The sequence below is a fragment of the Geomesophilobacter sediminis genome, from assembly GCF_016458275.1.
In the GTDB taxonomy this organism is placed as follows: domain Bacteria; phylum Desulfobacterota; class Desulfuromonadia; order Geobacterales; family Geobacteraceae; genus Geomesophilobacter; species Geomesophilobacter sediminis.
Map to the genome: position 1 here is coordinate 1 of NZ_JAEMHM010000031.1, position 41,557 is coordinate 41,557.

At 62.8% G+C, this 41,557-nt stretch carries 33 protein-coding genes; 20 read left to right on the forward strand and 13 right to left on the reverse strand.

The window, feature by feature from the left end:
* Positions 1–277 precede the first annotated feature (277 nt).
* From JFN93_RS24320 to hisG, 3 genes are all read left to right on the forward strand, one after another.
* Positions 278–685 carry a hemerythrin domain-containing protein gene (locus tag JFN93_RS24320; RefSeq protein ID WP_199386986.1) on the forward strand — a complete coding sequence of 136 codons (408 nt, stop codon included), beginning with the start codon at positions 278–280 and terminating at the stop codon, positions 683–685.
* A 518-nt stretch (positions 686–1,203) separates the two neighbouring features.
* The gene (gene hisI, locus JFN93_RS24325; RefSeq protein WP_199386987.1) at positions 1,204–1,581 is read left to right on the forward strand and encodes a phosphoribosyl-AMP cyclohydrolase; all 378 of its coding nucleotides are present in this window, start codon (positions 1,204–1,206) and stop codon (positions 1,579–1,581) included.
* A gap of 46 nt (positions 1,582–1,627) precedes the next feature.
* Complete coding sequence (hisG, locus tag JFN93_RS24330) at positions 1,628–2,503, forward strand: ATP phosphoribosyltransferase (RefSeq protein ID WP_199386988.1); 876 nt, start codon at positions 1,628–1,630, stop codon at positions 2,501–2,503.
* Between the two features lie 203 nt (positions 2,504–2,706).
* Here hisG and JFN93_RS24335 read toward each other — a convergent pair whose 3' ends face one another.
* From JFN93_RS24335 to JFN93_RS24365, 7 genes are all read right to left on the reverse strand, one after another.
* Entirely contained in the window at positions 2,707–3,180 is a 474-nt protein-coding gene (locus tag JFN93_RS24335; RefSeq protein ID WP_199386989.1) for a HyaD/HybD family hydrogenase maturation endopeptidase, read from the reverse strand.
* A 1-nt stretch (position 3,181) separates the two neighbouring features.
* Complete coding sequence (cybH, locus tag JFN93_RS24340; protein WP_199386990.1) at positions 3,182–3,838, reverse strand: Ni/Fe-hydrogenase, b-type cytochrome subunit; 657 nt, start codon at positions 3,836–3,838, stop codon at positions 3,182–3,184.
* A gap of 9 nt (positions 3,839–3,847) precedes the next feature.
* Positions 3,848–5,551: a nickel-dependent hydrogenase large subunit gene (locus tag JFN93_RS24345; RefSeq protein WP_199386991.1), complete on the reverse strand. Its 1,704-nt coding sequence runs from the start codon at positions 5,549–5,551 to the stop codon at positions 3,848–3,850.
* On the reverse strand, positions 5,552–6,673 hold the full coding sequence (locus JFN93_RS24350) for a hydrogenase small subunit (RefSeq protein WP_199386992.1): 1,122 nt from the start codon (positions 6,671–6,673) through the stop codon (positions 5,552–5,554).
* Between the two features lie 208 nt (positions 6,674–6,881).
* A complete protein-coding gene (locus JFN93_RS24355; protein ID WP_199386993.1) occupies positions 6,882–7,079 on the reverse strand; it encodes a hypothetical protein in 198 nt (65 codons plus the stop codon).
* Positions 7,080–7,179: 100 nt separating this feature from the next.
* Positions 7,180–8,769 carry a phosphoenolpyruvate carboxykinase (ATP) gene (gene pckA / locus JFN93_RS24360; protein WP_199386994.1) on the reverse strand — a complete coding sequence of 530 codons (1,590 nt, stop codon included), beginning with the start codon at positions 8,767–8,769 and terminating at the stop codon, positions 7,180–7,182.
* A 352-nt stretch (positions 8,770–9,121) separates the two neighbouring features.
* Entirely contained in the window at positions 9,122–10,984 is a 1,863-nt protein-coding gene (locus JFN93_RS24365; protein ID WP_268898859.1) for a phosphoenolpyruvate carboxykinase (GTP), read from the reverse strand.
* Positions 10,985–11,322: 338 nt separating this feature from the next.
* Here JFN93_RS24365 and rd point away from each other — a divergent pair, with 338 nt between their 5' ends.
* Complete coding sequence (gene rd / locus JFN93_RS24370) at positions 11,323–11,481, forward strand: rubredoxin (protein WP_199386995.1); 159 nt, start codon at positions 11,323–11,325, stop codon at positions 11,479–11,481.
* 43 nt (positions 11,482–11,524) lie between these two features.
* On the opposite strand, the gene JFN93_RS24375 is transcribed toward rd, so the two are convergent.
* From JFN93_RS24375 to JFN93_RS24395, 5 genes are all read right to left on the reverse strand, one after another.
* Positions 11,525–12,595, reverse strand: coding sequence for a pyridoxal-phosphate-dependent aminotransferase family protein (locus tag JFN93_RS24375; RefSeq protein ID WP_199386996.1), 1,071 nt, complete (start codon positions 12,593–12,595; stop codon positions 11,525–11,527).
* A gap of 382 nt (positions 12,596–12,977) precedes the next feature.
* Entirely contained in the window at positions 12,978–14,891 is a 1,914-nt protein-coding gene (locus JFN93_RS24380; protein WP_199386997.1) for a DUF2339 domain-containing protein, read from the reverse strand.
* A 169-nt stretch (positions 14,892–15,060) separates the two neighbouring features.
* Complete coding sequence (gene nrfD / locus JFN93_RS24385; protein WP_199386998.1) at positions 15,061–16,308, reverse strand: NrfD/PsrC family molybdoenzyme membrane anchor subunit; 1,248 nt, start codon at positions 16,306–16,308, stop codon at positions 15,061–15,063.
* Positions 16,309–16,310: 2 nt separating this feature from the next.
* Complete coding sequence (locus tag JFN93_RS24390) at positions 16,311–17,096, reverse strand: 4Fe-4S dicluster domain-containing protein (RefSeq protein WP_199386999.1); 786 nt, start codon at positions 17,094–17,096, stop codon at positions 16,311–16,313.
* A complete protein-coding gene (locus JFN93_RS24395; protein WP_199387000.1) occupies positions 17,071–17,565 on the reverse strand; it encodes a cytochrome c3 family protein in 495 nt (164 codons plus the stop codon). The genes JFN93_RS24390 and JFN93_RS24395 overlap by 26 nt, the downstream gene beginning before the upstream one ends.
* 244 nt (positions 17,566–17,809) lie before the next feature.
* Between JFN93_RS24395 and JFN93_RS24400 the strand changes: the two genes are divergently transcribed.
* From JFN93_RS24400 to rtcA, 14 genes are all read left to right on the forward strand, one after another.
* A complete protein-coding gene (locus tag JFN93_RS24400; protein ID WP_199387001.1) occupies positions 17,810–19,339 on the forward strand; it encodes a cytochrome c3 family protein in 1,530 nt (509 codons plus the stop codon).
* A 402-nt stretch (positions 19,340–19,741) separates the two neighbouring features.
* Positions 19,742–20,239 (forward strand): chemotaxis protein CheW, encoded by a 498-nt coding sequence (locus JFN93_RS24405; protein WP_199387002.1) that lies wholly within the window; start codon positions 19,742–19,744, stop codon positions 20,237–20,239.
* A 145-nt stretch (positions 20,240–20,384) separates the two neighbouring features.
* Positions 20,385–21,062, forward strand: a complete 678-nt coding sequence (locus JFN93_RS24410) for a PTS sugar transporter subunit IIA (protein WP_199387003.1) — start codon at positions 20,385–20,387, stop codon at positions 21,060–21,062.
* A 2-nt stretch (positions 21,063–21,064) separates the two neighbouring features.
* The gene (locus JFN93_RS24415; RefSeq protein WP_199387004.1) at positions 21,065–23,068 is read left to right on the forward strand and encodes a proton-conducting transporter transmembrane domain-containing protein; all 2,004 of its coding nucleotides are present in this window, start codon (positions 21,065–21,067) and stop codon (positions 23,066–23,068) included.
* 390 nt (positions 23,069–23,458) lie between these two features.
* A complete protein-coding gene (locus JFN93_RS24420) occupies positions 23,459–24,013 on the forward strand; it encodes a beta-class carbonic anhydrase (protein ID WP_199387005.1) in 555 nt (184 codons plus the stop codon).
* A gap of 225 nt (positions 24,014–24,238) precedes the next feature.
* Entirely contained in the window at positions 24,239–26,065 is a 1,827-nt protein-coding gene (locus tag JFN93_RS24425; RefSeq protein ID WP_236021950.1) for a proton-conducting transporter transmembrane domain-containing protein, read from the forward strand.
* A 9-nt stretch (positions 26,066–26,074) separates the two neighbouring features.
* Positions 26,075–26,983: a respiratory chain complex I subunit 1 family protein gene (locus JFN93_RS24430; protein WP_199387007.1), complete on the forward strand. Its 909-nt coding sequence runs from the start codon at positions 26,075–26,077 to the stop codon at positions 26,981–26,983.
* 4 nt (positions 26,984–26,987) lie between these two features.
* Positions 26,988–27,629: a hydrogenase gene (locus tag JFN93_RS24435; protein WP_199387008.1), complete on the forward strand. Its 642-nt coding sequence runs from the start codon at positions 26,988–26,990 to the stop codon at positions 27,627–27,629.
* A 3-nt stretch (positions 27,630–27,632) separates the two neighbouring features.
* Entirely contained in the window at positions 27,633–29,066 is a 1,434-nt protein-coding gene (locus JFN93_RS24440; RefSeq protein ID WP_199387009.1) for a proton-conducting transporter transmembrane domain-containing protein, read from the forward strand.
* The gene (locus JFN93_RS24445) at positions 29,063–30,574 is read left to right on the forward strand and encodes a hydrogenase large subunit (protein WP_199387010.1); all 1,512 of its coding nucleotides are present in this window, start codon (positions 29,063–29,065) and stop codon (positions 30,572–30,574) included. The genes JFN93_RS24440 and JFN93_RS24445 overlap by 4 nt, the downstream gene beginning before the upstream one ends.
* A gap of 62 nt (positions 30,575–30,636) precedes the next feature.
* Positions 30,637–31,395, forward strand: a complete 759-nt coding sequence (gene nuoB / locus JFN93_RS24450; protein WP_199387011.1) for an NADH-quinone oxidoreductase subunit NuoB — start codon at positions 30,637–30,639, stop codon at positions 31,393–31,395.
* Between the two features lie 376 nt (positions 31,396–31,771).
* Complete coding sequence (locus tag JFN93_RS24455) at positions 31,772–32,944, forward strand: 6-phosphofructokinase (RefSeq protein ID WP_199387012.1); 1,173 nt, start codon at positions 31,772–31,774, stop codon at positions 32,942–32,944.
* A 49-nt stretch (positions 32,945–32,993) separates the two neighbouring features.
* Positions 32,994–34,628, forward strand: a complete 1,635-nt coding sequence (locus JFN93_RS24460; protein ID WP_199387013.1) for a putative bifunctional diguanylate cyclase/phosphodiesterase — start codon at positions 32,994–32,996, stop codon at positions 34,626–34,628.
* A gap of 206 nt (positions 34,629–34,834) precedes the next feature.
* Entirely contained in the window at positions 34,835–35,875 is a 1,041-nt protein-coding gene (rtcA, locus tag JFN93_RS24465) for an RNA 3'-terminal phosphate cyclase (protein ID WP_199387014.1), read from the forward strand.
* Positions 35,876–36,065: 190 nt separating this feature from the next.
* On the opposite strand, the gene JFN93_RS24470 is transcribed toward rtcA, so the two are convergent.
* Entirely contained in the window at positions 36,066–38,249 is a 2,184-nt protein-coding gene (locus JFN93_RS24470) for a methyl-accepting chemotaxis protein (protein WP_199387015.1), read from the reverse strand.
* A 382-nt stretch (positions 38,250–38,631) separates the two neighbouring features.
* Here JFN93_RS24470 and JFN93_RS24475 point away from each other — a divergent pair, with 382 nt between their 5' ends.
* Both JFN93_RS24475 and JFN93_RS24480 read left to right on the forward strand, forming a co-directional pair.
* Positions 38,632–40,179 (forward strand): cytochrome B6, encoded by a 1,548-nt coding sequence (locus JFN93_RS24475; protein WP_199387016.1) that lies wholly within the window; start codon positions 38,632–38,634, stop codon positions 40,177–40,179.
* 352 nt (positions 40,180–40,531) lie between these two features.
* Entirely contained in the window at positions 40,532–41,245 is a 714-nt protein-coding gene (locus tag JFN93_RS24480) for a cytidylate kinase-like family protein (protein ID WP_199387017.1), read from the forward strand.
* The last annotated feature ends 312 nt before the right edge of the window (positions 41,246–41,557 follow it).

Below are 41,557 nucleotides of genomic sequence, written 5' to 3' on the forward strand. Positions count from 1 at the left end.
CAGGGCCGATGGTACTGCATGGGTAACTGTGTGGGAGAGTAGGTCGCCGCAGGGAATTTATTTGAAAGGCCCACCTGACATATGCGTCGGGTGGGCCTTTTGCTTTTGGGGCCGCGACGCATCACTTGCCAGCCTCGCCGATATCCTCGTTACTGATGTTTCCCGCCTTTTTGCCTAGCATTTCTCTGCGCTTTTTTGACCTGCATCAAAATCGGCCAGACCATCTTCCTCTATCTTGGTTGGACCGTAACTGATTACCGAGAGAGAGGGATATGTCATGGCTGGTTTGATTGAAGAATTAAAACAGGAGCACGCGTTTATCACTTCTTTGCTGGATCGGGCGCGCGATTCCAGTATCTCCAGTGCGGAAGCCCACCGCCTCCTCATGTCGGCACAAGATGCATTGCTCGCCCACCTGAAGAAGGAAGACCTTCAACTGTACCCGGTGCTTAAAAAGGCCGCCCTGGAAAATCATGCCATCAAGGGGACCGTCGACTTCTACATGCAAGACATGGAGGAGATCAGCAACGACGCAGCCAGTTTCTTTGAGACCTACTCACGCGACGACTCGCCCATTGACATTGAATTCGCCCGGGCCTTCGGGAAACTCTTTGCAACCTTCGTCAGAAGAATTCGCAGTGAAGAGATGACGCTATACAAAATCTACGAGAAGTTGAATCCCTGACCGGGATAGTAGCAAGGGAGCGCCAGTGTCGGAACAGAAGAAAACCAGACCTCGATAACCTCAAGACCGGAGACTTTATTTAAGAGCAGGGCAAGGACCTGTTCACCGTTCGGCTGCGGGTGGCGGAGGGATGACTTGATGCGGCGCGGATAAAGCATATCGCCGACGGTGCCTTGAAATACGGCATACCTAGCATCCACCTTGTACCTGGTCGATGAACGCAGAAAAGCGGCGCCATGCGTAGATGGCGCCGCTTTTCGTTTCCACGCAGGACAGGGTGGTGAGGCCGTTTACGGATGACCCAACGGTCCGATGTCAGTGGCGAGTGGGCCGGGCATGTGCCGAGTTCCTCCGCGCATAGAAGAACCAGGTCGCTGCGATGCCGGTGGCAGAGAAGGCAGCAGGTGCGCCCGGCGAAGATTGGATTGGGAGCTGGTTTATCTGTTGACACCCGGGGGACGCTCGGTGTAAGAAAGTGGGGATTTTCATAAATACCTGTTGGAAAAGGACTCCAAGGCATGATCAAGATCGATTTCGAGAAGATGGGTGGATTAATTCCGGCGGTCATCCAGGACTACGAGAACGGCGAAGTGCTGATGGTCGCGTTCATGGACCAGAAGACGCTGGACCTGACCCTCCGGGACGGGAAGACCTGGTTCTTCAGCCGCACCCGCAACAAGTACTGGATGAAAGGTGAGGAGTCCGGGAATACCCAGGACGTCGTCGAGGTTCTTACCGACTGCGATGCGGACACCGTCGTCATCAAGGTCAAGCAGAACGGTCCCGCTGCCTGCCATACCGGCAACCGCAGCTGCTTCTATGTGAAGTGGGAAGACGGCCAGTGGGTCGAACATTCCAACCCGCTCTTCGATCCCAATGAGGTCTACAAGAAGTAAGGGGTGGGTGGTTTCATTGCTAATTTCTTTTTGAGGGGACTATTCAATGGAGAATCTTCTGAAATTGGGCATTCCGAAAGGGAGCCTTGAGGGCGCGACGGTCGACCTGTTCAAGAAGGCCGGCTGGCAGATCAACATTTCCTCCCGCAGCTATTTCCCCACCATCGACGACGATGAGATCAAATGCTCTTTGATGCGTCCGCAGGAGATGGCCAAATACGTCGAGCGCGGCACCGTCGACGTCGGCATCGCCGGCCGCGACTGGGTCCGGGAAAACGACTCCGACGTCTTCGAGCTGTGCGAGATGGTGTACTCGAAGGTTTCCCGCCGCCCGGCGCGCTGGGTCCTGGTGGTGAACAAGGATTCCAAGGTACAAAAGCCGGAAGACCTGGCCGGAGCCACCATTTCCACCGAGCTGGTCGGCTTCACCAAGCGCTACTTTGCCGAGCGCAACATCCCGGTTAACGTGGAATTCTCCTGGGGGGCCACCGAGGCCAAGGTGGTCGAGGGACTGTGCGACGCCATCGTCGAGGTGACCGAAACCGGGTCCACCATCAAGGCCAACGGGCTGCGCATCGTCTGCGAGCTGATGGAGTCGGTTCCGGTCATGGTCGTCAACAAACAGGCTTGGCAGGACCCGTTCAAGAAGGCGAAGATCGAGCAGATCGCGACCCTGCTTCAGTCGGCACTGCGGGCCGAAGGGATGGTCGGGCTCAAAATGAACGCACCCGGTGACAAGGTCAAGGCGATTACCGAGATCCTCCCGAGCCTCAACCTACCGACGGTTTCCAACCTCTACAACTCGGATTGGGTTTCCATCGAGAGCATCCTGCACGAGAAAGAGGTGCGCCAGATCGTGCCGGAGCTGCTCAAGCACGGCGCGCAGGGGATCGTGGAGTATTCGCTGAATAAGATTATCTAGGTGATAGAGGGCAAACCCCATCCTCACCCTGGCCGTCGCAATCCGTGCTCTCGCACGCGACCCTTGAAGGGGAGGGGACGCAGGGGGTGAAGTCTCCCTTACCTGAGGGGGGATCAAAGGTCTGAGGGGTAATCCGCACAAAAAAAGAAGGCCCGGCAGTTTTGCCGGGCCTTTTGCATTGCATGGTCGCAACATCCGGGGGATCAGTGCAGCGCTGCTACCCCCCAGCCCTCAAGTTCCTGCAGCACCTGATTCGCCAAGGGCTCGACCTGGGCCGCGACGGCCGGGGTCAGCTCCATCGACATCTCGATCGACTCCGGCTGCACTCCCAGAAGCACCATTTCCTCAGGCGCCTCCCCCACCAACGACGCTACGGTCAACAAGTCCTTCAGCCCCATCTGGTGCGGCGAGACCTTGGTTTCCAGGGCCAGGGGGATTTCCTCGCCGTAGAGGCGCACCAGGGTTCCCGGCGCCGCACCGGTTTCCACCGCATCCACCACCAACAGCTTTTCCGCGGCCCCGATCTGGGGGAGCAGGTCGAGCCCCAGCGTGCCGCCGTCCAGAAGGGTTACCTCATCCGGAAACCGGCAGGTCTGCTGCAGATGCTGCACCACCCGCACCCCGACCCCGTCGTCGCTCATCACCAGGTTTCCGATCCCCAATACCAGTATTTTCACACTAGTCCTTCTTGTGCACCGGTTTGTAACCGCCGAAGATGCTCGACATCACCCCGCCGCGCTCCTTGATGTCCATCAGCCAGGCACTGTACACGTGGTGGATGGCGAAGGCAATGAGGAACCACATGATCAGGTGGTGGGTCATCCGCACTCCCTGGTTGGTGAAGATGTGCAGCACCGGCCCGAAGATGTGGTGCAAAAAGCCGTGCGGCGCATGTTCGCTGTAAAGGGCGAAGCCGGTGATGATCATGACGATGTAGAGCAGAAAGACCACCGAGTAGGCGAGCCCCGCCAGCGCGTTGTGACCGATGGTATAGGGCGCCCGCTTGCTGACGAAGGTGTAGTAGTTGAAGACGTTGTACATGTCCTGGCGCCCCTTCTTGTTGCGCCAAGGAAAGAACTCGCGCCAGGAGGCCTGTTCGTTGCCGACGAAGGACCAGTAGATCCGGCTGACCACGCTGACGGCAAAGGCATACCCGGCGACGAAGTGGGTGAAGCGGACCCATCCCATGGTGAACTCGTCGGTAACGAGCGCGACGCTCTTCGGCGCACCGATGAAAAGGCCGGTCAGCGACAGGGTGACGATGGAAAGGGCGATCACCCAGTGGGTCACCCGTACCGGGACCTCCCAGATGTACTTTTCGTAGAGATCGGCCATGGCCTCCTCCTAGCGTACGTTGATCTTCACCATCTCGTTGCCGGTCGCATCCATGACATGGACCGCGCAGGCGAGACAGGGATCGAAGGAGTGAATGGTCCTCAGGATTTCCAATGGTTTGTTGGGGTCGGCGAGCGGGGTCCCCACCAGCGCCGCCTCGTACGGCCCCCGAAGTCCCTTCGCGTCGCGCGGCGACGCGTTCCAGGTGGAGGGGACCACCGCCTGGTAGTTCAGGATCTTGCCGTTTTCGATCTTGATCCAGTGGCCGAGCGCACCGCGGGGCGCCTCGTGCCAGCCGTACCCCTTGGCGTACTGCGGCCAGCTCGCCGGGTCCCATTTGGCGCCGTTGTGCACCTTGGTGTCACCCTTGCCGATGTTGTCGATGAGCTGGTCGAGCCACTTGGGCGTCTGCTGCGCGATGAGCAGGCAATCGATGCCGCGCGCCGCGGTCCGCCCCAGGGTGGAGAAGAGGACCTCGGGGCCGACGTTGAGCTGCTTGAGCACGCCGTTCACCGCGCCCTGCACCTCCTTGTGCCCCGAGGCATAGGCGACCAGGAGCCTCGCCAGGGGACCGACCTCCATCGGCTGGTCCAGGTAGCGCGGCGCCTTGACCCAGGAGTACTGGCGGTCGACGTTGAGGTTCTTGTAGGGGGGCGTGGGGCCGGTGTAGAGCTTCTGGGATTCCCCCTCCCAGGGATGAAGTCCCTTGCCGGTGGCCGGCTTGGAGTACTGGTACCAGGAGTGGTCCACGTACTCGGTGACCTTGTCCTGTTCGACCGGCATCACCTTGGTCAGGTCCTTGTTGACGATCACCCCGGCCGGGAACCACGGCTTGCCGCTCACCGGGTCCGGGAACTCGCCGTAGGACAGGTAGTTGCCGACCCCGCCGCCGATCCCGCCCCATTCCTTGTAGAAGGAGGCGACCGCGATCAGGTCCGGGATGTAGACCTTCTCCACGAAGACCTGCGCCTTGGCGAGGAGCTGCTTGATCTGCGCGAGCTTGTCCGCGTTGAGCGCGTTTTGGGAGTCCAAGTCGATCGGGATCGCCATCCCCCCCACCAGGAAGGTCTGCGGGTGCGGGTTCTTGCTCCCCAGGATCGCGTGGACCTTGATGACGTCCTTTTGCCACTCCAGGGCCTCCAGGTAGTGGGCGGTCGCCATCAGGTTCGCCTCGGGAGGAAGCTTGTAGGCCGGGTGCCCCCAGTAGGCGTTGGCGAAGGGGCCGAGCCTCCCTTTCGCGACGAAGGCCTTGAGCTTGTCCTGCACCCCCTTGAAATAGGTGGGGGAGTTGAGCGGCCAGTCCGAGATCGAGGCCGCGAGCGCCGCGGTCTTGGTGGGGTCGGCCTTGAGGGCCGAGGTGATGTCGACCCAGTCCAGGGCGTGCAGGTGGTAGAAGTGGATGACGTGGTCCTGGACGTTTTGGATCCCCATGATGATGTTGCGGATCAGCTGGGCGTTGGGGGGGACCTTGATGTCGAGTGCGTTCTCCACGCAGCGGATCGAGGCGATGGAATGGACGGTGGTGCAGACGCCGCAGAAGCGCTGGGTGAAGTACCAGGCGTCGCGCGGGTCGCGCCCCTTGAGGATGGTCTCGATGCCGCGGAACATGGTGGAGCTGCTCCAGGCGTCGGAGACCCGGCCTCCGTTCACCTCCGCCTCGATGCGGAGGTGTCCTTCGATTCGGGTGATGGGGTCAACTACGATCCTCGTCATCTATTTCTCCTCCTTCGACGTGTCGGCGTCACTCTTGCCGCGGAAGGCGCTCACCACGCCGTGGACGGCGAAGGCCGCGGCGGTGCCGGCTGCGACCCCGATGCCGATCGAGTCGGCGGTGTGCTCGATGCCGAAGCCCGGGACGTTCGGGAGTCTCTGGTACAAGGGGGTCATGGTGTCCCAGAAGCCGGGCTGCGAGCAGCCGGCGCAGCCGTGGCCGGCGGCCACCGGCCAGGAGGTCTTCTGGTTGAAGCGCTGGGTCGGGCAGTTGTGGAAGGTCTCCGGCCCCTTGCACCCCATCTTGTAGAGGCAGTAGCCGACCTTGTGACCGTCGTCCCCCCAGCGTTCCACGTACTGGCCGGCGTCGAAGTGCGGGCGCCGTTCGCAGTTGTCGTGGATCCGTTTGCCGTAGGCGAAAAGGGGTCGCCCCTGGTCGTCGGTGGCGGGGAGCTTGCCGAAGGTGAGGAAATAGACCACGGCGGCGGTGAGGTTGTCGGCGTTCAAGGGGCAGCCGGGGAGGTTCAGCACGGTGGCCCCGGGGACCGCCTCGCGAACCCCGACCGCTCCGGTAGGGTTGGGCGATGCGGCGGGAAGCCCGCCGAAGCTCGCGCAGGTGCCGACGGCGATGGTGGCGAGCGCGTTGCCGCAGACCTCGCGCGCGGTATCGACCGCGGTGCGCCCGGCGACGCAGCAGTAGATGCCGTCGTCTTTGAGGGGGATCGATCCCTCGACCACGGCGAGGTACTTCCCTTTCTGTTCCTTGACCACCTTGGCGAGCGCCTCCTCCGCCTGGAAGCCGGCCGCAGCCATCACCGTCTCATGGTAGTCGACCGAGAGGATGTCCAGGATCAGCTCGGCCACGGTCGGGTGTTCGGCACGCAACAGCGCCTCGGTGTCGGCCGCGCAGTCCTGGTACTCGAGCCAGACCAGGGTCGGGCGCTTGACCTCGTCGAGCGCCTGGGCGATCTTCGGGGCGAAGGTGACCGGCAGCGCCAGCGCCGCCGACATCGTGGTGCAGAACTTGAGGAAGTCGCGGCGCGAAACGCCTCTCTCCTCGAGAAGACGCGAAAGGCTCGGCCCCTCCTCGTCACATCCCCCCAACTCCTTGCGCAGTTTACCCATCGAAAGAACCTCCCTGCAGTGGAAAGATCGCCCTCCTGCTCCATGGGGCCGGGGGCGGAGCATGTGGAACTAATTAATTTGAATAACCGCGTTTTACTACTTATGTGCGCGTTGTCAAGGAAATCTTTCGTAAGGTGCAAAAAAAGGAGGGGCTCCCGCTTTGGGTCCCCTCCTTCGGTAACGATAAAAGGTGAAACGTTGTTTGTAGTTACTTCGTTTCGACGATTTCGCAGTCGTCTTCCGGCCAGCTGTCCAAGCTGCCGTCCGTCAGCTCCACCTGCACGGTGTCCCCCTCGATGGTGCAGCCGAAACTCAGGCCGACTTCGCCTGTCTGGCGGTTGCGGACCTGGAGCCTTTCGTCCCTGCGCTCCGTTCTGTCGCAGATTTCTGAGTGGACTGGTTTCATGGCGTCCCTCCTGAGTAACCTGAGTATGCGAACTTAATCTGTTAAACCCATTTGTTATCCTAATGATACCAACCACACCGCCATTGTGCAACAGGGCGTGCTAGAGGACCGTGGCGACCTCCGGGGTCACGTTCGCCTTGAACTGCTCGAAGTTCTTGCGGAACATCTCGACCAGCCGCTGCGCCGCGGCATCGTAGGCGCTCTTGTCGGCCCAGGCGTTTCTCGGGCTGAGGACTTCCTGGGGGACCCCCGGGCAGGCCATCGGGATGTTGAGCCCGAACACCGGGTCGGTCTGGTACTCGGCGGCGGCGAGCGTGCCGTCGAGCGCCGCGTTGACCAGGGCCCGGCTGTAGCCGATCTTCATCCGGCTCCCCACGCCGGGGCCGCCGCCGCTCCAGCCGGTGTTGACCAGCCAGCAGTGGACCTGGTGCTTGGAGATCTTCTCGCCCAAAAGCTGCGCGTAGACCGAGGGGCGCAGCGCCATGAAGGGGGCCCCGAAGCAGGTGGAAAAGGTCGCCTGCGGCTCGGTGACCCCCGCCTCGGTCCCGGCCACCTTGGCGGTATAGCCGGAGAGGAAGTGGTACATCGCCTGGTCCGGGGTGAGCTTTGCGATCGGCGGCAGCACGCCGAAGGCGTCGCAGGTAAGCATGATCACGTGGTTCGGGTGGCTGCCGAGCCCTTCCCGGATGATGTTCGGGATGTGGGTGAGCGGATAGGAGGCCCGGGTGTTCTCGGTGAAGGAGGCGTCGTCAAGGTCGATCCGGCGCGAGATGGTGTCGATGGCGACGTTTTCCAGGATGGTCCCGAACTTGCGGGTGCACTCGTAGATCTCCGGCTCGGACTCCCTGGAGAGGTTGATTACCTTGGCGTAGCACCCCCCCTCGAAGTTAAACACCCCCCGGTCGTCCCAGCCGTGCTCGTCGTCCCCGATGAGCCTGCGGTTCGGTGCGGCGGAAAGGGTCGTCTTGCCGGTGCCGGAAAGGCCGAAGAATACGGCGACCTCGCCGCTTTCCGAGGCGTTGGCCGAGCAGTGCATCGACATCACCTTCTTTTGCGGCAGCAGATAGTTGAGCACGGTGAAGATGGACTTCTTGATCTCGCCGGCGTAGCTCGTGCCGCCGATGATCACCATCTTGCGGGCGAAGTTTAAGATGATGAAGGCCTCGGAGTTGGTGCCGTCGCTCTTCGGGATGGCGTGAAAGCTCGGCAGGTCGATGACGGTGAACTCAGGCTGGTGCGTCTCCAGCTCCTCCGGAGTGGCCCGGACGAACATGTTGCGGGCGAACAGGGAGTGCCAGGCCCGCTCGGTGATGACCCGGACCTGGAGCCGGTGTTCCGGGCTTGCCCCCGCGTAGCAGTCCTGGACGAAGAGGTCGCGCCCCTGCATGTAGTGGGTCATCCGGTCGTAGAGGGCGTCGAATTTTTCCGGAGAAAAGGCGCGGTTCACCTTGCCCCAGTTCACCCAGTCCCGGCTGCTCGGCTCGTCCACGATGAACTTTTCGTTGGCGGCGCGGCCGGTGTAGTGGCCGGTCTTCACGGTGAGTGCCCCCAGGTGGGAGATCAGCCCCTCGCCGCGCCGGACTACCTGCTCGTACAGCACGGCAGTGGGCGGGGTCCAGTAGATCAGGTTTGCGTTGTGGATGCCGTGCCCCTCTAATCCGGTACCCCTGGTAATCTCATTGAGTTTCACTGGTGCTCCTCCTCATAAGAAATGAATGCAACAAGACTTAAACAGATACCAGATCGTGGGAGGTTGGCAACGGCAAAAGAACGGAACTTAGGGGCTAGGTGCGCGGGGACGCTCTCTATTAGTAAGTGCACCGGTGCTTACCCTGTGGGAGCGCCTTTCCAGGCGCGAACCACCGCATCCGTTGTCCCGGCTCCGGCGGATCGCGCCTGGAATGGCGCTTCCACATAAAAAGGTGCCTCCCGTCCGTCAGAGGGAGGAACGGGGACCTTGAGGAGCAATTGCCAAAAAAAAGGCCCCGGTGCGGTCACCGGGGCCCCAGCGGGCGCGAAGCCCGTCATCGAATGATCAGAAATTAGTCGTTGTAGCCGTCTTCATCCGGGGTCGGGATGTGCTGCTCCCAGTGCTCCGGAGAACGCCACAGGCCGGAGAGGATCAGCTCGCGGATGTGGAGGAACTCCTTGGGCAGACGGTCGAAGAGCTTAACGAAAAGTTCCTCGTGGGAGATGATCTCCTCTTTCCAGACATCGCGGTCGATGGACATCATGTCGGAGAACTTCTCGCGGCTCATGTCCAGACCGGTCCAGTCGATGTCCTCGTAGCGCGGCATCCAGCCCAGCGGGCTCTCGGTGGCGCAGGCCCGGCCGTGGACGCGCTCGACGATCCACTTCAGCACGCGCATGTTTTCGCCGAAACCCGGCCAGATGAACTTCCCGTTGGCGTCTTTGCGGAACCAGTTGACGCTGAAGATGCGCGGGGGGTTCGGGTTGGAACGGCCGACCTGGAGCCAGTGCGCGAAGTAGTCCGCCATGTGGTAGCCGGTGAACGGGAGCATCGCGAACGGGTCGCGGCGGACGTTGCCGATCGCGCCGACCGCAGCCGCGGTGGTCTCCGAGCCCATGGTTGCGGCGAGGTAGACGCCGTAGCTCCAGTTGAAGGACTGGTAGATCAGCGGGACGACGTTGGAGCGGCGGCCGCCGAAGATGAACGCCTCCATCGGCACCCCTTTCGGGTCTTCCCAGGCCGGGTCGATGCAGGGAACCTGGCTGGCCGGCGCGGTGAAGCGGGAGTTGGGGTGCGCGGCGACGCGGCCGCAGTCCGGGGTCCAGGCGTTACCCTGCCAGTCGGTGAGCTGTGCCGGCGGGGTGTCGGTCATCCCTTCCCACCAGACGTCGCCGTCCGGGGTGAGCGCCACGTTGGTGAAGATGGTGTTCTTGGCGCAGGAGGCCATGGCGTTCGGGTTGGACTTGGCGGAGGTGCCGGGGGCGACGCCGAAGAGACCGTTTTCCGGGTTGATCGCGTAGTATTTGCCGTCTGCGTTGGGCTTGATCCAGGCGATGTCGTCGCCGATGGTGGTAACCTTCCACCCCTTCTCGCGGAAGGCCGGCGGCGGCACGATCATGGCGAAGTTGGTCTTGCCGCAGGCGCTCGGGAAGGCGGCGCCGACGTAGGTCTTTTCACCTTCCGGGGACTCGACGCCGAGGATCAGCATGTGCTCGGCCAGCCACCCCTCGTCGTTGGCGATCTTGGAGGCGATGCGCAGCGCGAGGCACTTCTTGCCCAAAAGGGCGTTCCCGCCGTAGCCGGAGCCGTAGGACCAGATGGAGCGCTCCTCGGGGAAGTGGACGATGTACTTCTCCTTGTTGCACGGCCAGGCCACGTCCTTCTGACCCGGGGCGAGCGGTGCGCCGACCGAGTGGAGGCAGGGGACGAACTCGCCGTTTTCGCCGAGGATGTCGACGACGGCCTTGCCCATGCGGGTCATGATCTTCATGTTTACGGCAACGTAAGCGGAGTCGGAAATCTCGACGCCGATCTTGGCGATGTCGGAGCCCAAGGGGCCCATGCTGAAGGGAATGACGTACATGGTGCGCCCCTTCATGGAACCCTTGAAGAGGCCGGTCAGCGTTTTCTTCATTTCTTTCGGCGGTACCCAGTTGTTGGTGGGGCCCGCATCGTGCTTGGAGATGCTGCAGATGAAGGTGCGGTCCTCGACGCGCGCGACGTCGCCGGGGTCGGACCAGGCGAGGTAGCTGTTGGGACGCTTTTCGGGGTTCAGTTTACGGAAGGTGCCGGACTGGACCAGCTGATTGCAGAGGCGGTCATATTCCTCTTGGGATCCGTCGCACCAGTACACGTTGTCGGGCTCGCACAGCTGGGTTACTTCTTCGACCCATTTCAGGAGCTGCTTGTTTTTCACCTCATAACTCATCTTCATTCCCTCCTTGTGTAGTAACCATTATTAAATGAATCAGGGTCCCGGGAACTCCCGGAAAAGCCCTATGGTTTCTCGAACAATCGATGCTGCAGGGTTCCCGGCTCCCGGTTTTGGGAAGACCGGGTATAGAGACGGCCGTGACAAATTAATTAAAATGTGAAGCAGTTAATGTTTGGCAAAATAGCACGATCATGCGGTAATGCCAAGGGGTAAATCGCCGGGGCCCCAAATTGACACCCCGGCAAGCTGTGGTAGACTCTCGCCCGCTTCCCCGCCGCTCGGGGCGGCCATTCGGATATGGCGGCATTGCCGGCATCAGCACTTACAGGAGGGCGTCCATGGAACCTTACATCTGCACCGTCTGCCAGTACGTTTACGATCCCCAGGTCGGCGATCCCGACAACGGGATTCCCCCCGGCACGCCGTTCGCCGATCTCCCCGACGACTGGGTCTGTCCGGTCTGCGGCGCCGGCAAGGAAGTCTTCGAGCCGGAATGAGCCCCACAGCTAAAAAGGGGGGGATTGCTCCCCCCCTTGCAGCCTACTGCTGCTTGAGTACCGTCTCGATTGCCCCGGTGATTTCCTTCACGTCCTCCAGAGTCATATCCCCCATGTGTGCCACGCGGAATGTTTTCCCCTTGAGTTTGCCGTATCCGTCATCGAAGGCGTAGCCCTTCTCTCCCAGCGCTTTTTTCAATTGGGCCAGGTCCACCCCGGCGTCGTTGGTGGCGCAGGTGAGGGTGACCGAGCGGTACCCTTCCGCCGGGAAGAGGCCGAAGCCGCGTTCGGTGGCCCAGGCGCGCACGAACTGCGCCATTTCCTGGTGCCGCCGCCACCGGTTTTCCAGCCCTTCGGTGAACATCCGGTCCAGCTGCAGATCCATCGCGTAAATGAGCGAGATGCAGGGGGTGGAGGGGGTATTGTCCTTTTCGTCCGCCGCGGCGAACTCCAAAAAGTCGAAGTAGTAGCCGCGCCCCGGAACGCCCTTGGCGCGCTCCAGCGCTTTGGGGGTCGCGGTGAAGACCGCGAGGCCCGGGGGGAGGGCGAACGCCTTCTGGACGCCGAAGACGCAGCAGTCGATGCCGAGCTCGCCGACCGGAATGTTAAGTGCGCTCATCGAGGAGACCGTGTCGATGATGGAGACGACGTCCGGGTATTTCTTCAGGACCTGCGCGATCTCGGGCAGAGGCGACATCACCCCCGTCGAGGTCTCGTTGTGGATCAGCGTGATGGCGTCGTACTTGCCGGTGGCCAGGGTGGCGTCGACCAGCTCCGGGGTGATCGCCTCGCCCCAGGGGACCTTGATGGCGTCCGCTTCCTTGCCGCAGCTCACCGTGACGTTGTGCCACTTGTCGGAGAACGCGCCGTTGCAGAAGTTGGCGCAGCGCTTGGCGACCAGGTTTCGCACCGCGCCCTCCATGGCGCCGAACGCGCTGGAGGTGGAGAGGAAAACGCGGTCCTGGGTGGCCAGGAGCTGTTTCAGCTTATCGGTGACCCCTTTGTGGAGTTTGGCGTATTCCGGCATGCGATGGCCGATCATGGGGGTCCCCATCGCCTTGAGGATCTCCGGGGCGACCTCGACCGGGCCGGGGATGAACAGCTTCTTGTGCATGTTGCGATGCTCCATTCGATATCGTAGTGGTTCGTTCCGGCGGCGGGGTGCCCCTGCCGCAGAGAAGGTCGAAATTAGCAGATCAATGCGCTTTTTACAAGGAAAGAGAGTCGATCATCGATATTTCTTCATGGAGTTAAATGCAGAAAAACGCGGGTTTATGTTAAGCAAACAAAAAAATCCCCCCATCCCGGCCACGGGATGAGGGGTAAGGAGAAGATGCCCATGTAGTTTGAGCATCGGCAACTCCCCCATCCCCGGTCGGAATCGGGGATGAAAGGGGGCTGCGCCTTGGCGGAGATCGGCCGAAGGTGTGCCTCCGAACCTCTCTCCCGACGGTGGACCAGCCTATGTGCCCACCGCTTCTTTCAGGCGGTCCGCGTCAGGAGTTCACCGCGGGGCCACCATTTTGGGAAAGCTCTTCTTTGTCGATTGTCAACGGTCCGTCGCCACGTGCCTTATTATCCCCCTTCCATCTTCCCAACGCTACCGATTCGACCGCTGCGGCCAGCCCGAAGCTGAAGACGCTGACCACGAGCGGCACCCCGTGGGTGCCGAGGAGATCGTACAGGAACACTTTCACCCCCCCGACCAGGGTGAGCAGGATGGCGATGTTGCGCAGCTCCTTTTTGCCGAGGAAAAAGCCGGCGAGCATGAGGGCGGCGGCGCTGGTATTGATGATCACCGACTGGCTGCAGCGGAAGGCGTTGGGGACTTCGGCGGCGGTGACGGTCAGGGTCAGCACCTGCAGGGCGGCGATCCGCGCGGTGATGAAACCGCTCGCCAGCGCGGCCATCAACAAGGCCACCGCGCTGAAATCACCCCGGTCGTAACGGGAAAAGAAAGATGCCTCCGGCGGGGCCCATTCCCGGCACCACTGGTAGTGGTACAGACAGATCACGGCGAGCAGGCCGGCCGGCAGCGCGTTCACCAGGTCGGCGGCCGCCGCGGGGTTGAAGTAGACCCCGGCCGAAAGGGCGGCGACCGTGTACAGCTGCAGCAGGTAGGAGGTCGCCCGCACCCCGCCGTTTTTCCATTTCCGGGAAAGCAGGGCCAGGAAAAATCCCCCCACCGACAGCACCGGCAGCGACAGGAGAAAGTACCCGCTGGCAAAGGGGAGGGCGGCGGCGCTGAGCGCGGCGCCGGCAAAGGCGAAACTGTTGGTCCCGGGAGCCCCGGCCCGGTTGCGCCCGACCAGCCATCCGGTCGTCGCCAGGTGTCCGACCGCCAGGATCAGGCCGAGAAAGCCGACCGGCTGGGTGGTGCCCCACCAGCAATGGCTGACGTAAGCCGCGGCGCTGAAAGCCCAGAGGGCGTTTAAGGTCGGCAGCGCGAAATCGAAACGGGTGATCCTTTCCCGCCGGACGATGCCGGTAAAGGCAAGGCCCAGGTAGAGCAGGGTGAAGGCGGCCAGGGCCGGTAAAAACCACTGCTGGCCGAGCTCCGGTGCGACCGGGGTGTGGGCCAGAAGGTTCATCCCGAGCCGGACCGCCCACAACTGCATCATGGCCATGGTCACCGCGAGCACGATCCAGCGCAGCCACGAGCAGCTCTTGAGCTCGGCGGCGAAGTACCCGAGGATGTTCGCGGCGAACAGGATCAGGGACAGGTACGGGAAAAAGGGGTGCGGATAGTCGATGGCGGCGCCGGCCAGGCACATCCCCAGGATCCCGAGCGAGACGGGGAGGAGCTTCTTGTGCCGGTAGCTCACCCAGGCCATCCCGCCCCCGGTCGCGATCAGGGTGAGATAGGCGGGGACCAGCGGCAGCGAGGCGAAGCGCTGGTGCGTCTCCACGACGATGGTGGCCATGAGGACCGCGCCCGAGGCGGCGAAGATCGGCGCCAGCGGGCTCTGTTTTTCGTAGCGGTACGCCCCGATCAGCATCAGCGCGGCCGCATACCCCATTCCCAAGCCGGAGCCGACCAGGGTGTTGATGAGGTTGTTGTCGGTGACCGTACGCAGGATGAGGGCGATCACCAGCAGAAAGCAGAGCGTGGAAAGGCGGGTGAGCAGGTGCGCCTTCCCGGCCCAGTTGAGGAGTTCCTCCGAGACATCCTCCGGTTCGTCCAAAAGCGACCCCCCGGCAGCCGGCACCGCCGGGAGGGGGGGGGCACCGAAGCTGCCGGTGCCATCCGTTGCGGCAGCCGCGGCGGGAGCGGTGGCGGGAGTCGGTGCGGCAACCCCCGCTGCCGTAGTCAAGGTGACCCCTTCCAGGCGCGCCAAGCGATCTCTCAGGACCGAGAGCTCGGCGGAAAGCTCTTCGACCCGTTGTTCCAATGAAGCCTTCTCTGTCATGACTTCCTCCCGATGAAAAAGCGACAGCCAGCTAGATGCTCAAGAGCGTCCTTCTTGCTGTGATAACCGCACCTCCTTCATTGCATTGTTACGGGACAGGCTTCCCTGGCGCCGGATCCCCCTCTCCTTCAAGGGGAGGAGGCCATCCGGGTTGTTCATTGACCATTGACTAATGCGTGTCCTTGAACACCGGCATCACCTTGTTCAGGACGTAGAAGATGCAAAACGGCACCACGGCGACCAGCAGGGCGCCGCAGAGCCCCTCCTTGAAGGTCTCCATGTCGTGCGGGACGATCGGGAGGTGGTAATGCATGAAGCCCGACAGCGAGGAGGAGAAGGCCTGGCCGCCGATGACGACGTTCCAGCGCATCATGAACACCCCGAGGAGCACCAGCATCGTCCCGAGGACCGCGCGCCGGATGGTCAGCCGGGGCATCAGGAAGAGGATGAAGGGGACCAGGTTCCCCATCCCGTACTGGATCACGAAGATGTTCACGAAGTCCCGCTCGTAGATGACCCGGCGCAGGATGTCCCACGACTTCATCGCCGTGTAGCCGCGGAAGATGAGGTCGAGCAGCTCCAGGGTGATCGCCGCGACCAGGAACATCACCAGGTAGCGGCTGGTCATGGTGACCACGTCGATCTCGGCGCTTTTCAGCTCCTCGTGGCTGGGGAGCTCCGGGTACTGCTTCTGCCGGTGGGCGGCCAGGATCTTCCGGACCTCCATGGTGACGATGTAGGTGAGGATGCAAAGGGCGATGCCCGAGACGACCGCCGAACAGATGAAGATCACCGGCATGAGCGGCGTCATCCAGAGCGCGTTCGCCTTGACCGAACCGAAGATGAATCCGGCGTAGCCGTGCAAGAAGCAGGCGACCGGGATGCCGGCCGCGGCAAGCTTCTTCACCGCCCGCTCGTCGGCTTCCAGGGCCTCGTGGCTGATGTCCTCGGCGCCCAGCGTGAGCGCGGTGAACAGGAGGTGCAAGAGATGCTCGCTGAAGCTTCGGTCCGCGATCGCGCGCAGCCGCAACGCGGTCTCCACGAAGTGCTTCCGGTAGACGAACCAGAGCTCGGAGGCGACGATCATGCCGTAGGTGGTGAAGACGATGCCGAAGGCGGCGATCGCCGAGGTGAAGTGCGGGGTCATCATGACCTCGATGCCGCGCTGGGGCTGCTGCAGGTGGAGCATCAACGGGAGCATCGCCACCGGGAGCAGGGCGAAGGAGAAAACGAGCGAGAAACGGGCGATCCCCTTGAGCGCCTTCACGTTGAAGACGTGGTAGAGCGAAGAGAGGACGAAGGCCCCGGCCACGAGGCCGGTCATGAACGGGTACATCACGATCTGGATGGTCCAGTAGATGTACTCGTTGGGGTAGGTGAAAAACTCCTTGAGGGTCCAGGCTTCTCCGTGCACCATGGCTATTTCACCTCCTTGGTGAGCCCCAGGTAGAAGACCTGCGGCGTCGTGCCGTACTCTTCTTTAAGGACGTTCACCCGCTCGGTCGTGATGATCTTGGTGACCGGATCCTCGGGGTCGCGGATGTTGCCGATGCGGCGGGCACCGAAGGCGCAGGCCTCGACGCAGGCGGTCTTCATCCCCTGGCTGATGCGGTGGTAGCAGAAGTTGCACTTCTCCGCCGTGTGATACACCGGGTGGAAAAAGCGGACCCCGTACGGGCATCCCATGACGCAGTAGCCGCAACCGATGCACCACTTCCGGTCCACCAGCACCACCCCGTCCTCGGTCTGGTAGGTGGCGCCGACCGGGCAGACCTGGACGCAGGGGGGATTGTCGCACTGGTTGCAGAGCTTGGGGACGAAGAACGCTTTGGAGATCTCCTCGTTCTTGATCTCCTGGAACTTCCCCTCCCCGATGTCGATGGCCCGGTTTTCGAAACCGTCGCGCCCCCCCTTGGGGGAGTCAATGTGGGTCTTGCCGTCCTTGGTGACGACGTAGCGCTCGACCCAGGTGCGGGTTACGTTGGCGTCGTAGGGGATCTCGTTCTCGGTCTTGCACCCCTTCACACAGAAGCCGCAGCCGACGCACTTCTCGGTGTCCACCAAAAATACCCAGCGCACCTTCTTGCCGTCCCCCTTCTCGGCCAGTAGTCTCTTCGGGTCGAAGAGCTCGAAGGCCGATAGCGGAAGGGCCAGCCCCCCGATCATCAACAGCGATTTCTTACAGAAGCTTCTGCGCGTGATCATGGTGCCCCTCCTTTCTCGGGTCATGCGGCCAGTGGCAGGTGACGCACTCCAATCCGGGGTTGTGCGTTTTCGGGTCGATGCCGCGGATCTTGCCCCTCCCGCTGGTCGGGTATTCCAGTCGGAAATGGCAACGGGCGCAGAGTTCCCGGGTGCGGTCGATGTTGAGCGCCTTCGGGTCTTCGGGATGCGCCAGGGCGGGGCCGTGGCAGTTCTCGCAGGCGATGTTCGCGTGCGGAGACTGCTTGATCTCGTCGTACTTGTCCCGATGGCACTTCTTGCAGTACTCGGTGGTGCGGTACTTGACGGTCACCTTCTGCCACTCCCCCTCGTTGCTGGGGCGGTGCCAGCCGTACATGTACCCGCGCGGGCCGATCCCGAAATCCGGTGGCACCACGATCTTTCGCACCACAAGAATCGTGGCGACGACGAATAGGACCACGTAGAGCGGTCGCCAGACATGACTCTTCACGATTACCCTCCTTCCTGGAAATGAACGAAAAACGGACGGATTTGGTCTTTAATGAATTATAAAACGTTGTTCCAAGATATAGCAGCGCGGCTCTTCAATGCAAGAAGAAAGTAGCGATATTACGATAAAGTAAGCGAAGAAACGTGTTTTGTATAAGTGTTTTCTCAGCCGAAAAATTTTTTTGACAAATGCGCAACACGCATAGTAAACTACCGCGTTTTTGAAACTCATTAAGGAGAGAAGAATGCCAGTAAGAAAGTACGCCGGTTACGCCTGGAACCTGATCAGCCTCACCGGGATGGTGCTCGCCATCACGGCGACCGGCCTGATCATCGCCTTCCTGTCCTACGAAGAGATTACCGGGGTGGAGAAGCCCTACCTGGGGCTCTTGACCTACTTCGCATTCCCCGGGATGCTCATCGCCGGACTGCTGCTGGTGCCGCTGGGCGCCTTCCTGGTCCGGGAAAAGCGGCGCAAGGCGGCGGGCGACATTCCGCCTTACCCGACGGTGGACTTCAACGAGCCGCACAAACGGCACCTGCTTATCTTCTTCGTCCTTGCCAGCATCATGTTCGTGCTGGTGGTCGGGATCGCCTCCCTTAAGGGATACGAGTTCACCGAGTCGACCACCTTCTGCGGCGAGCTCTGCCACACCGTCATGACCCCGGAGCACACCGCCTGGAGCAACTCCCCGCACGCCAAGGTCAAGTGCGTCGAGTGCCACGTCGGCCCCGGCGCCGCCTGGTACGTCAAGGCGAAGATCTCCGGTATGCGCCAGCTCTACGCGGTCGCCTTCCACACCTATCCGACCCCGATCGAGACCCCGATCGAGAATCTGCGTCCGGCCCGCGATACCTGCGAGCACTGCCACTGGCCGGAGAAATTCTACGCGGGGCGTCAGAAGGTCTTCTATCACTACGCACCGAACGAGCAGAACACCCCGCGTGAGATCAACATGCTGATCAACATCGGGGGCGTGCCCAAGACCAACCATGCCAAGGGGATCCACTGGCACATCGGCCAGGAGCTGACCTACGTCGCTACCGACCGCAAGCGGATCAACATCCCCTACATCCAGGTCAAAGAGAAAGACGGCAGCATCACCGAGTACGTCGACACCGAGAAGCCGCTCACCAAGGCCGAGATCGAAAAGTCCAAGAAGCGGGTCATGGACTGCACCGACTGCCACAACCGCCCGACCCACATCTACCGCGCTCCGGGCGTGGAGATGGACGAGTGCTTCGTCTCCGGCCGCATCGACTCCTCGCTGCCGTACATGAAGAAGGTTGCCGTCGAGATCCTGACCCGTCCCTACAAGACCGCCGAAGAAGCCAAGGCGACCATCGCCAAGGATCTGCCGGGCTACTACGCGAAGAACTACCCGGCCATCGCCTCCCAGAAGGCGAAGCAGATCGAGGCCGCCGTGGCTCAGATCCAGGACATCTACGTCCGTAACTTCTTCCCCGAGATGAAGGTCTCCTGGAACACCTACCCGAACTACATCGGCCACTTCTACACCCCGGGCTGCTTCCGCTGCCACGACGGCAAGCACAAGAACGCCGCGGGCAAGGTGATCTCCAAGGACTGCAACATGTGCCACACCCTGCTCAGCCAGAAGCAGGAGAACATCCCGGCCGGCACGCAGCCCAAAGAGTTCGTCCACCCGGTCGACATCGGCAACGAGATCGTGAAGACCAACTGCAGCGACTGCCATGCCGCCGGCGGGCAGGACGTTCCGGGTGGGGAAACCCACGGGGGCGAGAAGAAGGAATAATCGCCCCGCAGTAAATGGCAGGTAAAGCAAAAGCCCCTCCGGTTTTCCGGAGGGGCTTTTCTTATGGGGATATTCCCGCAAGCGTCGAAGGCGAACCTTGGCGTCCCCTCCCCTTCAAGGTCGCGCGCGACCGAGCGAGCCCGCGACGGACAGGGTGAGGATGGGGTTCATGATGTGCCACCCGAAAGGCAAATCCCCCCCATCCACACCTTTGCCCAAGGGGGGGATCGAGGCTGGACGTTCTTTGGAGGACCCAATTCCATTTCTCGCCGGAATGCCTGTCAAAAACCGGTGTTGGATCGGCGGAAAAAACTCCTAAAGAATCCGTATCCTTTACCGATAATGAAGACTGTATCCGGCGTAGCAGGCAGGGGCGCCGTTTCCAACGAGGAGGAGAGAGACATGGCCATCGAATCAATCGCTGAAACGACGCAGTTCCTGACTTTCCGGCTCGCCGAGGAGCTTTTCGCGCTGGACATCGGCAAGGTGCGGGAGGTCCTTGACTTCACCACCATCACCAAGGTACCCCAGACTCCCGACTACATGCGCGGGGTGATCAACCTGCGGGGGAGCGTGGTCCCCGTCGTGGACCTACGCCTCAAGTTCGGCATGGCCAGCGGCGAGCAGACCGTCAACACCTGCGTCATCATCGTCGAAGTGGAGATGGATGGCGAGAAGGTCGTCATGGGGGCGATGGCGGACGCGGTCCAGGAGGTCCTCGACCTCGAACCGGACCAGATCGAGCCGCCGCCCCGCATCGGCACCAAGCTGAACACCGACTTCATCACCGGGATGGGAAAACACAACGACCAGTTCATCATCATCCTGGACATCGACCGGGTCTTCTCGGTCGACGAGCTGCTACTCGTGGAACGCGAAGCGGCCGCAGTGAACGGCTGATCCGCAGCCGCAGCCAGCAACCAAGAAAGGGTGTCCCGACCGGGGCACCCTTTCTTGCGTCAGGAAAGGCACCACACAACAACCTTGTAACTTTTTCACAACGATGTTATACACACAGCCACTGCAGGACCGTTAGGAGATTGTCATGTTGATCAAGGCTTCAGAGGTGGCCGAGCTGCTCACGACCGACGAGCAGACGGTAATCAAGTGGGTGAGAAAAGAGAAACTGCCGGCGACGCTGGTCCGGGGGAGCTACCGGATCAACCGGGTCGACCTTCTGGAATGGGCAACCGAACACGGCATCACCGTCCCTCCCGAGCTCTTCGCCGCCGCCGAGGCGGACATCCACTATCCCACCCTCACCGAGGCCCTGACCGCCGGCGGCATCCACTGCAACGTGCAGGGGACGGACAAGCTCTCGGTGCTCAAAAACGTGGTCTCCCTCCTGAAGCTCCCGCCGCAAATGGATCCGGACTTTCTCCTGCAGGTCCTGCTGGCCCGCGAGGCGCTCGGCACGACCGCGGTGGGACGCGGCATCGCCATCCCGCACGTGCGCAACCCGATCCTGTTGCAGAACAAGCCGGAACCGGCCATCACCCTCTGCTTCCTCGCCAATCCCATCGACTTCGGGGCGCTCGATGGCGAGCCGGTGCGGATTCTCTTTCTGCTCACCAGCCCCACGGTCAAGGTGCACCTGCACCTCCTCTCCAAGCTCAGCTACGCGCTCCATGACGAGGAGTTCCGGGGCGTGCTCGGCAGGGCCTGTGATCCGGAGGGGATACTGGGGGCGGCCCAGCGCTTCGACCAGCCAAAGAGGAAATAGCCATGAACCTTCCGGGTGAGGCATCGATCGCGTTCATGCTCCTCGCCTTGGCCCCGCTTTTCCAGGGGATCTCGGGAATTCCGCTCCTTTTGCGCAAGGGATCGCCGGGCGCCCAGCGCCTCGGGGTCCTGCTGCTGGTTGTCGGTTCGCTCTGCGGCTTAACCGGCGCCGTCTTGAACCTCCTTGCCCCCCACAGCGAACGGTACGTCCTTTCCTGGGGACTTCCCTTCGGTCCGGGGGAGCTGGGGGTCGACCCGCTCACCGCCCTGTTTCTGCTCCCGGTATGCCTGGTCACCGGCTGCAGCGCCGTCTACGGGCTGGGCTACCACCCCGCTTTCCGCCACGGCGGCCGCGCCACGAAACTCGCCTTTTTCTACGGCCTGCTGGCCGCATCCCTGGTCCTGCTCCTCCTGGCCCGAAACGGGGTCCTCTTCCTGATTGCCTGGGAGGTCATGGCGCTCGCCGCCTTTTTCGCCCTTACCACCGACGACGACAACCCCGAGGTGCGCGACGCCGGCACCCTCTACCTGATCACGGCGCACCTGGGCTCGTTGGCCCTTTTCGCCCTGTTCTCGCTGCTGCAGCATGCTACCGGCAGCCAGGTCTTCCCCGCCTCCGGCACCCTCTCCGCGCAAGGCGCCCTCGCCACCGCGATCTTTGCGACCGGACTCATCGGCTTTGGTCTGAAGGCCGGCGTGATGCCGCTCCACATCTGGCTCCCGTCCGCTCATGCCAACGCCCCCAGCCACGTCTCCGCGGTCCTCTCCGGCGTCGTCCTCAAGACCGGAATCTACGGCCTGGTACGGGTCTTCTCCCTGTTTCACGCCATACCGCTTTGGTGGGGGATGACGGTATTGGTCCTCGGCGTCGTCTCGGCGATTCTCGGGGTCGCTTTCGCCCTCGGGCAGCACGACCTGAAGCGGCTCCTCGCCTATCACAGCATCGAGAACATCGGGATCATCATGATGGGGCTGGGACTCGCCCTGGTCGGGATGAGCCGCGGCAACCTGCCGCTGGTGGCATTGGGGCTCGCCGGGGGGCTGCTCCACGTGGTGAACCACGCCATCTTCAAGGCGCTCCTCTTCCTTGCCGCCGGGTCGGTGATCCATGCCGCCGGGACCCGGGAGATCGAGGTGATGGGCGGGGTAGGGCGGCACCAGCCGAAAACCGCGATCCTGTTCCTCGTCGGCGCGGTTGCCATCTGCGGCCTGCCGCCGCTGAACGGTTTCGTCAGCGAGCTTTTGGTGTACGTCGGCTCTTTTTCCGCTTTGCATCTGGACGACCTCGCCGGGACCGTCGCGTCTTTGGCGGCGCCGGCGCTGGCGCTGGTCGGGGGGCTTGCCGTCGCCTGCTTCGTCAAGGTCTACGGCATCGTTTTCCTGGGGATGCCGCGCTCCCCGGAGCATCAAGCGCTCCACGAATCCCCCGCGTCGATGCTCGCCCCTGCCGCGGTGCTGGCCCTTTGCTGTGTCGGCATCGGCCTTTATCCCGGCGGCATCGCCCCGGCCCTGACTGCGGCCGGCGGAGTGCTGGCCACGACTGCCACGGTGCCGGCGGTGGCCAGTATCATCCCGTTCTCCCTGGTTTCGCTGGTGGCGGTGCTCCTGCTCGTCCTCGCTGCCTCGCTGTTCCTTTGGCTTTATTTCCGGCGGGTGGCACGACAACTGCCGACCGCGACCTCGGTTACCTGGGGGTGCGGGTACCCCCGGCCCACCCCCCGCATGCAATACAGCGCCTCGTCCTTTGCCGACACCCTGGTCAGCTGGTTCAGTCCGGTCCTGCGACCGCAGGTGCACAAAAAAGGGGTGCAGGGGATCTTCCCGGGCCCGGCGTCCTACGAGGGGCACGTCCCCGAGACGGTGCTCGAGAAGGGATACCTCCCGTTTCTGGAGTATCTCTACGAAAAGAGCACGCCGCTGCGGCACCTGCAGCACGGCAAGTTGAATATCTACATCTTCTATACCTTCATCACGTTGGTGGTCTTGATGAGCCTGACCATGGGGTGAGGGGGGATGGGGGAGTTGCCGATCCAGCTGGGGGAGCGTCTTTCCCCTCGTTTTCTTCTTTACCGCCTGCGGCGGTTCGCGCCGGGAACGGCACTCCCACCGGGTAGGGCAGGTTTTTCTGCTTCAGGATGTGGTGCATCTGGCAGGGAATCCATCGCGACCAGAATGTCGCTCCTGCCGGGGTAAGGGGACCGGCACCTGGCGGAGCCAGTCCCCCTGGCGCCTCTGCCTGGTAATGCCGCGTTAAACGAAATGGAACGCTTTTTTACCCCGATGTCGTTTTTTTGAAAAACCCTGTTGTTTCTAAGAGTTGTTTGTGATAGGTACTGAAGATCCTGCTTTCCGGCCCCGCCCGGAGGCAAATTCACTTCAAGCAATAAAAGAGGATTCATGGCCGTTCTCGACGACATCCTGAAGGCAAACCAGAGCTTCATCCGCCCAGGCAAGTTCGCCCCGCTGCCCAAAAATCCCCAGAAACAGATTGCCATCTTCACCTGCATGGACACCCGCCTGGTCGACTTTCTGGAACCGGCGATGGGAATCCAGCGCGGGGAAGCAAAAGTCATCAAGAACGCCGGCAACACGGTCATCGACCCCAACGGGGGGGTGATCCGGTCGCTGGTTGCCGCCATCTTCATGCTCGGCGTGGAGGAGGTGCTCGTGGTCGGCCACAAGGACTGCGGCATGTCCTCGGTCGATGCGCCGTCGCTCAAGGCGCAGATGATCGAGCGCGGCATCGATCCGCAGGCGATCGAGACCCTGGTGCCGGACCTGGCCCAGTGGCTGGGGGCCTTCGACCACCCCGAGGAAAACGTGGAGCGGGTGGTCAGCGTGATCCGGCAGTCCCCCCTCATCCCCAAAAACGTTCCGATCCACGGACTTATCTTCTGCCCCACCGACGGGCACCTGGAAGTTGTAGTGGAGGGCTACCAGCAGTGTAAATAAATAAAGCGCTCCGCCCCTCGTTCCGGAGGATGTCTGGAGGGGGCGGGGCGTCCACAACCTAACATAGAAAGGCATGTGATGTTGCAGGATGTGATGCGGGACCCTTTTGTTCGGGTATTTCTCGCAGTAGTGTTAACCGCCTTTTCGGGGATTCCCGGGCTTTTCCTCCGGAAAGGGCCGACCGGGCAGCGACTGGCTACCTTATGCGCTCTCGCTGCATCTGCCTTGGCGCTCCCCGCAATTCTCGCCGCGCTTTTGGCTGGAGAGCACGCCGCGTACCTGGTCCGCTGGACCCTTCCCTTCGGGCCCTGCGAGCTCCTCCTCGACCCCCTGGCGCTCTTCTTCCTGATCCCGATCTTCCTCGTCTTCCCCCTGGGTTCCCTTTACGCAAACGGATACTGGCCCAACGCCTCCCACCCCACCACCCAACCCCCGGTCACCTTCTTCTACGGCCTGCTGGCCGCCGCCATGGCGCTCGTCGTGATCGCCAGAAACGGCGCGCTCTTCCTGATGGCCTGGGAGGTGATGGCGCTATCCGGATACTTCCTCTTGATCTGCGAGCACCGGCATCGGGAGGTCCGTGCCGCCGGAACCCTCTACCTGATCGCGAGCCACATCGGGGTCGCCGCGCTCTTTGCCCTCTTTTCGCTTTTGGCAAGCCGCGTCGGGAGCTTCGTCCTCCCCGGGGCGGGGGCTTTGCACCTCGATCCGTCCGCCGCTTTTCCGTTCTACCTCCTGGCGCTGATCGGCTTCGGCTCCAAGGCCGGCCTGATGCCGCTGCACATCTGGCTCCCGTCGGCCCACGCGAACGCCCCGAGTCACGTCTCGGCGCTTCTATCCGGCGTGATGCTCAAGATGGGGATCTACGGGCTGCTCCGGGTGACCACCTTCTTCCCGGAACGACCGCTCTGGCTCGGGGCGGTACTCCTTTCGGCCGGCATCGTCTCGGCCATCCTCGGCATCTCGCTCGCCGCCGCGCAGAAGGACCTGAAACGGCTCCTCGCCTACAGCTCGATCGAGAACCTCGGCATCGTGGCGGCCGCACTCGGCTCGGCCTTCATCGGCGAGGCGACCGGCAATCCCCGGCTCGCCTTCCTGGCCCTGACCGGCGGGCTCTTCCACATCCTGAACCACAGCCTCTTCAAGCCGCTCCTGTTCTTCAGCGCCGGCTCCGTGATGCACGCCACCGGGACCCGCGATCTGGACCTCATGGGGGGGCTCGCCAGGAAGATGCCCAAAAGCGCGCTCCTCAGCGCGGTCGGCGTGGTCGCCATCTGCGGCCTTCCCCCGGGTAACGGCTTCGTCAGCGAGTTCTTCATCTACCTCGGCTGGCTGAGCGAGGCGACCGCGCCCTTCCCCATCCTGGCGCTGGCCGCGCCGCTTTTGGCCCTGGTCGGCGGGATCGCGGTTATCAGCTTCGTGAAGCTTTTCGGCGCCGCCTTCCTGGGCGCCCCCCGCTCCGAAGGTGCGGAACACGGCCACGAATCCCCCGCATCGATGCTGGTCCCCATGGGGCTTCTTGCCCTGCTCTGCCTTCTGGGGGGCGTGCTTCCCCAGGGCTTTCTCGCCCTGACCCGGCCGGTCCTGGCCACCCTGGCGCCGTCCGCTCCTGGGTACCGGCTCCCGGTTTCCCCGCTTTGGTTCACCGCGGCGGCCCTGGCGCTCCTGCTCCTGGGGAGCGTCATCGCCCTCTTCCTGAAGGGGCGCACGGCGGGGCACGCGTCGCACGGCCCGACCTGGGGGTGCGGATATATCGCACCGACCACCAGGATGGAATACACCGGCACCGCCTTCTCCGGGATCTTCACCACCCTGTGGGGGGGAATCGTCCGGACCACCGTGACCGGCGCCAAGGTCACCGGCTTTCCTCCCGCCCCGGCCCGGGTGAGCTACACCCCGCGCGAGATCATCCTGGAGCGGGTGGTCGGCCCGCTTTTCAAGCTCTGCGACCAGGGGTTCTCGCTGCTGCGCCGGATGCAGCACGGGGAGGTGCAGGTCTACATCCTCTATATCTTTGTCACCCTGGTGCTGCTTTTGATCTGGGTTCGCTGAGGAGACACTATGGCTGATATGCTGCTCCATTTCCTGCTGGTTCTGGTCATGCCCCCCCTGCTGCTCGGGGTGATCGGCAAGACCAAGGCCGCCTTCGCCGGAAGGGTGGGGGCTCCCTACCTGCAGCCGTACTACGACCTGGCCCGACTGTTCCGCAAGGGGGTGGTGATTTCCGACACCACCACCTGGGTCTTCAAGGCCGGTCCGGTGATCACCCTGGCGGCGACCATGATCGCGGCCCTTTTGATCCCGTTCGGCAAGCACGCCGCCCCGATCTCCTTCGACGGCGACATGGTCCTTTTCGCCTATCTCTTCGCCTTGGGGCGCTTCTTCACCACGAGCGCCGCGCTCGACACCGGGTCGAGCTTCGAGGGGATGGGATCGGCCCGCGAGGTGACCTTCTCCTGCCTGGCCGAGCCGACGCTCTTCTTCGCCCTGATCACCCTGACCCGGCTTTCCGGTTCCCTGTCGCTCACCCCGATGCTCAACTACGTGACCCTGCCGCTTTGGGCCGACACCGGGGCGGCGCTGCTCCTCATGCTGGCCGGGATCTTCGTGGTGCTGCTGGCCGAGAACTCCCGCATCCCGTTCGACGATCCCAACACCCACCTGGAGCTCACCATGATCCACGAGGTGATGGTGCTCGACCACAGCGGCCCGTACTTCGGCGCGATCCTCTACGGGGCCTCGGTGAAGCTCTTCCTGCTCGGGGCGCTCTTCGTGAACCTCGCCATCCCCTTTTCCAGCGGCAACACCTACCTCGACTGGCTCCTCTTCGTTGCCTGCATGGTGGCGCTTGCCGTTTCCATCGGGGTGGTCGAGTCGGTCATGGCCCGCCTGAGGCTGATCCGCGTGCCGCAGCTTTTGGTGGCGGCGATGATCCTGACCGCTTTCTCCCTCGTCCTGGTTGTGAGGTGACCCGATGACTTCCCTGACCGACCAGCTCCTGGTCCTCTGTCTGCTTTTGAATTTCGCCGTGGTCGGCACCAGCCGGCTCGGCTTCTCGGTCCGCGCGGTTGCCGCCCAGGGGGTGATCCTCGGCGTGCTCCCGGCCCTGGTCCACCCCTTCACGCTGCACTTGGCCGCCATCGTGGTCGGCATCATCGCGGTGAAGGGGGTCGCGATCCCGCTCTTCATCGGCAAGGCGATCCGCAAGGCCGAGATCCAGCGCGAGTTCGAGCCCTTCATCGGCTACATCCCCTCGCTGGTGCTCGGGGCCATCTTCACCGCGCTCGCCTTCGTCTTCGCCGAAAAGCTGCCGCTCGCGCCGGAGCACGAGGGGCTCCTCTTCGTTCCCGCGTCGATCGCCACCCTCATGTGCGGCTTCCTGATCCTGATGGGGCGTCGCAAGGCGATTTCCCAGGTCATCGGCTACCTCCTTTTGGAAAACGGGATCTTCGTCTTCGGCCTGCTCCTTGCCGAGGCGATGCCGGCGATGGTGGAGGCGGGGGCGCTTTTGGACCTCCTGGTCGGCATCTTCGTCATGGGGATCGTCATCAACCACATCAGCCGGGAGTTCTCTTCCCTGGATACCTCGCGCCTGAGCGCGCTGCGGGAGGACTAGAGCATGCTGTGGGCCTTCGTCATACTGCCGCTTCTCGGCGCCGCCCTCGCCTGGGGCATCCCCGACAACCGCAAGCGGACCTTCGTGCTCCCGCTGTTTGCCGTGCTGCACCTGGTCTTCAGCCTGTACCTGGTGGCGGAGACCCCGCCGGCCTCGCCACACGGCTGGTTCCTCCTCGACGCGCTGGGTAAACTGAACCTCCTCTGCAACGCGGTCCTCTTCACGGTCTGCGCCTTCTACGCGGTGGGATATCTCAACTACCGGCGCAAACGTAACAACCGCACCCTCTGCACCGCGCTGCTCATCTGCCTGAGCGCGATGACCCTGGTCGCCATCTCGCAGCACCTGGGGATGCTCTGGATCGCGCTCGAGGCGACCACCCTCACCATGGCGCCCCTCATCTATTTCAACCGCAACGCCCGCTCCATCGAGGCGACCTGGAAGTACCTCCTCATCTGCTCGGTCGGGATCGCCATCGCGCTCCTCGGCCTGTTCTTCCTGGCTTACTCGACGATCGTGGCCAAGCAGGAGATCTCGCTTTTGTTGAGCGCCCTGGTGCGCGACGCCGCCAGGCTCCACGCCGGCTGGCGCCACGCCGCCTTCATTTTCCTGTTGGTCGGCTTCGGCTCCAAGATGGGGCTCGCCCCGCTGCATACCTGGAAGCCCGACGCCTACGGCGAGGCCCCCGGCCTGGTCGGCGCCCTTCTGGCCGGAGGGCTGGTGAACTGCGCCCTCCTGTCGCTGTTGCGGGTCTACCAGGTCGCCGCCGCCTCCACCGAAGGGCCGCTCTTCCGCGAGGTACTTCTCGGGATGGGGCTTCTTTCCATGGCTTTCGCCGCGGTCTTCATGGCCCGGCAAAGCGACTTCAAGAGGATGCTCGCCTATTCCTCGGTCGAGCACGTCGGCATTATCGCCGTGGCGCTCGGGCTGGGGCGCGGCGCCCTCTTCGGTGCCCTCTTGCACATGGTGAACAACGCCCTGACCAAGGGGGTCCTCTTCCTTTCCTGCGGCAACATCCACCGCGCCTACAACAGCAAGAGCACCCAGGTCGTCCGGGGGGCGCTGCGCCGCACCCCCTGGTCCGGCGCGCTTTTCCTGGCCGCCTTTCTCGCCATCACCGGGTCGCCACCCTTTGCCCCCTTCGTCAGCGAGTTTTCCATCGTGAGCTCGGCCTTTCTGCAGGGAAGCCCCTGGACCGGCGGGATCTTCCTGCTTTTCCTGGCGATCATCTTCATCGGGATGGCGTTGACGGTGATCCCGGTGGTCCTGGGGGAGATCCCCGAAGACATCGCCAAGACCCCGTACCGCGACACGATCCACACCGTGCTCCCCCCGCTGGTGCTGATGGCCGCAATCCTGGTGCTGGGATTGTGGCTCCCCGACCCGCTGCAGGAGCTGATCCGGCAGGCGGCCGGGCTTTTGGGAGGTGAGCGATGAGCGCCACGCTCTGCCTGACCCAAAACGGCAACGCCATCCGCCGCGCCGACATTCCGCTCCTCTCCCCGGACCGGTTCCAGGAGAACCTGGTCGAGGCGCTGGACAGCGGCTGGCGGGTGGTCTCCTACTTCGGCGTCCCGGAAGGGGGAGAACTCTTCCTCCACGCGGTGCTTTCCTCGAAGAAGGAGGGGACCCTCGGCGTGGTGGCTACCTCGCTGGAAGGAAAGCGATCGTTCCCGTCGCTTACCCCCTGCGCGCCGCAGGTGCACCTCTTTGAACGCGAGATCGCCGAGGAGTACGGGGTGACCTTCGAGGGGCACCCCTGGCCCAAGCCGGTCCGCTTCCAGGGACCGCTGACCTCTCCCGGTGGGCCGCAGCACAAGCCGGTGCCGATCGGGGTGATGGATTTCTACCGGGTGGAAGGAAGCGAGATCCACGAGGTTGCGGTCGGCCCGGTGCACGCCGGGATCATCGAACCGGGGCACTTCCGCTTCCAGTGCCACGGCGAGGAGGTCCTGCACCTGGAGATCTCGCTCGGCTACCAGCACCGCGGCCTGGAACGCCGCCTGGTCGGCAAGCCGTCCGGGCTCATGCTCAAGCAGATGGAGACCATTGCCGGGGATACCACCATCGGCCACACCCTCTGCTATGCCATGGTGATCGAGGGGCTGGCCGGGGCGCGGGTACCGGCCCGGGGGCACGTGATCCGCGGCATCGCCATGGAGCTCGAGCGGCTGGCCAACCATACCGGCGACCTCGGCGCCATCTCCGGCGACGTCGGGTATCTCCCCACCGCGTCGTTTTGCGGGAGGATCCGCGGCGACTTTTTGAACCTCACCGCGGAAATCTGCGGCAGCCGCTTTGGCCGTTCGCTCGTGGTGCCGGGCGGGGTGAATTTCGATCTGACGTCCGAGATGGCGGCCAAGCTGACCGAGCGGCTGCGCGCCGCCGGCAAGGACCTGGCCGGGGCGGTCCAGCTGTTGTGGGACACCCCGTCGGTCATGGCGCGTCTGGAAGGTACCGGGACGGTGAGCGACCTGGTCGCCGCCGAGATCGGGCTGGTGGGCCCGGCGGCGCGAGCCTGCGGGCTGAACCGGGACATCCGGCGCGACCACCCGTTCGGGATCTACAGCATGAGCCAGATCCCGGTGGTCACGGCCCGTACCGGCGACGTCTACGCACGGACCCTGGTCCGCTGGCTGGAGGCGGAGAAGTCGCTGGAGTTCATCGAGGAGCAGCTGCACCAGCTTCCCGGAGTGTCGGTCCGCGAACCGGTCGGGGCCCCCGCACCGGAGAGCCTTGCCGTGGCGCTCACCGAAGGGTGGCGCGGCGAGGTCTGCCACGTGGCCCTCACCGACCATGCCGGGGCCATCTCCCGCTACAAGGTGACCGACCCGTCCTTCCACAACTGGACCGGGCTTTCCCTGGCGCTGCGCGGGGTGCAGATCTCCGACTTCCCGCTCTGCAACAAGAGTTTCAACCTTTCTTACTGCGGGTTCGATCTCTAGTCGCACAAGGGACCGAGCCGACTGATCGGTCCGATTTGACAGAAATTGCTGAGGTAACGTCTATGATCAAGGCGATCCTGGCCCGGATGCAGCAGGGGCACCGGACCACTAAATTTCCCGACCAGCCGATGACGCTCCCGGAGCGCTTTCGGGGCTACCCCGTGCTGAAGGGGAGCAACTGCCCCCCTTCGTGCCAGCTCTGCAAGGAAGTCTGCCCGGTCGGCGCGATCGGCACCGAGCCGCTTACCGTCGACATGGGGAAATGCCTCTTCTGTACCGAATGCCTGGAAGCCTGCCCGCACGGCGGCGTCTCCTACGGCAACGACGCCCGTCTGGCAACCCGCAAGCGCGAGGACCTGGTGGTCGTCGAGGGTGGGGAGCGGCAGATGGCTTATGCCCTGGAGCGCAAGATGCTTTCCCTCTTCGGTCGCTCCCTCAAGTTCCGCTCGGTCGTGGCGGGAGGGTGCAACGCCTGCGAGGCCGACACCAACGTCCTCTCCACCATCGGCTGGGATCTCGGGCGCTTCGGCATCCAGTTCGTCGCGAGTCCCCGGCACGCCGACGGGCTCTGGGTCACCGGGCCGGTGACCGAGAACATGCGCGAGGCGCTGATGCTCACCTACGAGGCGATCCCGGCCCCCAAGCTCGTGGTTGCCTGCGGCGCCTGCTCCATCAGCGGCGGCCCCTTCTTCGATTCGTCCGAGGTGCACAACGGGGTGGAAAAGTTTCTCCCGGTGGACCTCTACATCCCCGGCTGTCCGCCGCATCCGCTCACCATCCTGGACGGCCTGCTCCGGCTGGTGGACCGGATCAAGGAATAATCTCCTTTTCATAGGATTTGCAAAAGCTCGCGGCAGGAATGCCGCTCCTACCGGGTAAGCGCCTGGCCTGTAGGAGCGGCATTCCTGCCGCGATTTTTTTTTGCTCTCTGCCGACAGTTCGCGGAGGGGGGCCTCTGCCCGCCGCGTATTATAGATAGATCCTCCGACTCCCCCCTTTGTGAAGGGGCTGGGGGGGATTTGTCTTTCCCATCCTGATCGCAGGAAACCGCGCAAGACATCGTGCCCGGAAGGGCGCTCCCACCAAAAGCAGGCCCTCACCCTGCGACGTCCACCCTTTGTCAGTTGATTAGATATGCCTCATCGCTATACTTGGTCCGTTTTTCCCCATAATTCCTTACTCACAAGGAGTCGGACCATGGCTGACAGACAGAAGACGGTAGGCATTCTGACCGGCGGCGGCGATGTCCCGGGGCTCAACCCCGCTCTCAAGACTTTGGTGAACCGCGCGGCGGAAAGCGGCTACCGCGTGGTCGGCATCCGGCGCGGCTGGGGCGGGCTTCTCAACTACAACGTGGATGATCCCCAGGCGGGGGATGGGGTGGTGATGCAGCTCGACCGGCAGAAGGTGCGGACGGTGGATCGCTCCGGGGGCACCTTTCTCCACACCAGCCGGACCAACCCGGGCAAGGTGGCCAACGCGGAGGTGCCGGAATTTCTCCGTTCCAACGAGTACGATCCCGGCGCGAAGCTAAGCCACGACTTCACCCGGCACGTCCTCGCCAACCTGGAGCGCCTGGAGATCGACGCCCTGATCCCGATCGGCGGCGACGACACGCTGAGCTACGCCGAGCGGTTGCACCGGGAAGGGTTTCCGGTAGTGGCGATACCCAAGACCATGGATAACGACGTCTACGGGACCGACTACTGCATCGGCTTTTCCACCGCGGTCACCCGCAGCATCAACTTCATCCACAACCTCCGCACCAGCGCCGGCTCGCACGAGCGGATCGCGGTGGTGGAACTTTTCGGTCGCAACTCCGGCGAGACCTCCCTGGTATCGGCCTATCTTTCCGGCGTGGACCGGGCGCTGATTTCCGAGGTCCCCTTCGACGTGGAAAAGCTCGCCTTCCTCCTGCAAGAGGACAAGAAGGACAATCCCAGCAACTACGCCATGGTGACCGTCTCCGAGGGGGCCTCGCTCATCGGCGGGCAGATCGTCGAGTACGGCCAGGAGGATGCCTACGGGCACCGCAAGCTGGGCGGGATCGGGGTCGTGGTGAGCGAAGCGATCAAGAACCTGACCGGCTCCCACATCATCTACCAGCCCCTCTCCTACCTGATGCGCAGCGGCGCCCCCGACTCCCTCGACCTCATGGTCGCCTTCAACTACGCGAACATGGCGATGGACCTCGTCGCCGAAGGGATGTCCGGGCGGATGGTCGCCCTGCAAGGCGGGACCTACACCCACATCCCGATCAGTTCGATCATGCAAGGGCAGAAGCGGGTCGACGTGGCCGAGCTCTACGACTCGGAAGAGTACCGGCCCAAGGTCCGCCACGTACTGGGCAAGCCGATGTTCCTCTACTGACAAGGTCCGTTCCCCCTAGCCCCGGTTTCCCCTGACCGCCGGAGGCGTAATGCACCGCGCCGACATATCCAAACATTTCCGCTGGATCGGCAGCTTGACGCCACGGGCGATCACCACCGCCTACGCCGTCACCAGCTGTTCCTGGCTCATCTGGGCGCGCATCGCCATCGGCTGGGTTTCCGGACGGAACCCCCGGTTGCACAGCTTACTCGACCTCTACCTGGAACTGCTCGGGCTCCTGGTTACCTCCGTCATCGTCTATGTCCTTTGCAGTCGTCTGGAAAAACGCCACGTTCTGAGTGAGACGCGGCTGAGGGAGGAGGCGTCCCGCGATGTCCTGACCGGGCTTTTCAACCGCGGCGCCTTCGACGAGTTCCTGTTCCAGTCGCTGGGTCACGCAGAGCGCCATCAGGAGGCGCTGGCCGTGATGCTGCTCGACCTGGACGGGTTCAAGGGTGTCAACGACCGGTTCGGCCATCCCGGGGGGGATGAACTCCTGCGCGAGGTCGGGCAGCGTCTTTCCGACTGCTGCGCCCGCTACGGCGACGACGTCGTCGCCCGCATGGGTGGGGACGAATTTGCCGTGCTGCAGCGGGCGCCGCGCCTTCCGGACGCCCCGCGGATCGTAGCGGAAAGGATGCTGGCTGCCCTCGCCAAGCCGTTTCTTTTGGCCGGGGAGCGGGTTTCGATCAGCGGCAGTATCGGGATCGCCATTTTCCCGGAAGACGCTACCGACCAGGACCGTCTGCTCAAGTACGCCGACCTCGCCCTCTACAAAGCGAAGGAACAGGGGCGTGCCACCTATTGTTTCTATGGGGAAGAGTGGGATGGGGCGGGAGACGAACGGGCTCAGCTGGAGCAGGCGCTGGCCCGGGCGCTGGAGCAGGACGAACTGTTCCTGGTCTACCAGCCCAAGCTCGATACCGCGAACATGCGGATGGTGGGGGTGGAGGCCCTGATCCGCTGGCACCACCCCCATCTGGGCGAGCTGACCGCGGGGAGTTTCGTGCCGTTGGCGGAAAAGGCCGGCCTGATCTGGCCGCTTACCCAGTGGGTGCTCAAGGCCGCGTGCCGCCAGGCAGCGAGCTGGTACCGCGATGCGGGCTGCGACGTCAACGTGGCGGTGAATATGTCCCCGTCGGTCTTCGCTCACACCGATCTGGAGATGGTGATCGAGGATGCGCTGCACCAAAGCGGGCTTCCGCCGGATCGGCTGACGCTGGAGATCACCGAGGAATCCCTCATGGTGTACGAAGAGAAGGCGCGCCAGGTGCTGGACCGGCTGACCCGCATGGGGGTGAACCTGCAGATCGACGACTTCGGAACCGGCTATTCCTCCCTCGCATCGCTGCGGCAGTTCCACTTCCAGGCGCTCAAGATCGACCGCTCTTTTGTTACCGACGTGGTTACTTCCTCCGACGATGCGGCCATCGCCACCACCATCATGTTCATGTCCAAATGTCTCGATATGGACGCGATCGCCGAAGGGGTCGAGTCCGAGGCCCAGATGGATTTCCTCACCTCCATCGATTGCCGTCTCATGCAGGGTTACTATTTCGCCCGTCCCCTGACCGCCGAAGCGGTCACCGCCTTCATCGAAAAGCTGGATGACCAGAGAGAAGCGCAGGCGAGTTCACCGCCGGCGGTGAACCCTGAGGAGGATAGCCCGGAGGGGGAGGAGTGACCCCGGAAGCATCCCGGGGTGGGGCGACGATGACCCTGCGGCAGCGCCGTTCCCGGCGCGGATGAAAAAGCCGATCGCGCTGAAAACGGCGCATCGAGCCAAGGCCGGGACCCTCTCGACTGGTGCGGCGAGATCGTATATATTGGGTCATTCTTTGCGTGCCTCTGTAACCTCTGCGGTGCGCTTTTGTTTTTCCGAGGGTAGCCATGATCGAAATCGACGGCAGCGAGGGGGAAGGGGGCGGACAGATGCTCCGCACCGCCATATCCCTTTCCTGCATTACCGGAAAGCCGTTCCGCATCTTTCACATCCGTGCCGGCCGGGAAAAGCCGGGGCTGAAGCGCCAGCACCAAGTCGCGGTGCAGGCGGCGGCGCGGCTTTGCGGGGCGGAAGTCGTCGGCGACGGCCTCGGCTCCACGGATCTCACCTTCGCTCCCGGCCCGGTGGTCCCCGGCGATTACTCCTTCGACATCGGCACCGCCGGTTCCACCACCATGGTGCTGCAGACCCTCATCCCCCCGCTTCTCTTCGCTTCCGGCCCCAGCCGCCTCTATCTCTTCGGGGGAACCCACGTCCCGTTCAGTCCGAGTTGGGAATTCCTTGCCGAGGTCTACCTCCCGACGCTGGAAGGGCTGGGCATCAATGTCGCTGCCCAGATGGACCGCGTCGGCTTTTATCCGAAAGGTGGCGGCAAGGTGCGGGCCGCGGTACGGCCGCTCCAGGAACTCAAACCGCTAGTCGTAGCCAAGCGTGGTGAACTGGTGCGGATCACCGGATACAGTGCCGTGGCCAACCTGTCCCGCAGCATCGCCGAGCGGCAGGCGGCGGCCGCGGTTGCGCTGTTGCGGGATAAGCTGGGCACCAAGACGCCGATCCGGATCGAGGTGCGGGAAATCCCTTCCTACAGCCCGGGTACCTTCATCTTCTTAAAGGCGGAATATCGTAGCGCGGTGGCGGGATTCTCCGCGCTGGGGGTACGGGGCAAACCGGCCGAAACGGTGGGCTCCGAGGCCGCCGCCGAACTGCTGACCCACCACGGAAGCAGCATGCCGGTGGATCCGCGCCTGGCGGACCAACTGGTCCTTTTTCTGGCCCAGGCTGCCGGCCCCTCTGCCTTCGGGACCTCCCGGGTCAGCAACCACCTGGAGACGAACCTCACGGTGGCGCAGCACTTCCTGGAATTCGAGGCGTCGGTGTCGGGGAAAAAGGACGAACCGGGGCTGGTGAGGATCGTGCCGAAGAAATAAGGCCCAAAGGGAGGTCTTGATTTGGTATGGGCAGGGGTGAAGCAAGATGCCCCTGTCTCGGCGCCCCTTTTGAAAAAGGGGGACTTAACACACTCCTGAATCCCGGAAATTCCAAATAGAAGAGGGGCGCAGCCTGAAGCTGCGCCCCTCTTTTGTTTCATCAGCCGTGCCGCCGGCGGCCTGCCGGCGCTCAGTACCGTTCAAACGCGGTGTCGATGAAGGGTTCCTTTTCGACCATGTTGAAATCGACGCCGCCCCCTTTCTGGAGCCCGGTTGCCGCCGCGACAGCAGGCATCCGTACCACGACCTCTTTGGTCCGCATCGGGATCTGTTTGGTCGCCGGGCGCCTCTTCTCCGGAGCCGGTTCATCGATCTTGAAGAAATCTACCGTTGCCTGCAGCTGCTCGGCCTGGGAGGCGAGTTCCTCGGCGGTGGATGCCATCTCCTCGGCTGCACCGGCATTTTGCTGAATGACCTGGTCCAGCTGCAGGATCGCCTTGTTGATCTGCTCCGCCCCGGTATCCTGCTCGCGGCACGCCGCGGAAATCTCCTGCACCAGCTCCGCCGTCTTCCTGATGTCCGGAACCAGTTTCTCCAGGAGGTCCCCGGCGTTTTCGGCCACCTGCACGCTGGAGGTGGAGAGCTCGCCGATCTCTCCGGCGGCCTTCTGGCTCCGCTCGGCGAGCTTGCGCACTTCGGCGGCGACGACCGCAAAACCTTTGCCGTGCTCCCCGGCCCGCGCCGCCTCGATGGCGGCGTTCAGTGCCAGGAGGTTGGTCTGCCGGGCGATCTCCTCGATGATATGGGTCTTCGACGCGATCTCTTTCATGGCGGCAACCGATTCGGAGACCGCCTTGCCGCTTTGAATGGCGTCGCTGGCCGATTTGACCGCGATCCGCTCGGTCTGTTGCGAATTGTCCGCGTTCTGCCGGATGTTCGAGGTCATCTCCTCCATGGAAGAGGATGCCTCCTCGGCTGCCGCCGCCTGTTCGCTGGCTCCCTGCGACATGGTCTCGGAGGTGTTGCTGAGCTCCTGGCTTCCCGCGGTGACGTTGTTGGCCGCAGCTTTAACCTCCGTCACCACCTCGGTGAGGTTTTTCACCATCAGGGAGAGCGCCTGCATCAGCTCGTCGTGTTCGGAGCGGAGCTTGACCTCGACCATCAGGTTCCCTCCCGCGATCTCCTTGGCCAGGGCGGTTGCCTTGTTCATCGCCTCGATCAGCAGGTTCAGGTTGTTCTTGATCTCGTTGAAGTCGCCGTAATAGGTCTCGGAGATCTTCGCGGGGATGTCCCCTTTGGAGATCCGGTCCACGTACTGGGCGGTGACGTCGATCGGTTTCACGAAGGCCTCGATGAGCCGGTTGACCCCGGCCAGCAGTTCTCCCCATGCCCCCGGGAACTCCGCGGCGTGCCCCCTGACCTGCAGTTTTCCCTCCTGGACCGATTGGATCAGCAGGTTCGTCTCGCCGGCAATCTCCTTGATCTGGGCGATCATGGTGACGAGGTTCTTGCTCATGACGTCACGGTCGGACTTGGGCACGACCTCCACGGTGAGGTCACCTTTGGCGACCCTTTCCGCAGCCAGCGAGGCATCCCGGATATTGGCGGCCATGTTGCGGAACGAGTCGGCCAGCTGACCGATCTCGTCCTTGGAGGCCACCTCGATCTGGACCTCGACGTCGCCCAGGGCGAGCTTGTCGGCACATCCGGCCAGTTGGGAAACCGGCCGGCTGATGCTGCGGGTGATCAGGAGCGCGATCACGCCGCCGAGGATCAGCGCGATGGTGGCGATCATGCCGACCATCAGGCGGGCCCGGGACGAAAGTTTGGCCGCCGCCTCATAGCTCGTGTTGATCCCCGCCTCCTGGTATTTCACCAGTTCGTTGAATGCGGCGAAGATTTTTGCGTCCAGGGGCGCCGCGCTCTTCTCGAAGTACTGTGCCGCGCGGCTGTTGTTGCCGCCGTTGGCCAGCTCGATGACGTCGTTGTTCGCCTTGCGGGCGTTGTCCAGCGCCTGTTTCGCCTGGGCGATCAGCTCCTTCCCCTTGTCGGTGTCCTCGAGCTTCTCCAGTTTCTCCATCGCCCCCTTGTATTGCTGGCGCGCCGCATCGATTTTTCCGTTCTCTTCCTTGCGGGCGTCGGCGTCGGAGACGATGATCAGGTTCTGGATACTGGAGATGATGTTGGTGACTGATTTCGAGCTGTCGTTGGCAAGCCGGATCTTCGTGTAGCTCGACTGGACGATCCGGTCGAGATCCGAATTCATTCTCGTCATTCCGAACATGCCGATTGCACTGATTGAAAGGAGGAAAAGCAGAATCAATCCGAACCCTAGCCCCAGCCGTGTCCCGATCTTCAAATCCTGTAATCTCATAGCACCCTCCCGGGCTCCTCTGTGGTTGTTGCGTCTTTTATAAAACAGTCAAGGTTGACGTTGACGTCAATGGTTTGATGTCGCTAATGATAGTTGTGTGAGTTCAACCACGACTCTTATCGTAACTTCGGTGACATAACTTTAGTGATTTGACAAAAATTTTCACAATCGTAACAAAGTCAACGATTCCTTACGGATCCGTAATAACAGACTGATATGACCCGAAAAAACATTCAGCTTCCTGTATGCCTGTCGGCTGTTTTGGTATGGTCCATTCCGCGCTTTCACCTCCGCTCCGTCGTTCTTGACTTTTTTGATCGCCATGAAAGAATTGGCGATCTGTAATTAACGAATGCACTTCAATTAAAAGGAGCGTGCGGCGATGAAAACAAAACACTCGATTCCTGTAGTTGCCTGTTTGGTGGCCGCCGGGTTGGTCCTGGCCGCTTCCCCTTCCTGGACCGACCAGCGGGAGCAACGGAGCAACCCACCTCCGCGGATGCGGGATGCGGTCCAGGATTTCCAGACGCCGCGCGAAGTGCCGCGGACCCGAACCGAGCAGCAGCTCTCTGATCACGATCGTTCGAACGAATTCAATGCCACGATGGCCCAACCGTCGTCCGAGGCCTTCGCCCAGCAGCCGGACCAGGGGAAGGTGCTCGGTTTCGAGTTCTACCGTGACCCCTTGGATGCGAAACGCCCGATGACGACCTTCGCCGAGGTCTACAACAAGGACGTCTCCGACAAGCCGCGGGTGATGGCCGCCCAGCGTGCCCTCCTGGAAAAACGCTATGACCTCACCCCGCGCTTCTCCAGCACCGCGCGGATGAGCCGCGGCAAGCCGGTTCCGGTGGGCCCGACGGCCCGCCTGCAAGGGGTCTCCTGGGAGCAGCTTGCTTCCATGCCGTGGGACCAGATCAAGGCACAGAACCTGTTCCCGTACCCGCCGCTGCCGCACCCCAAGCAGGCTACCGGCGGGCAGGTCTTCCCGGACATCCAGATCAAGATGTTCCCGAGGCTGCAGCGCTTCGACGTGGATTACGACCTTCCCGAAGCATTCATCCCGGAATTCCCTCCCGCCATCTTCCTGCAAAGCCGCCCGGAGCTGGGTGACGTCTCGCGCGGCGAGGTCGTCTCCATCAACAACTTCGAGCGCCTGTTCAAGGAGATCCTGACCCCGGTGCAACTGGACGGGCTGCGCATGCTGCTCACCCCGCTCCCCCAGGAGGAGTTCAACGCGACCGACGACCGCAAGAGCGCCGCGCCGAGCCAGGGGGTGGCCTGCTTGGACTGCCACGTCAACGGCCACACCACGGCGCAGTTTCACCTGAGCCCGGACATCCGCCCCCAGGAGCGGCGCTTCCGGCTCGACACGGTGAGCCTCCGCGGGATGTACAACCAGCAGATCCACTCCTCCAAGCGGAGCCTCCGCTCCGTCGAAGACTTCACCGAGTTCGAGGACCGTACGGCCTACTTCAACGGCGACCACATCCATGCCGCGAAGAAGGGGCTCATCCAGCTGGACCGGGTCCGGGTCTCCCACATGGCCCAGATGCAGAACATGTTCGATTTCCCCCCCGCTCCGAAACTCGACCCCGCCGGACGGCTGTACCGCAACCTGGCGACACCGGCGGAACTTGCCGGAGAAGAGATCTTCTACGGCAAGGGGCGCTGCGTGCAGTGTCATATGCCGCCGAGCTTCATGGATCAGCAGATGCACGACCTGAAGCTGGAGCGGCTCACCCGCGAACCGGGCGACGGTCCGATCAAGACCTTCACCCTGCGCGGCATCAAGGACAGCCCCCCCTACCTGCATGACGGCCGCTGCTTCACCTTGGAGGACACCGTGGAGTTCTTCAACATCGTGCTGAACCTGCAGCTCACCCGCGAGGAGAAATCCAACCTCGTCTCCTTCATGCAGGTGCTGTAGGAGCGTAAAGGGGAGGCCGGTGAACGGTAAACGCCCCGCACCCGGAAAGGGGAGCGGGGCGTTTTTATTGTCGGCAGCGAACTGGAATAAGCGAGGCAATATCTGTGTCAGCACGCCAGCACGGAGGGGCGGTTCTGTCAGATGCGGCAGGCATGGACCGGAGAGCCGGATGCAGTGCCACCTCTGCCAAAGTAAAAAAGAAGCGTATACTCTATCTGGGCTTGCCATTACCAGTCAGGGAGGGGGGAGAGGGCGGACTCTTTAGCAGCGGTTGCGGTGGCAGGGAGAGCAGATGGTCGAATGGGCCGATCCAATGTAACGATTTCCAATTCTTGAGAGAAGGAGGACAAACATGTCGGGATTATCGCTCTATGCAACCATTGAAAAGAGACTGGAAACGTTGACCGAACTCAGCCGTCGCAACCAGGCGGCCTTGCCTGTTGTCGGCGAGCCCATCCGTCCGACCGTCACCATTTCCCGGGAATTCGGCTGTGAAGGGTTTGCCGTCGCCGAAAAAGTGCAGTCCCTGATCCACGCCCGGACCGGTACGGTCTGGGGGCTCATGGACAAAGCCATTGTGGAGAAGTTCTCCGAGGACCGGGAGCACACCCTGGAGGTACTGAAAAACCTCGGCGAGAAAAACCCCTTCCTGGACGACATGATGTCCACGCTGCTGACTGCCTGGAAGAGCGACAAGGATTATTACCAGCTTTTGTGCAACCAGATCGTCCCCTTTGCCCGCGGCGGCCATGTCATCATCGTCGGGCTGGGGGCCGGGATCCTCACCCAGGGGCTCCCCAACTGCTACCACTTCCGGATCGTGGCGCCGATGGAGTTCCGGATCCGGTCGGTCGCCCAGCGCCATGACCTATCTGTTGCCGAAGCGGAAAAGCTGATCCAGAAAAACCAGAAGCAGCGGATTGCCTTCATCAACGAGTTTCTCAATCGCGACATCGCCGACCCGCTTTACTACAGCATCGTCTTCAACCGGGCATACAATACCATCGACGAGATTGCCGAGATGATCTGCTACCGGGTCCTTGCTGACCAGAAAAAGGAAGAATAGACGCAAGCGGTTACCCCGCCGCGGCGAACGCGGCGGCACCCTCCGGCCGAAACCGCCTCCATCTCAGTGGGAGGCGGTTTCGGCCTTTCTTTTTGGGTTGCTGCACTGGTGCCTGAAGCGACGTAGGGTGGGCACGGGCCGACGCGGAGGAGGGGACGGTGGGCAGAGGGCGGCCCACCCTACGGCCTGGGGCAGGGCTGGTACGGATGTCTGGCGGACTGGTGAGCAGGGGTACGGGCCTGTAAAATCCTTTGTGTAAATGGCCAATTTCGGTTAGAACCCACTCGACAGGAGGGAGCCGATGGCCAGTGT

Coding starts and splice junctions, on each gene's coding strand:
- JFN93_RS24420 (WP_199387005.1), top strand. CDS start 23,459: ATGGCCGTTCTCGACGACATCCTGAAGGCAAACCAGAGCTTCATCCGC.
- cybH (WP_199386990.1), bottom strand. CDS start 3,838: ATGGCCGATCTCTACGAAAAGTACATCTGGGAGGTCCCGGTACGGGTG.
- hisI (WP_199386987.1), top strand. CDS start 1,204: ATGATCAAGATCGATTTCGAGAAGATGGGTGGATTAATTCCGGCGGTC.
- hisG (WP_199386988.1), top strand. CDS start 1,628: ATGGAGAATCTTCTGAAATTGGGCATTCCGAAAGGGAGCCTTGAGGGC.
- JFN93_RS24415 (WP_199387004.1), top strand. CDS start 21,065: ATGAACCTTCCGGGTGAGGCATCGATCGCGTTCATGCTCCTCGCCTTG.
- JFN93_RS24375 (WP_199386996.1), bottom strand. CDS start 12,595: ATGCACAAGAAGCTGTTCATCCCCGGCCCGGTCGAGGTCGCCCCGGAG.
- JFN93_RS24460 (WP_199387013.1), top strand. CDS start 32,994: ATGCACCGCGCCGACATATCCAAACATTTCCGCTGGATCGGCAGCTTG.
- JFN93_RS24380 (WP_199386997.1), bottom strand. CDS start 14,891: ATGACAGAGAAGGCTTCATTGGAACAACGGGTCGAAGAGCTTTCCGCC.
- JFN93_RS24445 (WP_199387010.1), top strand. CDS start 29,063: ATGAGCGCCACGCTCTGCCTGACCCAAAACGGCAACGCCATCCGCCGC.
- JFN93_RS24355 (WP_199386993.1), bottom strand. CDS start 7,079: ATGAAACCAGTCCACTCAGAAATCTGCGACAGAACGGAGCGCAGGGAC.
- nuoB (WP_199387011.1), top strand. CDS start 30,637: ATGATCAAGGCGATCCTGGCCCGGATGCAGCAGGGGCACCGGACCACT.
- JFN93_RS24350 (WP_199386992.1), bottom strand. CDS start 6,673: ATGGGTAAACTGCGCAAGGAGTTGGGGGGATGTGACGAGGAGGGGCCG.
- JFN93_RS24430 (WP_199387007.1), top strand. CDS start 26,075: ATGGCTGATATGCTGCTCCATTTCCTGCTGGTTCTGGTCATGCCCCCC.
- rtcA (WP_199387014.1), top strand. CDS start 34,835: ATGATCGAAATCGACGGCAGCGAGGGGGAAGGGGGCGGACAGATGCTC.
- JFN93_RS24475 (WP_199387016.1), top strand. CDS start 38,632: ATGAAAACAAAACACTCGATTCCTGTAGTTGCCTGTTTGGTGGCCGCC.
- JFN93_RS24410 (WP_199387003.1), top strand. CDS start 20,385: ATGTTGATCAAGGCTTCAGAGGTGGCCGAGCTGCTCACGACCGACGAG.
- JFN93_RS24345 (WP_199386991.1), bottom strand. CDS start 5,551: ATGACGAGGATCGTAGTTGACCCCATCACCCGAATCGAAGGACACCTC.
- JFN93_RS24390 (WP_199386999.1), bottom strand. CDS start 17,096: ATGATCACGCGCAGAAGCTTCTGTAAGAAATCGCTGTTGATGATCGGG.
- JFN93_RS24400 (WP_199387001.1), top strand. CDS start 17,810: ATGCCAGTAAGAAAGTACGCCGGTTACGCCTGGAACCTGATCAGCCTC.
- JFN93_RS24365 (WP_268898859.1), bottom strand. CDS start 10,984: ATGAAGATGAGTTATGAGGTGAAAAACAAGCAGCTCCTGAAATGGGTC.
- JFN93_RS24455 (WP_199387012.1), top strand. CDS start 31,772: ATGGCTGACAGACAGAAGACGGTAGGCATTCTGACCGGCGGCGGCGAT.
- JFN93_RS24470 (WP_199387015.1), bottom strand. CDS start 38,249: ATGAGATTACAGGATTTGAAGATCGGGACACGGCTGGGGCTAGGGTTC.
- nrfD (WP_199386998.1), bottom strand. CDS start 16,308: ATGGTGCACGGAGAAGCCTGGACCCTCAAGGAGTTTTTCACCTACCCC.
- JFN93_RS24320 (WP_199386986.1), top strand. CDS start 278: ATGGCTGGTTTGATTGAAGAATTAAAACAGGAGCACGCGTTTATCACT.
- rd (WP_199386995.1), top strand. CDS start 11,323: ATGGAACCTTACATCTGCACCGTCTGCCAGTACGTTTACGATCCCCAG.
- JFN93_RS24480 (WP_199387017.1), top strand. CDS start 40,532: ATGTCGGGATTATCGCTCTATGCAACCATTGAAAAGAGACTGGAAACG.
- JFN93_RS24405 (WP_199387002.1), top strand. CDS start 19,742: ATGGCCATCGAATCAATCGCTGAAACGACGCAGTTCCTGACTTTCCGG.
- JFN93_RS24440 (WP_199387009.1), top strand. CDS start 27,633: ATGCTGTGGGCCTTCGTCATACTGCCGCTTCTCGGCGCCGCCCTCGCC.
- JFN93_RS24435 (WP_199387008.1), top strand. CDS start 26,988: ATGACTTCCCTGACCGACCAGCTCCTGGTCCTCTGTCTGCTTTTGAAT.